The organism is Sphingobacterium sp. UBA7038 (genome assembly GCF_002494055.1).
Classification (GTDB): Bacteria; Bacteroidota; Bacteroidia; order Sphingobacteriales; family Sphingobacteriaceae; genus Sphingobacterium; species Sphingobacterium multivorum.
Genome location: NZ_DLAV01000005.1, coordinates 1 through 57,671, shown reverse-complemented (window position 1 = coordinate 57,671; position 57,671 = coordinate 1). Strand labels below are relative to the sequence as shown.

The following is a 57,671-nucleotide window of genomic DNA, read 5'->3' as shown; positions in this document are numbered from 1 at the left end:
GCTAGGAGATCATATTGTTGCGCTATGTAAAGGCTATTTTTCAGATACTCTTCAGGTGGATAAGCGTGGATTGTTGCTATTTCATTTGGTACGTGAATCGTTTTATATTGATGAAGTTCAGGTTTTTGCACGCAAGACGCCAGAAGAAATTCTGAAAAAAGCAAAGGAGGATTACGAGAAAGCGTATCGTCTTGCGGGTTATGGTGACGTATTTTCTGTTGGTCAAAATGGTGCTGGATTAAGCATCAATTCAATCTATAGTTTATTTAGCAAGGAGGCCAAAAGAGCACGTCGACTAACTAAAACCATTGAAAATGACTATAAGGAAAATGTGATCGATTATAAATTTTCGAAAGAGCTTATCAGCAAGATTACTGGACTAAATAGCGATGAAGCAGAACGATTTAGAAGGATATTTAGACCCTCCTATTTCTTTGTTCTCTCAGCGAGTGATTATGAACTGGCGAATTATATCAAGGATTGTTATTCACAGTATCAATTGAACCCTTCGCAATATTTTATTGAGCCTTTTCCAACAATTAATTATAAATTAGTACCGTAAACAAAAAATAGACGTTTTCAGAATGAAGTTATTCAATTTTGTCGGCATGGCTCTGCTTTGCCTTTCTATTACCAGCTTAAAAGCACAGGATCTGAAAGATCTTCGCGCTAAGCCAGATACCGCAATTTCTGTACAGAAAGAGCAACCATTAAATATTAAAACGATTCGTCCTATAGTTCCAAAACTAAACTTAGAGGTAGACTATTGGAAACATTGGACAAAATTTGGGATCAATTTAAATCAGGCGTCATTTAATGATAATTGGAAAGGTGGCGGTGTTGGTTCTATTGCTGTAGGATTGAATGCGAATCATAAATCGGATTATACGAAGGACAATTTCAATTTTGTGACCGAAGTTGATTTACGTTATGGAAAGATAAAGAATACCAATAATATTGCGAAGAAGAATAATGACCGTATATTTTGGGATAATAAGCTTTCTTATAAATTGTCTGCCAATTGGGCATTGTTTACGTCGGTGACATTTGAGTCGCAATTTGATGCGGGTTATAAGTATAAAACGGTTAACGGCAGAGATACAATAGACTATATTGAGAATGCGTTTATGGCACCAGCTTATCTGACAGAATCTTTCGGTCTTGAGTATAAGCCTAGTAACGAATTTTCCCTACGTTTCGGTACAGGTACTGCACGCCAGACTTTTATCTTGGATGAGCGTGTTAAGCCTCGTTCTGGAGAAGGTTTCTTTGAGAAATATGGCTATTATAGAGATCCTAACAATCCAAGTGCGGGTACTGGTGAACGATTTGGTGTAAAGGAAGACCGCACTTTTGCCAATGCACTGGCATTCCAGCTAACGGGTAACCTAGACAAAAACTTCACAGATAAACTGAATGTAAAGGCTCGTTATAACCTTTTTGCTGATTACGAGAAACTTTCCAATCCTACACACCGTCTGGATGTAACTGTAACGGCAAAAGTCACGAGAGTCATCAATGTGAACTTAAATGGTATTATGATCTATGATCCAGATGTTATTTCAAGAGTACAGTTGAGCCAGTCGCTGGCATTGGGTATAGTCTATAGTTTACCAAAATAATGTTTAGGTCTGTGTCAATAGGGATATTGCTTTGTTCATTGCTGTCTTTGGCAAGCTGCAAGTCGAAGATACAGCCGGTGGTTGCAAAACCGCTAGTTGCGTCATTTGCTTCTGCATTGGTTGTGGAAGAGAAAGTCGAAGCTAAGCCAGATACCAATTTATTGACACCTGAGGAAAGAAAGGTTGTTTTTTTACAGAAATCTGGAAACCATCCTTATTGGCGCCAAGAGGAAGCCATACATTATGATGTTCGTAAACCTAACTATGTCATTATTCATCATACAGCACAAGATAGTATTGGGCAGACGATCAAAACCTTTCAGATTCCAAGAACTAAAGTGAGTTCACATTATGTCATTGGCCGGAATGGGGAGATTATACAAATGTTGAACGATTATGTTCGGTCTTGGCATGCGGGGATGGCAAAATGGGGTTCTATTGTCGACATGAACTCCTGTTCTATAGGTATAGAATTGGATAATAATGGTAGGGAGCCTTTTCCTGAGGCACAAATTAATTCATTGATGACTGTGCTTGATACCTTGAAATCGCGTTATTTAATTCCAGCAAATAATTTTATTGGCCATGCTGATATCGCTCCATCACGCAAGAATGATCCAAGCGTTTTTTTCCCGTGGAAAAAGCTTGCAGAACGGGGTTTTGGAATATGGTATGATGAAGGACAGCTTGTGGCCCCTCCTGATAGCTTTAATGCGATAGATGCGCTTAAAATTATTGGTTATGATACATCCAATCTAAAAGCCGCTATCGTTGCCTTTAAACGAAAGTTTGTCGTTCGAGATACAACCCCCGAATTGACCATATACGATAAGAGTGTATTGTACAATATCTATAAAAAATACTGAGCCTGAGCAATCAGGCTTTTTTATTTTTTCTGAAAGTATGATCTTATTGGCCAAAAAGAACCTTCAGCTCGCTTTCATTGCTGTTGGTGTCTGTGAAGTCATGAAGGTTTTATTTAAGATCACTATTGTCCTCCATGGGACGAGGTACTTTCGTCCCCAGTTGTACGATATAGGCGATTAACATGACAGCTAGGCAGCCAATAAGATTTAGCCAGAGAAAAGGAATTTTATTTATCGTCCATACCGCTATCACGATAATTTCGGAAAGAATGGCTGCAAGAAAAACAGCTTTGCCTTGAATTTTCTTCATGTAGAAGGCGACGATAAAGATCCCTAGGATAGTACCATAGAATAGTGAGCCCAGGATATTGACCGCTTCGAGGAGATTACCCAATCTGTTCGCATACAAAGCAACAATAACAGTAAATGTACCCCAGATCAACGTAAATAAACGCGACCACAAAAGTTCTTGTTTTTCAGATGAGGTAGGATTAATAAATCTTTTGTAGATATCAATGGTCGTTGTTGAAGCCAATGAGTTGATAGCACTTGCTGTAGACCCCATGGATGCGAGAAAAATGACCGCTATGAGTAGCCCAATTAGGCCCTTTGGGAAGACGCTCGTCACAAAAGAAAGAAAGACATAATTATTGTCATTCGTTTCCGCTGTTGGGTTGTTTTTTTTGATTAAGTCCAAAGTCCCTTCTTTTACCGCTTGCATTTTTGCATTAAGTTGACCGAGTGAGGATCGATGATCAGCAATTCTTTTTTCATCGTCGTGATCCAATGCTGTATTAAGCTGCTGAACAACAGATTCACGTGTTTTAAACAGCTCGCTATGCTTTTGTTCGAGAATCTGGTAATCAGGAGCATATTTGCTTTCTTTAAGCTTCTTGATCTCGACTTGATTGAAAAAAATGGGTGGCTGATGGAATTGATAATAGGTAAATACCAGAACTCCAATCAACAGGATCGCAAATTGCATGGGGATTTTCAGTAGACCATTCATAATCAACCCTATGCGACTTTCCTTGATCGAAGCCCCTGTCAAATAACGGCCTACTTGACTTTGGTCGGTCCCGAAGTAGGAAAGCTGTAGGAAAAAACCTCCGATTAGTCCTGTCCAAAGCGTATAGTTATTATTGAGGCCAAAAGTAAAATCCAACGCGTTGGTTTTTCCTGATTTTCCTGCAATATGAAGTGCTTTTGATAATCCAATTGACTCTGGCAGGAGATGGATAACTAATATGCCTGCTACGAGTAATGATCCAAAGATAATGCTCATTTGAAGCAACTGCGTATGAGATACGGCTTTGGTTCCTCCATAGGTCGTATAGATAACAACAAAAATCCCTATGGCCAATGTGGTCCAGGTAAGATCAATATGAAGAATGGTCGATATAATTAAAGCGGGTGCAAAGATGGTAATACCTGTTGATATCCCCCGCTGTATCAAAAAAAGAATAGCAGTGAGTCCTCTGGTTTTGACGTCAAAACGTTTTTCTAGAAATTCGTAGGCTGTAAATACTTTTAGCTTATGAAAAATAGGGACAAATGTAATGCAGAGCACAATCATGGCCAACGGAAGACCAAAGTAGAATTGGACAAAACTCATTCCAGAAGAATAGGCTAGTCCGGGGGCAGATAAGAAAGTAATGGCGCTCGCTTGCGTCGCCATTACTGATAATCCGACATGATACCAGGGTAAAGAACGATTACCTAGAAGATATTCATCAATATTTTTTATACCCCTACTCTTATAAATGCCATATATGACAATAAATAAGAGTGTCAGAAATAAAACAATCCAATCTGCTGTACTCATGAATAGTGGTTCGTGAAAATGTACAGAAAAAGGATGAATAAAAATAGCCAGATAACGACTAACCAGTAGAAACGCTTCCAGCTATTCATATTTTTTATCTATCTGAAGGCTTCTGTGGATAGATAACACTATTAAAAATAGCAGCGATAATCAATCCGACAATAGCACCACCGAAGATGCTTAGAAATGTCTCGTTTGCAGTGAATCCAATTAATGCACCAAATACTACAGCAACTAAAAGAATGATTCCTTTTGCTTTGCCAGCATCAATTGTTGTGCAGCTGTTGTCAATCTGATTTTCCATTATTATATTATTTTGATTTTGATAACAAATTTACGAATAATCTATAAGCTCCGGGAATTCCTGCAGGCAATTGTCTGAAAAAAGATAAAGATGTATAAACAAATTTACCTTTTCCATATTGAGCAATGAGTAGTGAGCCGTTGTGCAAGGGTTCACCGGGATCTTGCATGCTGATCGGAGTGCGGTACTTTTTATCAATATCTTCTGCAAAATATAACCCCCGCTCCTGTACCCAGTGTTCGAAGTCAGCTTCGATGATCTTGTTCGGGTAATTGAAAATCGGATCATTTTTATCGAAGTGTACTGTCGCAAGTTCATCTGTTACCCGGCTTCTTCCGACGCTAAAAGGAAAAGGACCAAAGTTTTTTGAGATCAGTCCATTGTTTACATTGTATTGCGCTAAAACTGTTCCGCCCATGTTGACATACGCGAGTAGTTTGTTTTGGAGCGGAACAATTTGTTTGTTAACGTTGAATATTCGGACACCAAGAATTACCGCGTCATAGCTAGAAAGATCTGTTTTTAAAGCTTGTTCGTTACTTAACACATCGACTTTTATACCAATGGCCGTCAATGATTCAGGAATTAGATCCCCTGCCCCATGGATGTATGCCACGCTCTTTACGTCGTTGACCAGGTTGATATTGCTCATTTTTATAGCGACATCTGGAAAATAAACAATATTAGGTATATGATTGTAGTCGATGGATTTTATCTCCTTTAAACGTTCTTTGTCTGCCAAGAGGAACCCAAGGGTATCAATGGAAGATTTAGAAGCATCTGATGGTTTTATGCTGATCTCTCTGGAAATTGTACGCTCGCCTTTGTCAAAAGATAGGTCAAAAGATGCCGGTGAAACTTCCCAGCCTTTAGGTACATGCGGTCTGACGTTAAATGTGGTTGTGTTTGCTTGTCCGTTTTTCTGAAAAGTCAGATTCACTTTGACAGTGTGGGCATTTTGTGTAAGTGCCAAAGGGCTGGAACTTTTTGCCGTCAACTGTGGGACGATCACAATGGGGTCATAGATTTCGCCACGAACAGGATCGGTATATTTATATTTTATGGGTTGATTGAGTGTGATATTTTCACCATTGATCCGGAGTTGAAATGATACCTCTGGAGCATAGGGGTTTTCTGGATAGCCTGTCAGGTTAAAATCACTGACATTAAATTTGCCTTTTCCATGTGGATCAATCAACCAGTATGGTTGTGTCGTCCTGTCGGCATGTATAAGAACCGAGTCTCTTTGTAGCTTGTTTATTTTTAGTGTTTCATGAATGCTATTTCCATTTATTTGGGTCAGCTCAACGGTTACATTTGGACGCCGAACAATAATGGAATGTTCTACTTTGATCTGATCTTCCAAGGCATAGGATGGATTTTTAGCGATACTTTCGAACCAAATTCCACCACAGGCAAGAATTAGTTTTTCAACCTCTTTTTTCTTTTCAGTTTTCCAGTATTCATCATCAATTTGATCCAGTGCTTTGTACAGTTGGATCAATTCAGCAATGATCAATTCGGGTTTATCAATTTGATATGTTTGATTGATGTGGTCAATTAAGGACTCAACTTTACTGCCGTTTTGAATTCTTTTCCATGAGGTGTCAACTCCATCCAAGAGTGTATTTTTTGCAGGTGCACCGTCTACATACTCAAAGTATTCGATTGAAGAGCCACGTTGGCTTGCCGAACCAAAGCCTTGGCTTTTGTGTGATGAACGGCTGTGTGCGGCAATTTCTCCATAAGAGGCTCCTAGAAGAGAATTGTAATCCCCGATATCTATTTTTAACTGATCTTCACGTGTATTGTTTTGACCGCCGAAGTTAGCTGTATTCCAAAGCAAGCGTTTAGCTTTCCAGGGGCGTACAAATTGAAGTTGCTCTGGGAATATATTCGGATCAGCAGCAGCTTTAAAGGCTTCATGTGCTAGAATGGCCGAGGCTTGATGATGACCATGGCCACCCCTTGAATCGGGAGGAAAACGCGTGATGATGACATCGGGCCTAAATTTGCGGATAATCCATACGGCTTCGCGGAGAACACGCTGTTTATCCCAGAATTCGAAAGTTTCCTCTGGAGTCTTCGAGAATCCAAAATCGTATGCTGATGAAAAAAATTGCTCACCTTTATCGATTTTTCGAGCTGCCAGTAATTCCTGCGTTCGAATCAATCCAAGTTCAATACCTTGTTCTGTTCCGATAAGGTTTTGTCCCCCATCACCTCGAGTTAGGGATAAATAGCCTGTTTTATATTTTTTTTCCTGCGCTAGCCAAGCTATTAGCCGGGTATTTTCATCATCGGGATGTGCTGCAAAATAGAGTACCGACCCCAGCACGTTCAGTTTTTCTAGATGAAGTTTAATTTCAGCAGCGTTCCACTGTGGATTCTGTGCTTTAACGATTGAAGTTGACAAGATGCCAGCCAAAATAATGATAACAGAGAGAAAAGGTCTTCGCATGTTTAAAGATAAAAATTTTGATGAACAACGGATTGTTGGAGATTGTAATTTTATTGCGTGTCTTTTTAATTGACAGTCTTTAATTAGCCCACTTGTGACGTTGGTATATTGCTTTGACTTATGGATATTAGGCGAATTAAACTTAGGGCCATAAAAGGAAGCTAGTTTGAGTGACGAGGTAGAGGGATAGATCACTAAATGGTAAAATATAGGCATAAATAAAAAACGGAAATCCCAATCAAGCTGGAATTTCCGTTTAACAATTAAAATATTTTTTCCTGAAACGAATTTTTAGAGAATAGTTATTTTGTCGCTTCGCTCCAAGTGGCAACCTTTAACATAAGTAAATATATGTAGAAAATATTTAGTTCTGTCAGATTACCTTAATTAGTTTTCCACATTGCTAAATTTTGTCAACATTTTAGCTTTTGGAAAACATATAATATAGCGGCGTCATGCGTTTAAGATGCTGCAATACAGCGATATTTAAGGTAAGATAGGTTTTCCGCTACCTTCAAAAAAATCTGTATTGGTCTAAAGCCAATTGTATATTTGTTTGACAAATTTCAATCGATTTTAGTCTCTATGTTTCAAATGCTCAAAAACGACAGGAGCAACCTTTAAAGAAAGTTTCACGCGAATGTTTTTGGGACCAAACACTATTTATCAATGGCACCTAGAACACGCTTCATAAACATATTTAACGCGTCTTTTTTGGAGTTACCTTCTTTAATTAATTTATCTACCTCTACAGCTCCGTATAGGTTTGAAATCAATTCACCAAGAACGTCAAGTTCTTCATCTTTCAAAGGAGCTTCGGTTAAAGCTTCCAGTGTCTCGATTGTTTCCAAGACATAATCTACATCATTCTGCTCGATGAACTCTGTCAAATGCTTAATTACTGGTAGTTTCATTGAATAATTCTACTAATGCGTCTAACTTATTTGTTTGTACCTGATTGACTAATTTACCGTTTTTAAAAGCAGCGAAAGTGGGTAGGTTATTGACATTTGCTAGTTTGCGGGATTCAGGGAATTTTTCTGCATCAGCAATAACAAAAGGTACGCTATCATTTTCGCCAGCCAATTTTTTGAATTTCGGTTTCATGATTTTACAGTTACCACACCAAGTTGCGGAGTACTGAACCATTACAATATCGTTATTGTTTACAATTTCTTGTAAATTATCGTTTTCTAATTCTTGTAACATGATTTTATTTTTAAGGTGATTGTTGGAGAAATCAACAGGAGCCCGGAAAAGCTCCTGTCGAAAAGACACTGTGGTCTTGTATTGTTAGTGTTTAGCTAAATAATCAGCTACACCTTTTCTATCTGCGTTCATTGCATCTTTACCTTCTTCCCAGTTTGCAGGACACACTTCGCCAAATTTCTGTACGTGAGCGTAAGCATCGATCAAACGTAAGTATTCTTTAACGTTACGACCCAAAGGCATGTCGTTTACTGATTCATGGAATACACGGCCAGTTTCGTCGATCAAATATGTTGCTCTATAAGTAACCGCAGAACCTTGTGCCAATGTTCCGTATTCAGGGTGTTCAACTTCTTGAACATCTAAGATTCCTAATATACTTGATAAGTTGCGGTTGGTGTCTGCCAATAGAGGATATTCAACACCTTCAATTCCACCGTTATCTTTTGCTGTGTTTAACCAAGCAAAGTGTACTTCATTTGTATCGCAAGAAGCGCCGATTAAGACTGTATTGCGTTTTTCAAACTCAGCAGCTGCTTCTTGAAAAGCGTGTAATTCAGTAGGACATACGAAAGTGAAATCTTTTGGATACCAAAATAAAAGCACTTTTTTACCTTCTTTAACTGCTTTTTCAAAAATGTTGATCTGTAAATTGTCGCCTAAATAATCAATTGCATCTACTGTAATGCTTGGAAAACTTTTACCTGTGAAACTCATAATATATCTTTCTTTTTTTTGTTGACACAAAGATACAGCAACTCGATCCAAAAAGCGAATTGATTTTACCAATACACTATCGTCAAAATCTATTATGACTAGATTATAACAATAAGTTTTTATTATAATAATGATAGGTTGATCTGATGATTAACAGACCATTTATATGTTGCATGAAAATAAATGAATTCATACTGCGCTAGTTACAGATTTATACCCAAAAATTATTGCAGTTTTGCAAATCAAAAGCTACTTTTGCGACGTTCAATTCTAGAACAGCACAATGCTGGAGGGGTTCCAGAGCGGTCAAATGGGACGGACTGTAAATCCGTTGCTTCGGCTTCGAAGGTTCGAATCCTTCTCCCTCCACCATTTTTTCTTTTCTAAATCCAGTCTATTTTACAGGTTCTAAATTTGCGGTTGATCGTGACTATTCCATCGTACGTGAAACGATTTTGATATATATTTTGGCTATGGTCAATGTTAATCGCTTTGGTATAATGAGTCTATATAGTGGCTACCTCTCTTTTTTAAAAAAATATAACAGGATTTTAGACTAGCTATTGACTTATATATAAAATAAGCCTAAGTTTGGCTTCTGAAAGGCCCCGTAGTTCAACGGATAGAATAGATGTTTCCTAAACATTTGATAGCAGTTCGATTCTGCTCGGGGCTACTGAGAAAAGCGATGGATTTCCATCGCTTTTTTTGTTTATTCAATAAAACTTTTCCTTTTCTTATCAAAATAAATAGGTAATAGAATTGTAAATTTTTATTGGAATGATTATTTTCGGATAATTATTTACAGCAATTTTACTTTTGGCCTGTAATCCGATAATATAAATTGAATGGGAAAATTTTTATTATACCAATTTAGAAAGGTATATGCAGCTAACCCTGCTTTTTTTGCTTGCTTTAGCATTTGGATAGTCTTAATGACAGCTGTTGTTATATTTATTCCGAAGGAAGATGCATTCCATTTTGTGAATACTCGTCATTCATTTTGGGCTGATATTCTTTTTACAATACAGACTTATTTTGGAGACGGTCTTTTTGTTATAGGTGTTTTTATTGCCTACTGCTGTACGCAGCAATGGAATTTTGCCCGAGCTATCCTGGGGACATATATTTTCTCGGGGCTGATCTGCTGTATACTGAAAAACCTTTTCGATGCCGATAGACCGGCAACCGTATTTCATGGAAATCCTACATTCCATGTTGTTTCTTGGTTGCGTGTAGCGCACTTTAACTCCTTCCCTTCCGGACATACAACTTCGGCCTTTGCGCTGGCGGCTACGTTAGGTATTCTCTCAAAAAATAAAGCTTTTGGTATAACTGTATTTATTCTCGCTGCATTAACAGCCTACTCTCGGGTGTATTTGGGACAGCATTTCGTAGAAGATGTTTGGTTTGGATCAATTTTAGGAAGCGGTACGGCTTGTTTTTATTTACTTGCCATGCCTTATGTCTTGAAAAATAAACGCATGTCATTTAGCACGAGATTTCTTCAGGTCAAACTTTAAATTCAGTAAGAAGATACTTCCATCGTTCGATTAGGTTTGGCTTGTGTCTTTGAATAAAGATAATCGTCCAACCATTATAAACATCAACAGTCCGAAACAGGCAAAAATACCATAGGAATATCGTAGGCTAAAGACTTCAGCAATATACCCAATTAAAGGTGGTCCCATTAAAAAGCCCAAGTAGCTAATGCTTGAAACCATGGCCAAAGCCACTCCAGAGGGCACATTTTTGTTCTGTCCGGCAATACTGTAGATGGAGGGGACATTGCAAGCTACACCGATACCGACCAACATAAAAGCTAGGGTACAGATGATAAATTCGGGAAAAATAACCGATGTCATCATCCCGATGAACATCAGTAGGCCACTGTACTGCAGGGTCCTTTTTCGGCCCAATTTCCGAATGACAGCATCACCAACAAAGCGCCCAGTAGCCATCATGATCATAAATGAAGCGTAGCCAACGACAACAAATTTCTCTGGCGCCTGAACGATCTCCTTGAAATACACCCCACTCCAGTCGAACATTGCCCCCTCAGTTGCCATGCTGAAAAAGCCGATGATGCCGAGCTGAAGTAAGCCACCTTCTGGTTTAGAGAAAAAACTGCGCTTTTCCTTTTGAGGAGATTTGCCAGGAACCAAATACTTTTGGTTGATTAGTGTATTCGCTGTGACAATGACTAATATGATTAAAAAATGGTAAAAGGTGTTCAGTCCAAAATTCATCGTTAACAAGCCTACTAGTGCTCCTGTGAAACCAGCGATACTCCAGGCTCCATGAAAGGAAGTCATTATTGATTTTTTGAAAACCTGCTCCGTTGCGACACCCTGTGTATTAACAGATATATTACACATATTTCCGGTTACACCAAATAGAAATAGTATGCCTCCTAACTGCCAGGCATTCTGCGCAAAGGGGATGGAGCACAAGACCAAGGTGTAAGCGATGGGTACGATACGCAAAACGCTAGCACTTCCATATTTTGTAACCAATTTTCCTGAAAGAGCCATCGTTGCAAGTTGTCCGACTGGAAGCATTAATAAAATTGTCCCCAATTGACCCTCACTTAAGTTGAGATGAGCTTTGATAACGGGGATGCGGCTTGCCCAAGATGCAAACGCGATACCTTGGCAAAAAAAGAAAAGCGATACCGCAATTCTTATGCGATTTCGTTTCTTATAAAGATCTTCTTCTGAGTGAGTTAACGTTGCGTCCATAGTTTCTGATTTGAGGGTGCAAAGTTAAGGATAAGTATCCCATTAAAAAATATAATGATTCAAAAAATATTTGCATGTTTAGGTTACAATAGGGATACGAAATATGCCTATATTTAAATAGCATATCGGCGTGATGATAATTATATGCGCTAGTTTCGATAATTATCATCTGCCTCAATCTTCCGGTAAGAAAATAATACGATGTGCTTTTTGAATTCGGCTAAACATATTTATTCAATATCATATATTGTACGTAATCATTCCTTGTATAGGAACCGAAAATAGACACATTTGTTTCAGTTTATTTGTATGCATACTTTAATTTAAGAAGATATTCGATGTGGTAGTCAAAATAGAAGAGGTTTGGGCTTCCATATCATTAGAAAATAATAGCAGTGAAATAACGGGAGAAAGTCAACAATTAAATGTTGATGTAGTGAAGGAATAAAAATATAAAATTCTTCGCTATTTCATGGTGGTTTGTTCAATACCTATTCTACCTTTGTATTGGCAAACAACTATTAGCCTCCTAGATAACATGATAAAGAAACTAATTTTAAGTACAGTTCTAGCCTATGCTGGAACAACCTGTGTTATTGCCCAACAACCCACGTTTTTATCCCATCCGACTTTAAGTCCCGATGGAAAGGAAATGGTTTTCAGCTACGAAGGTGACCTTTGGAAAGTTGGAAGTCAAGGTGGTGTTGCGGTACGGTTAACAGGAATGGAAGGAAATGAGATCAATCCAAGAATTTCCCCAGATGGAAAATGGTTGGCTTTTTCCGCCAATCAAAACGGTAATATGGATGTCTATGTAATGCCCTTGGCGGGTGGAGATATAAGGCAGCTGACATCGCATGATGCTTCGGACGAAGTGGACAGCTGGAGCTGGGATAGCAAATCGCTTTATTTCACATCATCGCGTTACAATAGAATGAGCGCTTATCAAGTTGCTTTGGATGGAGGTACGGCGACAAGGTTATTTCCACATGTCTTTAATTATATCAGTAACGTGGTGCCAACTCCTTCGGGAGAATTGTTATTCAATGACAGCTGGGAAGGCTATAGCTCGGCGAATCGCAAGCGATATAAAGGTGCTTTCAATCCAGATATCAAGTCTTATAATCCCAAAACAAAGGCATTTCAACAGTATACAGATTATATCGGTAAGGATTTTTGGCCCACTGTGGACCAAAAAGGAAACATATTCTATGTGTCCGATGAAAGCAATGGTGAGTACAACCTTTATCAACTAACGGGAAAGTCGAAAACTCAATTGACTTCTTTCCAAGAATCAATCAAACGTCCGTTTGTCGCGGCAGACGGTACTAAAGTGGCATTTGAAAAGGGCTATCAGCTTTATATTTATGATGTCAATGGAAAGAAAACCGTACAGCCCAACATCGCACTTAACCGCAATCAAGTGCTAGGAAAGCTGAAAGAGTTTAACATTTCAGGTAACATCAGTAATTTCGACGTTTCTCCGGACGGAAAGAAAATGGCATTTGTATCACGTGGCGAATTGTTCGTTTCGGATATTGAAGGAAAGTTTGTTCGTCAGATGCCCGGTCAGGGAGAACGTGTCATGGAGGTTAAATGGCTTAAAGACAGTAAAACATTACTCTATAGCCAAACGTATCAAGGCTACCAGAACTGGTTTTCACGCACGGCAGACGGTAAAGGTGAGGTAAAGCAATTGACACTAGATCTGCGTAACAACCGTGATATTACATGCAATGCAGATAGGACAAAAGCTGTGTACCTCAGTGGTCGTGATGAAGTACGTATATTGGATTTGACAAGTTTGAAGAGCCAAACAGTAGTTAAAGATGAAATCTGGGCATTTCAAAATTCTTCGCCCTCATTCTCCCCTGATGGAAACTATCTTTTATTCACAGCTATGCGCAATTTTGAACAGGATATCTTTGTGTATAATCTGAAAAATGAGCAAACGACTAATTTGACAAATACAGGAGTCACAGAAGCAGCACCATATTGGTCTCCTGATGGTAAATATATTTATTTTGCGAGTAATAGGACTAAGCCTTCTTATCCTACCGGTATGCAAAACTCCAGCATTTTCCGAATGGCATTGACCAACTTTGACCAACCTTACCGTAGTGCAAAGTTTGATGAATTATTTGTAACACCCGAAAAGAAAGATACAACAGTAAATAAAACTGGTACAGCTAAGAAGGAAGCTGGCGCTAAGGATAAAAAGAAAAATGATGTCGATAAGGGCAAGCCAACCGCGATACCAATAGCCGAACCCAAGAAAGCTGGTTTGGTTCAATTGGATTTAGAAGGACTGCGTGATCGAATTGAGCAAGTGAGTCCTGCATTTGGAACACAATCTAATCCTTTGGTGATACAAAAAGGGGATAAATCCTATCTTTTCTATTCATCCAATCATGAAGGGAAATATAGTACTTATCGTACCGTATATGAGTTGTTTGCACCGACCAAAACCGAAAAAGTCGCTGACGGCGGCATGGAGAATTTTGTAGAGTCGGCGGGAAAATACTTCGTATTGACCCGAGGAACGATTCAGAAATACAATCTTGACTTGAATAAGCTTGATGCGGTTACAATGAGTTTTAAATTCAATCGAGATCTCGAGAAAGAGTTCAATCAAATGTTTTATGAAACATGGGCCAATCTGGAGGAAAATTACTACGATAGCAACTTCCATGGAGTGGATTGGGTTGCGATAAAAAAGAAATATGAAAAGTATCTTCCAGGTATCAACGATAGGACAGATTTGCGCATCCTCTTAAATGATATGTTGGGCGAGCTCAATTCGTCGCATCTGGGTTTCAGTTCAATGGGACAGGAAGAACGTAAGCCGTTTGGTTTTGTAACGAATGAAATCGGTGTGACCTATGATTCCAGCAATCCTTACGAGATCAGCTATATTGTTCCGAATGGCCCCGCGGCAAAGAAAGAAGCTGATATTCATGCGGGTGATATCCTCATCGCGATTAACGGAACAAAATTGAATACGCAGGCAGACCGCGATAGTTATTTTACTTGGCCTTCACTGGAAGAAGAAATTCAATTGACCTTGAATCGTAATGGCAAGGAAATTCAGACAAACATTCGTCCGGTATCAAGCGCCGTGTTTAGAGATCTCCTCTACGACCAATGGATTAGAGATAACCGAAGTCGAGTTGATCAGTTGAGTAGCAATAAGATAGCCTATTCACATATGAAAAATATGTCGGATACTGAGTTACAGCGGTTCTTGATCGACATGGCCGAACAGGAGAATAACAAACAAGGGATTATTTTAGATTTGCGTTATAATACAGGCGGAAATGTACACGATGAGGTTTTAAGATTCCTGTCACAACGCCCTTACTTACAGTGGCAATACCGAGGTGGTAAACGTGCGCCACAAAGTAATTTTGCACCATCTGCCAAGCCTATTGTTTTATTGATTAATGAGCAATCGCTGAGTGATGCTGAAATGACTGCAGCGGGCTTTAAAGCACTTAAGTTGGGCAAAATCATCGGTAATGAGACCTATCGCTGGATTATTTTTACTTCTGCTAAAGGCTTAGTCGACGGATCAAACTATCGACTTCCGTCTTGGGGATGTTATACGCTTGATGGTCAGGATCTCGAACAAACTGGAGTTGCCCCAGATATTCTTGTAAAAAATACCGTACAAGATCGGATGGAAAATAAAGATCCGCAGTTGGAAAGAGCTATAAAAGAAATTCTTGACAGTATAAAATAAAGAAGTTAGCGCTAACATTACTTACTTTAAATAAACTGTCAAAAGTTGCAGTGCCCCCAAAAAGTTAGACACTTTCTGGGGGCATTTTTATGAACCTGATCTTCCGATTTCTGCTATATCGCTCTTCAGCGTATGATGTACTTCATTCGGGCCACCCTTTCCCTAAAAAGTCAACATATAATTTTAAGGTGTGTTATTAATTACCTGTTTATCAGTGTTTAGTGATTTTTGTGCTGTTTCATTATGCAATAGTCGATTTTCCTGCATCCCTTCTCAAAATATAAAAAAAGGAGACAACATGGAAAAGATTATATTACAAGTGAAGGACTCTTGCTCTGCAGAGTGGGATAAGATGACGCCACAAGAACAAGGGCGTTTTTGTGGTCAATGTGAGAAGATGGTTGTAGATTTTTCACAGATGGATGATCAGGAAATTGTAGATCAAATAAAAAAAGCCGGTAAAGGGCTATGTGGTCGATTTTATGAAGATCAGTTGATGCGTGAATTGGATATCCCTTTTTCTTTTTCTAAAAACCCTATTTGGCAAGGAAGATGGCCGGGGATCGCTGCGGGCCTCTTGTTGGTTGGATCCTTGAGCTTTCATGCTGCTCAAGCACAAAACAAATTGACTGGAGAAGTTGTCGTTGTCCAAACAAAAACAGAAAATGATCAGATAAAGCAGCAGGGGCAGGTTAGCTCATCAACAAATGATAATTCAACATTAAAAGGAAGCCCCGATAGCACAAAAGTAAGCATAAAAGGTAAAGTAGTTTGTGCTGGAAGCGATGTAAGTATGATGGGAACAGAGGTGTCCTTGGGAAATTACCGTACGCAAGTGGATGAAAATGGAGATTTTCAACTTTGGGTACCGCAATCTCTGTTTCGGGTAGATCAGGAGCTCCGTGCACAGATGTTAGGCTATAAAACGGTTGTGATTTCAATCAAAAAGGGGAGTAAAATACAACTGGATAAACCAATAAAAATGGAAGTTAAGCCAATGATTATGGGAAAGATTGCTGTGGCAAGGAAATAAGACGTTATGGAGCGAAAGAATAATTTGTTTAAATGACATATTTGAGTCTGTTTTTCTTATGGGACAGCTGCCAAAAATCTCGCTTGAATGTCATAAAAGTCAAAAAAATATTCTTTTCCACTTGACTTTTTCTACGGTGAACCTTACATTTGGATTATCGAATGACTTCGTAGCTCAGTTGGTAGAGCAACAGACTCTTAATCTGTGGGTCCTGAGTTCGAGCCTCAGCGGGGTCACTTTCAAAAAAGCCGTTTTACAAATGTAGGATGGCTTTTTTCAATACAAGTTGGATTATTTTCCCTAGGCAGCTATTAACTTTAAATCTTTTTTCTAATGTTCAATGTTATAATCATCGGATAACGAATCCATTATTTTTATCAGCTATCCCGTATTATTTCTGCTAGGAAAACATAAAACTCTTTAATCTGTTATTAATTCAGCGAATTTATTACGTAAATTTGTATTTCAGACGATAAGCTTATGGAAGACAAGAAGATTTCGATATTGTACGTTGACGACGAAGAAAACAATCTGTTTTCTTTTAAAGCGACATTTCGACTAAAGTATAAAGTGTTTACGGCAATTAGTGGTGCCGATGCAATCGATATTGTCAAAAACAACCAGATACATATTATCATTACTGATCAACGTATGCCGGAAATGACCGGTGTAGAGTTTTTGGAAGAGATTATTAAGATCAATGCAGCCCCAATGCGTATCCTTTTGACAGGATATACGGACATGGCAGCTGTCGTTGATGCGGTCAATAAAGGAAAAATCTTTCATTACCTCAATAAGCCTTGGAGTGAAGAGGAGCTCGATCAAACGATTCAACGCGCTTATGATGTCTATGCTGAGCGCCAAAAAATTGTGGAGACTAATTCTCAACTTGAGACTTCAAATGATCAGTTGGAGTTTTTGCTTCGGCAAAAGCTACTTTCCTAAAGGATTATAATTTTAGGAAAGTCAACTTTTATTTAAAATGTCTGTTTGCTTTGTGATGCTCTTCGCTGCCATCGCATCGGATTGCCGAAAGTGAAAGGATTATTTGCTCGGTATGACGACGGTAAAGGTTGTACCCTGATTGGGTTGTGATTGTACTTCGATTTTCCCTTGTAGTTTTAAGAGTGCATTCTGAACATTATAGAGCCCAAATCCCATGCCTTTCGCTTGATCACTGGCTCTAAAGAATAATTTAAAGATATCTTCAACATACTCTGGAGATATGCCTATTCCGTTGTCACTCACCATAATTTTAGCTTTACGTTCTGATACGGATACTGAGAGTTTGACGTACTGGTTTTCCTGCCCTTTACGTTGATATTTAAAAGCATTAGAAAGAAGATTATGCAAAATCAGTTCTACAAGTGCTTTGTCTCCGCTAAAGATTTCTTTTTGATCCACTGAAATTTCAAAAGCCACATCCTTATTTTGCGTATACATGCTGTAAAACTGGCGTATGTTGCCAAAGAGCTCTTCGAAATTTATCGTTGACAACATGAGTTCTCCTCTTCGTAAAAGATAATAGTCGCGCAGACTGTCAATATAAGCATCTAAGCTGACCAAGGAACTATCCATTAGTGATAACAACTCATGGATACGATCTATGCTGTCAAACTCTAATCCAAGTTTCACCGCAGAAAGAACCCCGGTCAATGGATCACGAAGATCATGGCTAACGCTATAAGCGAACTTATCTAATTCATCATAAGCTTTTTGTAGCTCTTGATTCTTAACCTCTAGCATGGAGTTTGCAACATAAAACTTATTAGCTTCTTCTATTGCGGAAACCATTTCTTCATTCATCCAGGGTTTTCGGACAAACCTAAAAATATGGCCCTTATTAACTGCATCAATTACAGTTTCCATATTGGCATAAGCCGTTAAAAGAATACGGATTGGTTTTGGAAAATCTTTTTTAATGCGGTGCAAAAAATCGATGCCCATCTCATCCGGCATACGTTGGTCACAGAAGATAATACGGATATCAGGATGAGCATGAAGGATCGTTTCGGCCTCACTCGTATTGGATGCTGTATGGATAGCGTAATCGTATCTAAAGTTCGCTTTAAAGCTAACCAAATTGTTTACTTCGTCATCGATATATAATATTTCAAGCTCCCTCTGCATAATTTTATTATATGGTTTTATCCCTTACAAAAGATATGAAAAAATAATAGTTAATTGAACTATTTTAAGTTTATAGTGGTATTAATTGTTTTGTTGAATTGGAATGAGGAGTGTAAAGCTTGTGCCCTGTCCCACTTCTGAATCTACGATAATTTTACCATGATGTTTCGCAATGGTATTATAGGCTATGGACATTCCCAAACCAGTACCTTCGCCAACGTCTTTTGTTGTAAAAAATGGTTCGAATATCCGTTCATGAATTTCTTTTGGAATACCTATACCATTGTCTGCGATTTTGATAAAGACGGAGGTATTATCCGCGTGAACTCCGGTCTCAATCCATATTTTACCACCAACATCGTGATTAAACTTCTTATTCACGGCGTAAATAGCATTTGTCACAATATTCAAAAAGACCTGATTGAGTTTGCCGGCATGACATTCGACCTTTGGCATATCACCATAGATCTTATCAACTTCAATCGTGTTATTTAATAAACTATTGAGGATAACCATTGTTGACTCCAACCCCTCGTTTAGATCTGCAAATTTTAATGTATCCTCGTCTACGCGCGAGAAGATCCGCAAACTCTTTACTATTTCGGCGGTCCTATGGGCCCCATCATGCATCCCTTTTAATAGAAAATCTACCTCTGTTTTCAGATAATCAATATCCAGGTCCTCCTTGAATTTTTTGATCTGCAATTGCTTTTCCGTTTCGGATATCCCCTCTTTAAAAGCTATACGTTCTACCTCCTCCAGCGTTTCCCAGATCATCTTGATATCACGCTTTAATGGAGCGACATTGGATGTAACAAAGTTGATTGGATTGTTGATCTCGTGCGCAACCCCCGCAGTCAGTTGACCAAGAGAGGCCATCTTTTCGGCTTCGACAAGTTGAGATTGTGTTTCCTTCAAGTGGGTAAGAGTGGTTTGTAGAGACTCATTAGATTCTGTTAATTCACGTGTCCGCTCATCTACTTTTTGTTCCAATACGATATTTTGCTCGCGTATCAACTTTTCGTTTTCTAATGAGATCGCTAATTCCCTGACTTGTGATGCTTCTTTTTCTTCTTTTAAGATATTGATACTATAAGCTAGACCGAAGGACAATAAGGCCATCTCCACAACAGATGCAATTTGTACGGCGTTACTCGTAAAATCGTTATATTTTAAAATGCCATAATCTTTCAATAAAAAGACGACAGAACCTAATAGTAAAATTGTCCAACCGTAAACAAAATATTTAGCTGGTTTATAGCCATTTATCATTACCCGATAGGATAAGTAAAGGACAAATAAAGAGCCTGCTCCTGTTGTTAGCTGCATAACCATGAACGCTGGTTGTGTAAGGTTGAGCAGTGTAAGAAGGCTACCAACGACAAAAAGGATGATAAAAGCAGTAATCACACGTCTTGACCGAGGAGCGTTTTTCGGTAATTGAAGAAATGAATCTGCAAAAAGCAGGGCGCATAAGCCTGATAAACATCCGAAGATAATAGGACCTTTTGTTGCAAAATATGTCCAATTTGGCCACAGATACTGAAAACTATAACCTTTAATGCCCATTTGTGTTATTCCTGCACAAAGAACATAAAGGACATAATACAGATAGCCCCTTTCACGAACTGAAAAAAACAGGAATAAATTGTATATCGCCATAATCCCGACAATACCAATATAGATCCCGCTTATCAAACTGTCGTCATTCATCTCTTTTAAGAAACTGCGCTCGTTACTTAAATAGATCGGGAGAATAATCTGTTCCGTACTTTTTACACGAAGAAAAAAGATCGTTTTCTCATATCCGGGTAATTGGATGTCGAATGCGTAATTAGGAACCTTATATTTTCTAGCCGAAAAAGATTGATGCTCGCCCAGTTTGATCGATTTATAATGCCCATTTGATGATGGTACAAAAAGTTCGACCTCATCCAAGAGAGGGTAGGCAATTTCGAGCAAGAGTTCAAGTTTCTCTTTTCCCTTATTTGTCACAGGCAATCGGAACCAGATGTCAGTGGGTGATATGCCCAAATTGGGTACCTTGCTTTCTAACGACTGGAAGGAGGAAGCTGAAGTATCCGCAAAGTTAGGCTCTCCTTTCCCCATATAACGCTCGAGACCATATCCGATCAATACACGCTGCGTCGGTTGATCGATAATAACCTCTCCAAAACAAGTTGAACTGCACGTAAAAATAAATAAGAAGATCAAGTTAAGCCAGCATTTCATCACTATATGCTATTTTTTTGCTTCGGCAATAACTAAATTCATAGAAACAAGGAAACAACCCGCTTCATCAGCTTGGTCCAATGTGTTTTGAAATTCCTCCATTTCAGCTGTGCTCAACTTCCCTTTTTCGACCATCTCCAAAAGAATTTTATCTAAGAAAAGATAGCGGTTGGCTTCTTCTTTCGAGCGGGCTACCATACAGAATGTTTGCAATTGAACTTGTTTAAAGCCTTGAGTCAATAGGTCTGAAGTTAATTTATTCCCAGCCCAGCCATTATTGACTTTTTCTTCGGTCAAATAATGGCATATCTTAGCCTCAATACCCACATGCTTGCTGTAAAATGTCAGGCTATTCCAGATCGTCTCGACGATGACTAGGGGTTGACCTTCACGCAAAACACGGTGAACCTCAGCAAACATTTTCGGTGCTTCCGGAAGATGTTGTACAACACGTTCCATTCTGATGCCAGCAATGGAATTATCTGTAAAGCTAAGTTGATTAACTTCACCCTGAACAAAGTCGACGTTCTTTACCTCCACACTGCTTGTTTTGGCATGTTCGATTAAAGCCTTATCATGATCCAATCCAACGACAAGAACGTTATGGCCTAGCATATTAGCTAAATTGATGGCATCCATTCCAGTGCCACAACCTAGATCGACGACAACGCCCTCTTTAATCGTATTAAAAGGAGTATATGAATGTATTTTTAATTGTTTAAGAAAATCACCGGTATCCATTAAATAGCCGGCACCATAATGTTTAGTGTCCATTATAAGATATTTAAATTACGATCATCTGGTTTGTGATCTAATGATGTATGTTTCAGGTTTTTAATAATTTCATTTAAATCCCATTGATTGAGATTCGGAATATCGATTTGATAATGAATTTCAATTTCCTTATTCCGCAAAGTTTCTATGCGGACAATATTGGAATTATTCCGAAGTGATAAAATTGCATCTTTGTTTTCTTGATCGGCTTCGGTCAAGGTGTCAAGATTACGCATAATCATTACCGTAGCCAGCAGATCCAGCTTAGGATAATAGAACGTGCCATTATTTCCAACACTTGTATCAATGCGGTAGCCAACACTTTCTGCTAATTTCACCGTGTAAGGAGCACATAAAGCAAAGAGCGATTTAATGCCAACCTGTGTGCTGATAGCGGCACCAGCCCTCGTCAAAAATATGCTGCCAATACCATATCCAGCGATCTCCCGGGAATTCCAAAGCCCACAACCTTCACCGGTTCCCTGTTGCGCATAATCATAAACAAGGTCTAAGATTTTGGCATCCATCGCTCCCGTGGCCTGTTCAATCGGAAGTGGTTCACTCCCTCCAGATACGTGTATACGTACTCCACCATAGACTTTATCACCATCAAGGGATTCTACGATCAGTACGAATGATGCGGGATTGTACATCCAGTCATTTTTGGAAGAAGTTACTTTCTTTACGCCTATAGCAGTTAACACATGCGCGTGTCCTTCTATGAAACGTTCACAGGTTTGGGGATCGTCGATAGCCCGAAATGCTCTTAGTCTTACTACTGGACGCCCGTCGTTGAATAATAATGCCACCGAATGCTTTGATTTATCGTTTAAACGCAAAACTAATCAATTAAATGCAAAGGTGTTTACTCTTCAAATAAATTATACCGTAATGCAACCGCCTGCACCATGTGATGGTAAAATTGTTTGATTCCTTTTTCACCTTGACGAGCCAAAATAGCCCGTTTTAACTGATGTCATCGAAAATACATTTTATCATCTTAAGATGCGGATTTTCGAGATACAATAAATTTCACCTTGTAAATATTAATGCCTCTGGAGGCTATTTTTATGAATCTGACCGTCTTTCATGATCAACAAAAAGTTTTTTTCTGGATCTGCCAATAGTTTTAAATTCTTAAGCGGATCTCCGTCTACAAGGATCAGATCTGCCAAAGCTCCTTCTTCTACTATTCCCAACTTGCCAGGATAAGGACTTCTTAATCCCGAAAGCTGCAGAAGCTCACAGTTGTCTTGAGTAATCATTTTAATGATCTCGGCATTTGTAAACCACTTTTGAAGTCGCAAAATAAAAGCATTCTGCATTTTATTCAGTTCCGGCTCAAAAAGGAAATCTGTACCCCAAGCTAGCTTTACTCCATATTTTTTAGCCATTGGCCATACTTTTTCCTGACCTTCAATGACGGGTTTACGCTTGATTCTTCGTTGTGGATCCATATCGGGTGTATCTTCCACCAGGTTTTGTAAACTAAGCCAGATATTTTTTTTTGCGATCAGCTGTAAAGTTTCTTCGTCGAGCAATTGTCCATGTTCTATACATTTTACACCAGCTTCGATCGCTCTTCGAATTGCTCTTGGCGTATACGCATGTACGGTGACATAGGTTCCCCAGTCTTCGGCTGCTTCTACTGCTGCTTTCATTTCGTCTAGCGTATATTGGGTAACATCCACAGGATCGTATGCTGAAGAAGTTCCTCCACCCGCCATGAGTTTAATCTGACTTGCTCCGAATCTCAGATTCTCTCGTACTGCAGTCAGAACCTCATCACGACCATCGGCGATGAATGTTGCTCCATATCGCTCCGCACGAGAGACAATGCCAAAAAAACGACGCGATTTTTCCTCCTGTGTCCGAAAATCTCCATGCCCCGCTGTTTGACTAACAACAGCACCAGAAGGCCATATTCTAGGCCCTAGAAGCTTACCCTTGTCGATCGCCGCCTTTAATGGAAATATAGGGCCACCGACATCTCGTACACTTGTAAAACCCCGCATTAACATCTGTTGCGCCGAGAGCCCCACCGTTTTGATCAAGACTTCCTCGGAAAGGTCATTTGTCATCATTTGAGGCATTGTCAAAGCTCCAAATACCAAATGGACATGTACATCAATCAATCCAGGCATTAGGGTTTTGCCTTTAGCGTCTATTTTAACGATATTCTTACTTTGCACGTCAATAGGAGATGTACTAATGGTTTGAATCGTGTTACCGTTTATTAAAACATGTTTTGGCGGAGTTAACATTTGAGTTTTATAATCGAGCAGTTTAACATTTTCTATTAAAACTTGCTTTTCCTGTGCTTGGATGACATGGATAAAAGCCGAGCAAAGAAATAAAGTAAGTAGTTGACCTAAACGCATAATTTGGAGAATTACGTTAATATATAATATGACAAATCAATTTTAATTCGAGCGACTAATGTTGGCTTGAAAAAATATCTTCTAAGTTAAATCATAAATTCAATATATTTCAATTTTTTCGCTATAAATTTTCACTCTGCCGGCCAAAAACGCTAAATTTATCCGATCATGATGTATAAAAAGCCTGTTCTAAATTATTTAAATAGCGTAATTCCCAAAATTGTCTCCATAAGAGAGCTGCTCACCTATGCCTCTTTACTCGGCTTATCCGCTTATGTATTCCTACTGGTTTTTCAGCCATTTGGAACGTATAATTTTGAGCATGCCTATAAATTTAGCTTGTTATCCGGATATGGGGTCATATTATTCGTTGCATATGCCTTAATTTCTGTCCTCTTACGTAAAAAAAGAGGAACAATTGCGATAGAACTATTTCGTATTTTTCTTGTGCTCCTATTATCAGTTTTTTTAAATTTCGTCTATCATGGCTGGTTCATCAATCAGGCCCCATTACAGTGGAATAACCTCCCCTATATTGGATTTTACACACTTTCACTTTACAGCCCAATTGCTACGATTTATTTTTTGCTTCGAGTTGATAAGCGTCATTCGTATTATGAAAAGAATAATTCGTCGATTGAACGTTTATCGATAAAGCCAGCGATCATATTGAGCCAAATGAATGACTGTCATTTGGGGCTGGTCGATATCCCCAATGGTAATCAATCGTTAAAGTTACTGCCAAGCGATTTTATTTTTGCAAAATCAATGGATAATTATTGCATGATCTATTTTAGGAAGGATGGTACGGTAAAGAAGCAGATGGTACGAATTACGTTGAGCCGATTGTCTGAACTCTTGAATACAATGTCTATTCACCGATGTCATCGGTCGTTTCTTGTTAACTTTGAAAAAATAATTGCAAAGGAAGGGAATGCCCAAGGTTTCTTGTTACGTTTTGCAGATACTGAAGATTGTGCTGTTATTTCAAGGTCTGCTATGGAATCAGTTAGACCGTATTTATAGGGCAGAAGATCGCCTCGCTGTTGTCAGTCAGCCCTAAGTCTTGCCATACGCCACATAACTTTGTTTACTCATCATGAGGGGCATAATTTTGCTCAAAAAAAAGATGAGCACAAAAAGTTTAAACCTGCTGGTATTATTCCTGTTCTTCGGAATATACTTTATCCTTGATAATTTGTTTTTTGCTAGGCTTCAACCCACGATGAGCAATTATGTCCACAGTAGATTTTTGGGGCATGTGCTGACGTATTCAATTAGCCTTGGACCACTGCTTTTGGGGGCAACGCTGCTTAAACCTAAAGTGCCGAATGAGTTCTTGGAAAAATTTGGTTTAAAGGGCTCTTTTTTACAGGGGCTATCTTTTGGAATAATAGCCACCTTACCCATGTTCTTGGGCTATGCCCTTGTTTTTACCTTCAACCGCAAAATAGATCCGAACACGCTATTAATAAATAGTGTGTCATCGGGTTTTTTTGAAGAAGTGATTTTTCGGGCCTATTTTTTTGGTTTAGTTTATCGCTATACCCGACTAGGTTTTATTCCATCCATTTTAGCCACCTCATTCCTTTTTGCTATACTGCATCTTTATCAGAGTCAGGATTTGGGAGAATTGGCCCTGATTTTTTGTACGACTTTCTTCGGCTCTATCCTATTTTCGTGGTTGTATGCCGAATGGAGTTTTAATCTTTGGATACCGATAGCACTTCATGTTTTGATGAATTCGGCATGGATGATCTTTGATGTTGCAGACAATGCTGCAGGAAATGGATGGAGCAATTTTTTCCGCTTCTTGACCATCTTTATCGCTATCATTAGTACAATTGTTCATGTACGGAAGTCAGAGGCCGGTTTACAAATTAAAGGGAAAAATTTATGGCTAAAAGATTAAAAATTCCGCGGGGTTTTAACGAGCCTTTGTGGCTATAGATATCCTATTCAAAGGATCTAGTCCAAATTTGGAATGAGCTTTAGATTTTACTTCGCTAAAACTGTGAACCTTTGGATAATCGTATTTGCTCTCGGAGAACCCCTGAAAACCAGTATTTTTTTTTTGGCATGGGAATCGCTACCTTGACCTTTATGAATAGACAACTATTTTCACCCCTATCTTTATTCCTTGGAGCGACATTATTCATGGGAATTTTGAGCTGTGGTCACAATACGAGGGTTAATAATACAGATTTAAAGGATTCTTCTGAACTTAAAACCATTGCCGTGAAGGATACGATGGATGCTGCTAAATTTCCTCCTTTGCCGATTGACTATGACAGGACAAAGGTTTTAAAAAACACCTATGTTGTTGATCGTGCTGGAGTCGAACTTAGACAAGGTGCAGATGGAGCGGCTCCGCTATTAGGAAAATATCCCTATGGCACCAAGCTCGATGTGATCGGTGAAGAAGGAGAATGGGTTGCTGTCATGGACCGTATACAGCGCGATTACAAAGGGAGAAATGGCGAAACAGGTGATATTACACGATGGGAAAAGGTGTATGTAGCGAAGTCCAAGCTGGGGAAACAGGATCAGATTACAATTTCCCCCAGGGATTTAAATTCAATCGTCTCACTTACGATAAATGGTAAAGAAACGTATTATGAAAAGGGGCATTCTTTAGATAAGTATCTCCAGTTAGAGTTGATTGATAAGCAAACGTTCCTAGCCGCTCAGAATACGGCTAAAAATTACTTGATCAAGGATACCCTGTCTTATCCTAAAAACGGAAAAACCCTAGAATTGCCTTTGACCAATGGAAAAAAGTTAATTTTTACAGATAAGGATATCGATAATGAATTGGAAGCCAGTTATTCGTATAAAGGACATTATGATTTTCTAAATGCTTTTGCTGTTGATGGGAATTACTGGGAAAGTGCTGATGTGCGGCTTTTTGATAAACAAGACGGTCATCTTATTGTGGAATGTGGAGATTATCCCTTCTTTTCTGCCGATAAAAATTATCTGATGACTTTACACGCTGATCCCTATGAATCGACGGGTGACTTGCAGCTCTTCCACGTGAAACAAGGAAAGGTGACGCCGATGCTTTTTGTTAGTTTTAAAGAGTGGATGCCAACTTGGAAAGAGGAATTGATGTTTTGGGGCAAAGATGGATGCATATATACTGCTGCCAACCATATTGATGGCTATTGGGGCGATGAAGGATCGTTGAACGAACGATCACAGTTTATCCGAATAAGGATATTACCTTATTAAAGATCTATATAATTAAAGACCGGCATAAACTGTACTTTTATTCATTTGCTGTAGGCGTATATATTTACTATTTTTCTGTTTTAAGTAAAACTATTCTGGCATGCACCTGTTGTATTCCATAAAATAGATTATAGTTTGTAATTTAGCTGGATGAAACTAAGAATGTTATCGTTATTTACTATCCTTTTTCTCTTTACTACGTTGTCTAAAGCACAAGATAAGCCCTGGAAACAACATAATAAATGGATCTGGGGTCCTTCAGTAGGGTATCAGTATCAAAGTGGTAATTTTCTGAAAGTTTCGGGCTGGGGATTATTTGCCCCGAATGATTTTCAATATATGAAAATTGATGCCGGAGCTAATTTCAGCTGGATGGAAGGTAAAACGACGGTTATTCCAGAGCTGGGATTTACTTACTATCTAAATGATTTTGTTCTTTTCCCTTTTGTGAAAGCAGAGTTAACACCTTACACTATAACGCCAAAAGTGGGGGCCAGTCTATTCTCCATTGTGGATCTGGGAATAGGTTATGGATTTGATTACAATACGAAGAAAAATTTTAAGCCGATTGACGGAATTACCGTTTCAGTAGGGGTAAATATTCCGCTCAATTTTCATATTTATTAATTGAAAAATGCGCAGTAAGACGATTTATAAACTCCTGGGGTCACTTGTTGTGTTGTTAGCGCTGGTTAGCAACCTAAAAGCGCAAGATTATTTAATCGGTCCTTCACTGAGTTATCAGTTCCAAAAAGGCAGTATATTAAAAACCGGCGCTTATTTCGCATTTCCTTTTAGTGGAGATCATATACTGCGAGCAGATGCTACAGCTAACTTTACATGGACACAAAAAAAGTTTGCCGTAATTCCTGAGGCCGGAATAACGTATTATCCCCAAACATATGTCTTGACTCCTTTTGTTCGTACAGAACTTACTCCATATACCATTACCCCCAAAGTTGGAGTGAGCTTGGCTACATTGGTGGATCTTGATTTTGGTTATGGATTATCCATCAATGAAAAAAAAGATTATAATCCGATAAAGGGTTTTGCGGTGTCTCTTCGATTTAGTATTCCGCTAAATTATCGGATCAATATGTAGCTCAGATTCTTCAATCAGCTTGTATATTTTCTCTGGGATATTTGCTTACCGCATGATTATGTCGTCGGTACGGTATCAGTATGCCCGCGTTAACTCCTGCTCGGAAGAAGTCTTTTGGTTTTTCCTGAATTAGTTGTCCAGCCAGTCTTTGAAGGCTGAGACTTTCTCCCGGGAGACAATGAGCTCTTCGGATTCATAATGCTTGAGGTATATTTTTAGCCGGGCATTGGAATGTACAGCAATATTTTTGATGGCATCAAATTGAATAATCGTGCTTCGATTGATCCTAAAAAATGCTTTGGGTGACAGTTGCGGTGTTAGTGCGTCCAATGTCTGATCCAAAAGATAGTTTCCATTTTCGTTGGTATAAAGGTAAGTGCCTTTGTTTTCGCTGTAAATGCATTCAACTTGCTGGCTTGTCACAACTTTTAGACTTTGGCCGATTTTGATTGTAAAGCGTTCCTTAAATGTTGGGGCAGGGTTTCTAAACAACGCTTGAAGCGATGCCAGATCAAACTGGGGATTGGGGCGTCTAAATTGGCGGAATTTTTCAATTGCATTTTCCAATTCTTCATCTTCAATTGGCTTCAGCAGGTAATCGATGCTATTTTGTTTAAAAGCACGCAACATATATTCATCGTATGCGGTGGTAAAAATAATGGCCGAACTGGGTTTCACCTGCTCCAGAATGTCAAATGAAATCCCATCCGCGAGCTGAATATCCAAAAAAAGGAGGTCTGGGTCACTGTTTGACATAAACCACTCAATGGATTCTTCCACAGTTTGCAGTACAGCAGATACGGTGTAACCGAGTTCCTCAAGTTTTCTTCGAAGTAATCTCGCCGATGGAAGTTCGTCTTCTATAATTACTATTTTCATTACTTTTTTACGTGGTTATCGATCATCAGACCGTTGTATTGCTTAATTTGTTGAATCGTTGTGCCCATGCTATTGTTTTTGCTGTGCTTAGCTCCCGCATGTTTATTAAGAGCAGGTTACTTTTAAAAGACTATTTCATGGATAATAGGCAGTCCGACAGAAAATAATAGATCACTTTCTTGAATATACACAGGTAGATTGGACAGTATAGCATAACGTTCCTGAATATTTTTCAAACCGATTCCCGAATGATCATGGAGCACTTTCTTTTTTTGAAGATTGTTTTCAACATAGAGGTAATTATTTTTTCTATAAATCTTCAATAAAAGCGGCTTCCTGATCGAAATAATATTGTGTTTGATTGCATTTTCGATCAGTAATTGAAGGGAAAGCGGTAATATAAAACCAGTATGCTGTTCCGCATTGATCTGTAGATCGATCTGTATACCGGTTTCGAAGCGCAGACTCAAGAGGTTTAAATAAGCCTTTGAAAAAGTAAGCTCTTCCTGTAAAGAAACGAGGCTTTTGTCCCTTTGTTCCAATACATAGCGATATATCTTAGAAAGGTCTGTCGTAAACATGCTGGCTTTTTTAGGGCTTTCCTCAATTAATCCATTCAATACATTCAGGCTGTTGAACAAAAAATGTGGGTCGAGTTGATTCTTGAGCGACTCAAATTGTGCTGCTATTTGTTGTTTTTCCTGATGAGATTCTTTGATTTGGTAATCTTTGAATCTTTTATAGAAATAGAAACCAAAAAAAATCATTGAAATGCACCAAGATATCATCGCGGTTTGAAAATAATATGCAACACGTTGTTGATGAATAAATTGGTGGAAACGCTGAGCGAAATTTTTGGGAACACCCGGGTTAAAAAGTCCGGAGAAAAAAGCATTGACAATAAAAACGACCAGTACGGTCAAGAAAAAACTGATACTATAAAAAACAATCATCTTCTTCCCAAAATCTTTACTGTTCGGGTACTTTTTTCCGACCCATTTCGATAGATAGCTGTGACCCAGAAAGAGAAAAAATCCATATAGTAAACCTCGGACCATATTAGGGTGAAAGATGATGGATACCCAAGGGACATCATTATGGTCAAGCTTGGCCACAACCACAAAATAGATGGTCACGACCAGGCTTGCGAGTAGTGCTTGTATAATCGCTTTAAATGGTGCTTTTTTCACAACGTGTTATTTGCATTCCTTTACGAGTTGTTCTGCCCGATCTTTGCCCCATGAAGGTGCAAATGGCGTAGTAATCTTCTCTTCACCGAATAAAGATAGTGCTTTCTTTACATCCTCACATTCTTTGTTGGTATCCTGGTTAAAATATTTTTTTGCGTTTATTTGGAATTCCGCTAGTCCCAATACAGCCCGGGGGTTGTTTGGCGCAAGGGAGATGGCTTTTTTATATAGAGCTATAATCTTAGGCGAAAGCTCTTTGGCTTTTGTCATGGGATCTGTGATCATCAATGCTGTTTGGTTCATCGCTTTCAGTACAAGCCATTCTGAATTGTTGTCCTGGGCGCTATTGTTTAGTATTTCTTCTGCAGACTTTATATATTTTGCCTGTGTCTCTTTATTTTTCTCCCTAAAGGATGCTGTTGTCAGTACCATGGCCTGATAATAGGCAGGAATCCAATTGTCCTTTTCTGCCTGTGCAATACGTTCTAAAAGAGCGGCCGCTTTTTGTGTCTCTCCCGATTGCCATAGACTCATGGCTTGTCCCATACTTTTTTCAAAATTGCCTTGTGCAAACGCGCTGCCGCTTATAAGGCAGATGAGGACGATAATAAATGATTTCATGATCTTTCGTTTTTAGTTTAAATATTTTTCTAAGTTATTGCTGTTGTGTTTGATGTATATGTTATTGATTGTTATTGAAGTTGGCAATCCTTCGCTGCAAACAGAAATAATTTTGGATGGACCGACGTATTTCGATGATGAGTTGATGCTTATTATAGATTGTCCAATTGATTGTCTTTTTCATTTTTACTGATTGTCCAGAAATAGCCTAGAAACACAAAGCGCTTGGCGGTAGGGACAATCGGTCTACGGTCATAGATTCCTTGTGAATTTGGTCGGTCTGCATATTGATAGCCATAGATTGGGCTAGCGCCAAGAACATTACTGACGGAGAAATGGATAATTTTTTGCTGGCTATAAAGGAACGACCAACTCATAGAAAGATTGTTGTAACCTTTTGTATGGCTATTCATAAATACTGTTTGATTGGGATCATTGTAATTTCTGCCGGATACAAACGAATTTGTCACACTGAGCTGTGAACGTAGACTGGGTAGCCAGTATTTTCCAACGATATAGAAACTGTGTTTGTAGACATAAGGGGGAGTAACTGTTGTCGGATAATTCGCGTCATTTCGCTTACTGTCCGTATAAGAATATGAAATCCAGTATTGGAGGTTTTTGATGCTGCTGTTGTTTTTGTAAAATAGGTCAAAGCCTTTGACCTTACCGCTTCCGTTATTGTCATATTGGGTGTCGTAATTTGGCGTCGCACTGTTGTATTTTACCAAATTGTTGTATTCTTTATGATAAGCTTCTAAGCGAAGTAAGTGCCCTCCACGGGCATAGAAATAATTTGCGATATAGTGATTGGCTTCCATCCAGCCAAGCTGAGGGGCATATTTTAATAGAGGTGTTGGTGCCTGCTGATGGAAGTTCCCATAGGCAAGTGAGAGCTGCGTATATTTATCTAATGCGTAGCCCAGCGAAGCTCTTGGTTCTAAAGTGTTCTTCGACTGCAAATTGGAGGAGGTTTCTCGTAAGCCGATTTTCCCGATTAAGTTCGGGAGGATGCCGAAGGTCGTTTCCGTAAATACGGCGGTCATCTTGCTATGATACCCGTAGTGATAACCAATGGTTTGTCGGTGATATTCTTCTTGATAATTGGTGTCGAAATATTCTATTCCGCCAATACTTTTAATCTTATTGTTCCAGACCTTACTTAGCATTCCTTTTAAGTGAAGACTTTTTTCTTCATTAGGTAGGTAAACGTCATCGTAGTGCAGCTTATCGGTCAGGTAGCCTAGGCCAATGCCGGACTGGAAAGTCCATCGGTTTCCCAGATTCTGACTGTAACTAATGTTGGCGTAGGCATTGTTGGATTTCTTTTTCAATGGGACAGGTTGCTCATAATTGATGTCTGCTTGGTAAAGTCCCATATTTTCGAAATTGTATGCCCCATAGATATTTAGAAAGCCTTCTTTAAACTGATGGCGATAGATCATTTCTCCGGAGGCGTTTTCATAGGGTTTTGTCCATTTGATATCTGGCGTAATAATTTTGGAATAAGGTTTTAAGTTGGTATAACTGCTGTTGAAGGTGAGGGAGTTTTTGCCCCATTGTAAGGTATGTCCCAAACCTAGTCCAACGGAAGATAGTGAAAACTCTGTTTTGCGTTGTTCTATGGTATTTTCGGTGTTTAGGGCTAGAATGCTGGATAGCGCATTACCAAATTCTGCCGAATAACCACCTGTAGAGAAATTTACGCCTTTAAAGAGCATGGGTGAAAATCGACCCCTTACAGGAACTTCATTTGGTGTTGCGGTGTAAGGTTGGGCTACTCTGATTCCATTGATGTAGGTCTGTGTTTCGGAGGCATCTCCACCGTGAACCATAAGACGTCCATTTTCTCCCCCAACCTGTGCACCGGGCAATGTTGCTAATGCGCTGATGATGTTTCCCATGCTGCCTGCCGTAGTGACAATATCCAATGGACTCATTACCGTGTTTTTTCCGGAGCTATTGGCTTGTAGCACCCCTGCCTGAATCGTGACTTCCTGTAGGCGATTCTCACTTTCTTGCATTTGAATAATAAGCAATTCTTTCTGAGGAAGCTGGATAGACTTACTATATGTTGGGAGGCCCACAACAGACGCTTTCAGCATTTTAGTACCTTGTTCACTAGTTTCAAACATAAAGTTTCCAAGCGAATCAGTCGTGCCGCCATCATAGGTGCCTTCAATAAAAACATTGGCTAAATATATCGGTTTGCCGTTTTTGCCCAGTACTTTCCCTTTTAAGATAGACTGTGCCGATACGATGGTAATACTTAAAAATAGTAAGGTTAATAACAGCTTCATTTTTCTTTATTTTTATTCAAATATCAGCGGCTGTAAGTGCTTCTGCGAAAAAGAGTGGATGGAATGTCAAAATATCATGACGAATTGCAGGATTCCAACTTTATGCTGTAAATTGATATCGAAAAGCAAAATTTCCTTCCTAAATAAGTTCCGCAATGGAAAGATGGGAACGTACTATATTGCTTTTATATGCGATGAAGTTATAGGGATATAAAAGCCTTTTACTTTCGTTGGATATTGAAAATGAGAGTTTAAAATTAAGTCAAAAAAATGCGAATAACCATTTTAGATGACTATCAAGATGCTGTCCGACAGTTGGACTGTTTCAAAATTCTTGATGGTCACGATGTCCAAATATTGAAACAGTCCTATGCAGATCCGGCTTTACTGGCGGAAAAATTAAGCGATACGGAAGCGCTAGTGCTCATCAGAGAACGGACCCAGATTACAGAAGATCTGTTGTCCCAGCTTCCCAAACTAAAGTTGATCAGCCAAACGGGCAAAATTTCAAATCATTTGGATTTGGCTGTTTGTAGCAGCTTTCATGTGGCTGTTGCTGAAAGTATGGGTTCTCCTGTCGCTCCAGCTGAATTGACCTGGCTTTTGATCATGAATGCACTCCGAGGTTTACCTAAGGCTCTTTCAGATATGGACAAAGGCCTATGGCAAACGAACATAGGAGAATGTGTCTCCGGAAAAACAATAGGGATATGGAGTTATGGAAAAATAGGGAAGCGAATAGCGCAATATGCAAAGGCTTTTGGTGCCCAAGTAATTGTTTGGGGAAGCGAAAATTCCCGAGAAGAAGCTGTAAAAGACGGTTTTTTAGCTGCAACAAGTAAATCCGATTTTTTTCATTTTTCAGATGTTGTTACTTTACACCTTCGGTTAGTGCCTGCGACGCGAGGTATCGTAAAGCTCGAAGATCTCCGGTCTATGAAGCCGACTGCACTTTTTGTCAATACTTCCCGTGCAGAGTTGGTTAAAGAGGGTGCACTATTGACCGCGCTCGAAACAGGTGTTCCGGGAATGGCTGCGGTAGATGTCTATGAGTCCGAGCCAGTCTTTGATCCTAACTATCCTTTATTGCAGCTACCAAATGTGCTCTGTACGCCACATATTGGCTATGTGGAGAAGAATGGTTATGAACGATTATTTAGACTTGCTTTTGAGAATATTGTAGCCTTTTCCGAGGGTAATCCACAGCATATCGCTAACCCCGAAGTCTTGACCCGCTAATTAAATGAATCGGCTATATATAGATGAATAATTTTACACATTTAGAACAACCAACAGGTCGAGTTATTGTGGTCGGCGGTAAGGAATATCTTTTTTTCGGTGGAACTTCCTATCTAGGGCTGGCAACAGATCAAGCATATGCTGCTATTTTCATAGAAGGTATACAGCGATATGGTATTAACAATGGCACTTCACGAAATAATAATGTGCAACAGGCCATATTTGATCAAGCGGAAGAATATGCTGCAATGCGTTTTGGTTTTGAAGCAAGTCTGTTGCTCTCAAGTGGATATCTGGCGACGCAATTTCTTGTAAGAACCTTGGCGGCTGAAGGCGAAGTATTGTACGCACCCGCATGTCACCCTTCTTTATGGTTAGATAAAAAGCCTGCAGCAACTGGACATTTTGTTGACTGGGCCAATGCAACGATCGAGTATATCAATCATTCAGCCCAAAAATCATTTATCATCGTTAGTAACAGCTTGGACAATATGCGCCCGGAATTATACGATTTCACTGTTTTCAATCGTATTGATCCGGGCAAAAAAATTATACTGCTCTTGGATGATTCTCACGGAATAGGAGTTTTGCGCAAGAATGGCATTTCATTAGATAAGAGTAGTTTTCAACAGGTTAATATTGAGCTGATTGTCGTCGCATCCTTGGCGAAAGGCCTGGCAACAGATGCTGGATTGATTTTGGCCGATGAGGAACGAATTAAGTATTTCAAGCGATCAAACTTTTATACAGGGGCTTCTCCAAGTTCGCCAGCGAGCTTATATGCATTTATCCATGGAGAGCAGATCTATTTACGGCAATTCGAAAAGTTGCAGTATAATATTAATTCCTTCAAAGCACATATGGGGTCTGAATTAAACGCTGTTGCTAATTTTCCGGTGTTTTCATCAACGGATACGGGCCTTTATGCGAGGCTGATGAATGCGGGAGTACTGGTGTCAAGTTTTCCTTATCCCCTTGCTACAGATCCCCTATTAAATCGGATTGTGGTAAATGCACACCATACCAAGGCGGATTTGGATCAGCTAAGTCATGCAATTGGCATATATTGATTTTTATATGACAACTAATAAGTCAACATCTTGTAAATTAGATAATTGTTTTTATTTTTGAGGTTTATTTAAGGGTTGGTCGAACGTAATGTCTCGTTAATTGATTGTAAATGTTTGGCTTTTGGAAGCTTATTTATCAAAAAAGTATTTAAATAATTTCCATTACTCATTTTAAAACAATACTTTTGCATCCCCAAACATTAGTTGGCTTAAGGGTTGAAAAATAAATAATTACAGTAAAATAGATATGACTAAAGCAGAAATTATTGCAGAAATCTCTACCAAAACTGGCTTAGAGAAGGTAGATGTTCAAGAAACCGTAGAGGCGTTCTTTAAAGTTGTCAAAAACGCAATGATCGGAGGAGAAAATGTATATGTAAGAGGTTTTGGTAGCTTCGTAGTCAAAAAAAGAGCTGAGAAGACTGCAAGAAACATTTCAAAAAATACAGCAATCATTATCCCTGAACACTTTGTTCCTAGTTTCAAGCCAGCAAAAATTTTCGTAGAGAAAGTAAAGAATGGCAATAAATAATCTTTAAAATAGATTAAAATGGCAAAAACCAAACAGATAATAGTCATAGGATCAGTAGTAGCCTTGGTTGCTGTGCTTTTAGCGCAGCCTATTAAAGGTTTGGTGAACAAAGAAAAACAAACTGCTGCAGCATCTGAGTCGAAGCCGTCCAATGAAGTAAATTTGGAAAATATATCTTCGATGACAAAACAAGGTTTAGATGCTAGTTTAGTCAAAGAAATTTCCGATATTGAGGGCCAAGTTGCAAAAGCTTCTGGAGAGGATAAGATAAAGCTGTTGCAACAGTTGGCAAATAAGTGGGATGATGTCGCAAAACCAGCCCCTCAGGCTTTCATCTATGAGGAAATGGCGAAGGTTTCACCGAAGTTTGAGTATTGGTTGAAAGCAGGTAATGCTTATCGTGCCGCTTATACAAATTTGCAGGATTCTACTTTAGCTCAAGCGTTGAATCAAAATGCTATTCATGCATATGAGGCTGCGTTAAAAGCGAATACAAGTAGTTTAGATGCAAAAACAGGATTGGGTGCCGCAATGGTATCGGGAACGAACAACCCTATGGCAGGTATTGCCTTGTTGCGAGAAGTCGTTGCTGCCGATCCTAAAAACTTAGAAGCAAACAAAACTTTGGGATTGTTTTCATTACAATCCCGTCAGTTTGACAAAGCCATCGAGCGTTTTAAGACCGTTATCGATCAAAAACCCGATGCTGAGTCATACTTTTACTTAGCCACAGGCTATGAAAATATTGGGATGAAAAAGGAAGCCGTTACAGCTTTTCAAAAAAGTAAGGAACTGGCAGCCGATCCTTCCCTATCACAATTCATCGATCGAAAGATTGCCGAATTGAGCAAGTAATTAATTTATTATTTATAATCATTAAAAAATTTAGCTATGCCAAGCGGAAAAAAAAGAAAAAGACACAAGATGGCTACTCACAAACGTAAAAAACGTTTAAGAAAAAATAGACACAAGAAAAAATAGTCTTGTGATAAGCTTTTAAACATCTTGGCCCATTTTGCTGAGATAGCTTTACGAAACGATCTACATGTCTGTGAAGGGGATGTAGATTGTTTTTTTCGTAACAACGTTCTTTAAATGTTTAATCGGATACCCAAGATTGCGATAGGATATTGCATAGGTATCAAAAATGAGTAGCTTTTGGTAAAGGAATTAATTATCGATTCAACTCCTGATAAAGGGGTAACTATTGCTTTACTACAAGATAAGCAGCTTGTTGAACTTAACCGCGAGCCCGCAAATAATAACTTCGCCGTTGGAGATATCTATCTCGGACGTATCAAGCGAATTATGCCTGGGCTTAATGCAGCTTTCGTAGATGTAGGCTACGAAAAGGATGCTTTTCTACATTATTTAGATTTGGGTCCTCAAGTTCAATCTTTGCTAAAGCTTACGCGTATAGTGAAGAATGGCAGTTATCAAGAGAAACTGCTCAATAGTTTAAAACTTGAAAAGGATATCGATAAAGCTGGTAAGATCTCTGATGTCTTGAGCAAAAATATGCTCGTGCCAGTACAAATCGCCAAAGAACCCATTTCAACAAAAGGACCGCGTCTGAGTTCAGACCTTTCAATAGCAGGTCGTTTTGTCGTTTTGGTACCTTTCTCAAGTACTGTTTCCATTTCCAAGCGTATCAAAGGTAGTAATGAACGCAACCGCCTAAAAAAGATTGTCGAAGGGATTAAGCCAGCTAATTTTGGTGTTATCATTCGTACAGTTTCCGAAGGTAAGGGTGTTGAAGAACTACAACGTGACTTATTGGACCTGATCTCAAAATGGGAACTATTTACCAAACGTCTTCGTAATGCTGAACCGCCTCAAAAGGTTCTTGGCGAAATGGATCGTGCATCCACTATTCTACGGGATATTTTGACAGACGAGTTTTCACATATTTATGTTAATGATCCTTCGATCTTCGAAGAAACAAAATCATATATACACGATATATCTCCAGATTTGGAGAAAATTGTCAAACTTTATAAACATAAAGAGCCAATTTTTGATCATTTCGGAGTTGAAAAGCAAATCAAGGCAGCTTTTGGCAAAACGGTAACATTGCCTGGTGGTGCGTATCTCGTTATTGAGCATACCGAAGCCCTGCATGTCATTGATGTCAACAGTGGTAACCGTTCTGCGAATAAGGAGAATCAGGAAGACAATGCATTGCTGGTCAATATGGAAGCAGCAAAAGAAATTGCGCGACAGCTGCGTTTGCGTGATATGGGCGGAATTGTAGTCATCGATTTTATCGATATGCATAAACCCAATCATCGAAAAGAGTTGTATACGTTCTTAAAAGAATGTATGGTAGCGGATAGAGCGAGACATACGATTTTGCCTCCAAGTAAATTTGGATTGGTTCAAATTACACGTCAGCGCGTTAGACCTGAAATGAATATTGTCACAAACGAAAAATGTCCGGCTTGTGATGGTACAGGTGAAATCCGATCAAGTATTGTCCTTATGGATGATATAGAAAATAATTTGAGCTTTATTCTTCAAGAACAGAACGAAAAGAAGGTGACCTTATGTGTTCACCCTTATATAGACGCCTACATTAAGTCTGGTTTGATTTCTAAAAGAATGAAATGGTTCATGAAGTACGGAAAATGGATTAAAGTAAATCCAATGACGTCATATTATCTAACTGAATTCCATTTCTTCAATGCGAAGGATGAAGAAATTAAGTTATAATAGAAAGAGATTAACGAAAAGGGTTAGTAGTGATACTAACCCTTTTTTGTTTTTATAGCATTTAAATTCCTATAAAAAACCTATTTGATATGGTAAATTCCCCTAAGGAGAGCCGTTCGTCCCCGCAGTTCATAACGATTCTGCGACTGTACATTGGCTGTTATGGAGTTTGTTTCAAAACTTTTTATATTGGCTAGGTTGCGTATATCCAGTTCAAAATCCATTCCCCATCGACTATATCTTGTCATGACGTTGCAGAATAAATAATTTGTATTCTTATAATCAGGCTGTTTGTTAAAAAGGTGCTGAAGATTCCATTTAAGTAATACTGATTTTGTGATATTGATGGGGAAGTTCATCGATTGCGTAATAAAAAGAATACGACGATCTGACGATGCATTGCCCTGGGAGGAAAATGATAGATTAATGGAGCTATTATAATCTAGTGCTATCCTTCTGAAAAATTTCTTGTTGAAAGCAGGTTGTAGTTCATAAGAAGTAATGGCAATGGGTAATATTTCCTTGTTAAATAACTGATTGTAGTTTGATCGTCTCCAATTGAATTTCAGTTTGAATAGGGCCCCTAGCTTGAATATATATTTATCAAGACCGATGGTAGCTGTATAGCTGTGCATAGAATTTTCTTTTGCAATCAGTTGTGTCGCCGTCAATGAGTCTGTAACTGTAGTGGCTATCATATTGTTTGTTGAGTGAATTTCATAACCTAGTCCAAAATGAAAAAACAGTAATTTAACCGATTGTCCCAATTTATAGTTCAAGAAAAAATCATTATTTCTGCTCACTGGATTGGCTGAGCTATTATAAGATCTAGTTCGGTAATTTTGGATAATCAAACCGCGATAAACAGCATCTATATTTCCCAAGTTGTTGCTATTTTTATAGGAAAATGCAAGTTCATCATCATAGCCAATATGGTATCGAGCGCTAAAGCTGGGTGTAAATTGGATGAGATTTTTCCAATTATTGAGCTGATAATTTTTGTCTTCAAAACGGGTATGGATAAAGGCGACAGGCAAGGATAAATTTGATTTAAAACGCTCTTTATTCCAAGCATAATGTGCATTGAATTCACTGGATGTGCGTAACCAATTCATTCTATTTATTGTTGAATCTAGCAACGGATTGAAAATTTTTTCTCCCTGTAGGAGTTCGATGTTAGATTCAAGGCGTTGATTTTCTAATTCGAGCTTTATACCGTAGTATTGGTTTATTTTACCGCTGGGGAGGCGATATCCCAGCGAAGCGACAGTATTGAAGGTCGGTACATTGACATGTTGGATTATCTTATCAAATATGACTGGATAAAACAGGTCATTGAATACTTCGGTAGAACTGCGTAGTCTCTGGGGCTTTGTATAATATTTACTAGACCATTGAAGTTGGATAATATTTCCATTTTTAAGCTCCGGCATATAAATCAGTTGATTGTTGATCGTTTTGGACCTATGATGAATATTGTTGTCGATCGGTATTGTATCTGATGAGATACTCGATTCGGAATCCTCAGTATTTAGCCCCATTGTTAAGGAATTTTTAAAGTAAAAATGATCGGTATTGCGCTCAACTGTCACTTGCCCGGTCGCGGCCTTAGTGTTAATTTGTGCAATCTGAATCTCATGGAATGAAATATCCCCCTTTTCAGTATAATAGGTGTTTTTCCCTTCATAATGAATGTTGTTTCTGTCATATAATCCCTGGATATTCGTACGTAGCGACCAGTCTTTTTTAATCGGTTTTGAAAAATTGAAATCGAAAAGGCCGGTCTTATTCTGGAGGTAATCTCTTTTCTCTAAAGGAGGGCTGCCGATTGTTCCTAAAGAAAGTAGATTGTCAATTTTTGCCTGTGATCTCGTTTCTTCCATGTAAATAGCAAGATCCTGACCGATGTTATTTGCTTTCAGGGCATTGAGAAATTTCACTTTTTTGTTAAACATCATCGTGTTTAGATCTCCATCGAAATGTTTGGGAGTTCCCAATCCGAGCATTATGCTACCGGACGGCTTTAGTTTAGCTTCTTCTTTTATTACCAGGTTTAGCGCAACATCATCACTATACCTTTTATTTTTGAGCAATTTAATATGCTCATGATGAGATATGACTTGTATGTCTTTAACTAAATCTGGGGATATTGATTTTGTCCCCAAACCGTATTTTTCAGCCAGCAAATCATCCCCATCGATATAAAAGTTTGAAATGGATTTGCCCTGGTATTTCACTTCACCATTTTCAAGGACTTCCAGCCCAGGCATTCGCTTCAATACATCGCCGATAGTTCGATCATTGGAGTCAGCAAATCCAGCCACGTTGTAGGTGAGTGTGTCCCCGCTGCGTGCTATTTTAGGCGCACTTTTGATCTTGACTTCCTCCAATAAAATAGTGGTTTGTTCGAGTATGATTTGAAGGTTGCGTAGTTGGCTCCCAAGTGTTTGGCTGAAACGTTTGTACCCGATATGGTTGATCTCTATGTAGGCATTTGTTAGATCCTTGGATGTTATCATTTCAAAATGCCCAAGAGCATCCGTTATTTTAAAGGAAATTACTTTTCCATCACTAGATTTTAGATTAACGCTTGCTGCGCGAATACCTTGCTTACTCGTGTTATCTAATAAAACCCCGGAGATCTGATGTTGCCCATAACAGAAATAGCCGCATAGCCAAAAACAGACAAACAGCACAAAATTTTTGGGCATAAACTATGGCGCTAATTCGATAGGATTGTTTGTTTGTGTTGAAGGGGCTTGACCTTGAACATCGAAGCTGATTTGGACTTTAGAATAATCGATCTGAAAAGGGTTTGCGCGACCAGTTGCCCCAAGTGTTTCATAATAGGCGCTGGGATTCTCTTTAAATGCCGTTTTTAGTCTTTGAATTTCCTCTTTTTTTGCGGGTATAACACTTTTTGAAGGCTCAATTCGAAGTGATTGGTCCGAAGGTTGTTTTTGAAAGCCGGCATATTCCCAGCTGACGTCGTTTTTGGAATCTTGTACCGAAAGAATAAGCCCCGGTAGTCCATGTAGCTTCCATGGTCCAAAAGAAAATGGCAGTTCTGTCGTAAACCAAGCCGTGTAATCCCTTCCTTTAAATCGACATGTGGCCTTTTGACAAAGGTATCCACCGATAGTTTTAGTTTTATCTGTTATTTCCCAGTCCTGGCTTTCGTAGGGAGCTTCGCATGAATAAGCATCTGCCGGAGACGATATTCCCGCTATATGAATGGTTTTTTTTAAAGAAGGATAAATAATGTATCCATCCAGAACCGGGGGACTGGCAGGCATTTTTAACGTTAAATTGCCGTCAAAATCTTGAGCTGCAGTTTTGGCATCTAACTGTTGTTTGACGAGAATATCTGAGTAGGTTCTATAGAGACTACTTTCTTTACCGAGATAGGTGACTGTTTCATCCGTTAGCTGTACCGCATTTTTGGTCGTATCGTTGTTATGTTTAAATTGATAATGAACTTCGGCGATAACTTTTTCTTGTGCTTTCAATGAAAATAGGGCACAGACAAGCAGTGCAAAAATAAGCGATAATGTTCTCATCACAATTGTTATAAGGTTCTTTTAAAAATATGAAATTTTTTTTATGATAGAGAACAATTGTTATTTTTTTTAAACCCAATGGATAATTATACCGTCTTTTTCCATTTTTCGGAAGTAAGTCATTTGCCTTTTGGCATAGCGATGTATTTCTGTCTCCAATTTTTTGGTAAAGGTCGGGTAATCGAGCTGTCCAAGGAGATGGAATGACGCATATTTATACTCCAGGCCATAGTATTGAAGCTGATCGTGTGTAATCCCTTCGGTCAGGAGTTTTGCCACTTCTGCTAATAAGCCATCATTTAATCGTTGTTTTAATCTTTGGCTAATGTGTTCGCGTCGGATTTCCACTGACGGATTTAATCCGATAACGATGCTATCTACCGTTTGTTGCTGAGCGATGTGATCGGGGTGAGTATCTAAAAATGCTAATATTTCTATTGCGCGGATGATACGTTTTTTGGTCGAAAGATCGATTTGGAAATTCGCGGGTAGTGTATATTCCTGAAGGCGTTTTAACAACTCTGTCTCTGGGAGGGGAAGTAATGACTCCTTGAGGCCTTCGATAGATGGGATCAGCGCATATGGATTTTGTTGGATTACACTTTGGATATATAAGCCTGTACCACCACAAAGGATAGTATGTTTTCCCCTTTCTAGAATGGATTGTCGGGCTTGATGGAAGTCAGCGATAAAGTTTCCGAGATGATAGCGTTCTCCCGGTTCATGGGTGTCGATAAGATGATAGGGAATATCTTGATATTCCGATAGATCTTTTCCCGTACCGATGTCCATTCTTTTATAGATTTGGCGGGAATCTCCACTGATGATTTCAGCATCGATGCGTTGCGCCAGTTGAACGGCTAGTTTCGTCTTTCCTGAAGCTGTAGGTCCTAAGATAACGATAACTTTCTCTTTCGGAACGGTTTGCTGTTCCAAAAGAGAAAGTGTATATTTTAATCTGTCTATCACAGAACAAATTTAGTCCATTTTTCTGTTCCTTCGTTATTTTTTACGACAGTATCGATAAAAGCCATGCCTCTTACGCCATCGTAAACTGTTGGAAAATCTTGTTGTTCAGCTGTCGGAATTTGTCCTTCACGTTTTGCCGTAACTGTTGCCGCAAAATTACGGTAGATATTCGCAAATGATTCCAATAAGCCCTCTGGGTGACCTGCTGGTACGCGGGTATTATGTGTTGCAAAAGAACTCAACGTATAAGGCGCTGCGTAAGCATTTCCTGTGCGATAAAGCTGACGAGGCTGATCAAGCATCTTGATGATTAAATTGTTCGGATCCTCATTTGCCCATTCCAATCCACCTTTTTCACCGTAGATACGGATACGAACGGCATTTTCTTCTCCGGCTGAAATTTGCGAAGCCATTAATACACCTTTAGCACCATTTTCGAAACGCAAAAGCACCGAGCCATCGTCATCCAATAGACGACCTTCAACAAATGTTGTGAGGTCTGCACATAGTTCTTGGATTTTTAACCCCGATACATATTCCGCTAAATGCGCAGCATGGGTACCGATATCACCCATAACCAACGATTTACCTGAGCGTTTCGGATCTGCACGCCAAGCGGCCCCGGCATTACCTTCGCGTTCTGTTAGTCGGCTTAACCAACCCTGTGGATACTCAACCACAATCTTTCTGATCTTACCGAAGTGGCCTTCTTTGACCATCGCTTTGGCTTGTTTAACCATCGGGTAGCCGGAATACGTATGCGTAAGACACAGTGTGCGGCCTGTGCGCTCTACTGTTTCCTGTAATTCTTTTGCTTCTTCAACAGATACTGTCATTGGTTTTTCAACAACAACATCAAAACCTTTTTCTAGCGCTAATTTAGCTGGAGCAAAGTGTAGAAAATTGGGGGTTACGATCGTTACAAAATCCATACGCTCGCCTTCAGGAAGCAAAGATTCTTTTTCGATCATCTCTTCATAGTTTAGATAGACACGCTCAGGAGCTACAAATAAGTCTTCTCCAGATTGTTTTGAAATCTGTGGATCAATACTAAATGCACCACAAACCAGTTCAATCTTGCCATCCATAAAAGCAGCAATACGGTGTACAGCGCCAATAAAGGCATCGTTTCCGCCTCCGACCATACCCATGCGAAGTTTTCTCTTCATAACGTTATTATTTTTGATTATTTATTTTTCAAACCCTTACAGTGTACAATATACACAATTTAGCTTATTTTACATATAAAATCATCTTGATGCTGCCCATATTTTCCTTTGGAAAGCCATTCGGATATTGTTCCATTAATACCTTTAGCTCTTCTGTATTGCGATAAACATATCTTTTTGTCTCTGCTATCCAAAAGTTGATAGGTGCAGTTATTTCCTTCGCAACAAACCCAATTTTTTCGAGCGAAGAATGTTGGCTCCAATCACGGTCGGTGAAAGTCATAATGTCTCCTGGCGAGAAATCGCTACAAAAGGCTTTAATTAATTTGCTAAGGCCCCCTATGACATTAATACCTGTTTTATTACAAAAGCGTAATAGTTCAAATGAGCGATAATCTTCATCTTTATCCAACATTCGGCGCCCTCCAGAGAATACCGCGACCGCAACAAGCTCTCCCTGTTCATAAAGGCCATAACGATACTTGCCGGGAAGAGCGGTTTGTAAATGATGTTCCACGAGGAACTGTAAACTCGTTCTTTTGTCGATCCGGGCAACGACAGTATTACGGGCGTAAATGCGTTTGTCATTTTTTGTTCTAGAAACAATGCGCCTGACGATCAAATCAAACTTTGTTATTAATTGGTCTTCATCGATATGAATACAAGGATCGGAAGTATCACGTCTCACGGATTTCTCGTGAGGGTATAGTAAAATGTTAATTGTTAATTCCGGAGATGATATTTGTATAAATCCATCAACATGACAAAGCGCTAATGAAACTTCAAGAGCTTGCTCTAGCCTAAGCTTGAACTGTGTCGACAAATTTATAAACGAAGGATCCATAAAACAAAAGTAACTTTTATGGAAGTTTTGACGAAATATTCACTTTTAATAATTATCCGTACCTTTGTACCCAAGAATATAATGGAGCGACAGCGTATCCTTGTTAAAAAAGTACAATGACTCAGGATGAGCAATTAGCCTGACATGATCTGAAATAAAAACGTGCTAAAATTACAACAGGCGCCAAGTGACTTTAAAAGCAAACAGCGTGTAACGAGCTCAGGTAGAAATGAGTATCGGCACTTATAAATAATTATAATACATATGAAACTTCCGATAGTGGCGTATGGCGATCCTGTATTAAGAAAGGTCGCTGAAGAAATAGATGAAGACTATCCAGATTTAAAGAAATTGATTGATGATATGTTCGATACCATGTATGCAGCGCATGGTGTTGGCTTGGCAGCTCCACAGGTAGGTTTGCCTATACGTATGTTCGTTATCGATGCAACTCCTTTCGCAGAAGATGATGAAGAAAACAAAGAAATGCTCCAATCGTTCAAAAAAGTTTTCATCAATCCCATCATGGTTGAGGAGTCTGGTGAAAAATGGGCTTTCGGTGAAGGCTGTCTAAGTATCCCAGATATTAATGAGGACGTATTGCGTCACCGGAATATTCGCATCAATTACTTAGATGAGAACTTTGAAGAGCATGAAGTAGACTTAACAGGTTTGGCTGCCCGAGTGGTACAGCACGAATATGATCATATTGAAGGTAAACTATTTACCGACAAATTGAGTGCCTTGAAGAAGACGATGCTAAAAGGTCGATTGGATGCTATCGCGAAAGGAAATATTCGTGTTGGTTATAAAATGAAATTCCCACAGCAAAAGAAAAAGCGTTAGTTCATACTAACGCTTTTTCTTTGTCGCTTCCTTCTAGTCCGTCTTTTAATCCATTTTTAATATGGATTCGGTCATCCAGTGTGACGTGTTCTAGAAAGTTTACGTGCTAAGAGGGACTTTCCTCAATCCAAGCGGGGTAAATACAAACGATATTTAACGGCTGTCATTCGTATTAAAAAGACAACAGCAGCCCCAATAAATGCCGCCCAGGAGAGGTCGAGATCAAGGTGCACCAGCAAGATATATGTGAGCCCTCCACCTAAACAGGCCGTAGCATATACTTCTTTTTTAAAGATTAGTGGGGTTTCGTTGAGTAGCACATCGCGTGTCATCCCCCCACATACCGCGGTGAACATTCCAAAGATAATGGCAGCATAGGTATTGCTTTCGTAGTTGAGTGATTTTTGTACCCCAAGGATGGTAAAAAAGCTAATTCCGATGGCATCAAAAAGTGTCAACGTACGATAATAACCATACAACTGTTTATTGAAGATAATGGCAATTAAAATTCCGAGGAAAATAGCGATGAGATAATTGCTATCATTGACCCATACTGGGCGTAGATTCAAAAATACATCCCGCATCGATCCACCGCCAATGGCTGTCACAAACCCTAAAAAGGCTGCCCCAAAAATATCAATATCTTTACGTTTTGCCGACAGGGTACCCGATATTGCAAAAAATAAAGTGCCAAGCAAATCGCTTAGATAAAAATAGTTGGCATCAGTAATCATGGTAATCCTTTTTAAATCAATATGTTAAATCCTCCATCTGACATTGTCCCATTTAGCCTATATCAACGGGGATAAACTTCCGTTTATTGGACAAATTTAGGAGAAATCTTGATAGTTTAAATTCACCGAAAGGCGAATTGCTTTCAACCCCGCAATTCCTTGTACATCTTCCAATTTTAAATGTTCGATGGTATGCTCAATAATGCCCATGTCATAGATTGCCTGTATACTTAGCATGAGATCCTCCAGGATTTCATCCGATAAATAGACAATAGCAATTTTATTGACCTGGGTAAGTCGTTCTTTGGTTCGCTTTACCCGAATTTTGTCTATCCTCTTTTTGATGATTTCATAACGGATATTGAGCGATCCCTCGACATCAAACCTCCTTTCATCTTCCCGGAAGCTGATATCAATGCTATGTGGGTTGATGAAAATCAGTTGTGTTGTTTCTAAAGCCAGTGGCAGCGTATCTTTCGCATGGTATGCTTTCAGCGCAATTCTGGCCATCGAAACAATTTGCTGACGCCTAAATACATTGATGAATTCGTAGCTGAACGATTGTTGGGGCGTAATGGATTCGCCGATATAAATGTCATATTCAATACCGTCTGTCCTGAACTTTTGAAAATAAGACGGATAATTTCCCTGGATGAAGCTATTGAAATGATCCAGTTCTCTACTGATCAATTGATTGATCTGACGTAGAGAAGTTTCAAACTCATTCCGATAAAACTCCCCGGTGTCCCGATTGGTGAAAAAATGCTTCGCATAATGCTCAATCACCGCTATTTTTGATGGGAATTGCTTTCTGGCTTCTTCTAAAAATGGCTGCACATCTTTTCTGAAGAACTCAATGATCTTGACCATCGATTCATCAAAAGAGATATGGTCAAGAGATTCTGTAATTTGATCGACCCGTGCTGAAAAAGTCATAATCAATTTGTGCTTTCCGTCTAACGAGAGCTCATCAATAAGCATGGCGAGCTGTTTGACCTTGAAGCTAAAGTCTTTGAGAATAGAGGCGTTTCGTATGATCGTAGAGTCTTTGACATCGACAGCACCATAGAGCGGATAGACTTCTTCAAATACAACCGCTTTAATATGGGCATCCTGACTATCGTTTTCCAGTTCCTGAATGTACTGGGCCGCGATATGGTTAAATTTCCACTGAACCGAAGGCTGTATTGTCGTAAACCGGTTAATGATGATATCGTCGATACGTTTTTTAAATTCCAGGGTGATATCCTGAGCTAGTTGTGATAAAAGCGGAACCAGAGAACCTAAGGCTTGCATGGTTTTACTGTCGAGCTGATCTTGTTCACGGCTGTATATTTCCAATATGCCTGAAAGAGAATGATTATGAATGAGCGGAATACACAAATAGGTCGTTACCCCCGACAAGCTAATCCGCTCGTCGAAAATGGACGTGGTATTCCGGATACCATTCGTCGCATTACTTGTATAAAATATCACATGCCGATGCTTTAGGTAGCCCGCGATTTCAGGATTGATCTTAAAGGTTTTATTGGCGGTATACGCTTCAGCAAACAAGATGCTTTTATTGGTGATTGAATAATCGAAAAATGGTACCCCATTTAATTGGAACAGCGGAAATAGACTAAATACCGTATCAGGCCCCTTTAATAGCGGTGTGATTATCTTTTCTAAATCAGCTAAAAAGAGGTGGTAATTGTATGTAGGCAAATCCAGGAGGATGGACTGGATTCGCCGTAAGGTATGTTCCGTACTGGTCTTTCTTAAGGTCACCATGCTAAAGCCCGATAACTCAAAATCTTCCAGTTTAACGGTATTGATAACGGTATTCCAGTCAAAAATGGAATCACTGGGGTTTTCCGATAAACGACCTATATCAAGTGCCGGCAATGTCTTTTTTGCTTTGATCTCAACAAATTTAAAATCGATGTCTAAATCGTAATAATCGATAATCTCCCCCTGATCGTTGAGGTGATGATAAACAATGCTGCTGTTTTCATTGGGAGAAAAGCCATAGAGTCTATCGAAGATGAGGGTATAAAAGAGCTTTTCTCGATTCGTAAGAAGGCTTCCGGCACGCATCTTCCCTTGCATTTCTTGCTCCACAAGCTGATGGCTAGCTAGGTCGAAAAAGGCTTCGGTTCCATAGAAGGCTTCTTCTGCTAGGGCTGTTGTGAGTGCCCAGTACCTTTTTGGAGCAGTGTCAATCAACGATACGGAGAGGCTATAAATCAATTGCAGAATATCTTTATAGGCATTGAGATTCTGCTTGCAGAGTTTGCCGTTGAGATGTTCTATTTCTTTGATGCGTTCCAACGCAAACAAAGGAATCATTTCATCCGATGAAGTGCCATTTTCAATAAAAGATTCCAGGTATTTGAAAAATGGTTCAAAGTCTAGCCTGCCATTTGTATACGTATTGGCGTTTTTTGCCGTTGTGAGTTGTACTTTCTTTATCTCCATGGATCGAAATTTTAAAAGCGGAAACCTGTGCTGAAATAGGGATACCAGCCTTCATTGGATTTCGTCATGACAAAATGCAAAGGAAGTGCATTGGCGACGATGTAATAAATGCCCCCACCCACACCTTGATGAAACTTATCACTATTATAGCCCTTTGCCCATACTTTTCCAATATCATACATGGTCATTAGTCCGAATTCACCTGGAAGAACATAGCTTTTGACATCAAGTACTTTAACACGGGCCTCTAGGTTGTTATACAGCATCTGTTGCCCCGCAAATCGATATTGGCGAAATCCTCTGAGATTTTCATGGCCACCTAGAAATAAATATTGATAAAATGTAGGGTTCCCGACAACGATCCCCCCTCCCGTTCTATTGGCGAATATAATGCCTTCATTGAATGCACTCAAATAGCCGGTTATTGCGGCACTTAACTGCGCTGAATTTTTTGAGTACGGATTGAGTCCAAAATAGGAATTCAAAGCGGCTTCAATATATAGCCCTTTACTTGGGTTAATCTTTCGATTACGGGAGTCTTGTGTTAAAAATGCATTGATACCTGCAAAAGTTTTGTCTTTGGTAATCGATAAACTATCGTAAGAATGTAAAGCTTGGGGATTTAAAATAAATCGATCTTCATTCTCAATCGGATCTAAGTGGTAAAATTGGATATGCGGACCTACGGCAAAGCTTAACGTAGATGAAGGTTTCCATCTTAACTGCGGATTGATATTGAAAATATTGAATCTGCTTCTGTAATATTTTGCACCATACTGTTCCTTTAAGAAGAGCGAGTTATTACCTACACCGAAGAAGTTTTGCGTGTTGTCAGGAGCTTTTGCTAGCGCATCGACAACAAGATCTGCATCCCCGACAACAGCTATCCATTCGCCTCTATAGTGAATTTTATAAGCTCCGGTCCGGAAGGCTGTTGCTACAGTCAGTTGTTGCTTATACGTAAAAGGATTTTTTCTAAATCCACGCTGATGTGTATAAGCAGCCCCCAGCCCGAGCGAAAAACCGTCATCAGCATTATAACCCGCAGTCACCAGAGGAAGCCAGGTGTTATATAGGTTTACAGGAACAAATTGCGTGTTGGTACTATCTTGTGCATAATGAAGCTTTATTTTGTTCTTCTCACCCAGTAAAGTGGAGTTTTTGGTATTCTCGTAAAGCTGTATTTTCGATTTGCTTTCGTTGATAACATAAGTCTTTGGCTTGCTATCTCCAATAATTCGGAGTTTAATCGGAGAATTTGCGTTATCGATGACAACAGAGTCTTTTCCCTCACCTAAATAGAGACGAATTTCTTTTGTTAGGCGGTCTTTATAGGTTTTGTCCATCAATGCTTTGGTGACCTTACCATCTTTATTGATCTTCGAAACTTTGACTTTCAGGTTTTTATTTTCCGTGCTGTGTATTTCTACTTTTTCGTTTTTGTCGCTGAGGTGAATATCGACAATGTTATTGATGAAATTATAATACTCTTCCATCGCTGAGGGTAGAGCATCACGACGGCTTTGAAGTGTTTTAAAAATTTGTTCCCCACGAATAGCAATGGACGACTGTGGCAGGCTACGTACCGACTCCCATAATACCGAATCTGTGAGACGTGCTACAAATTGCTTGACCTCTTTGGTCCATTCCTTGTGAGAAAGCTGGTTGCTCGGATGGGCATTTAAAAAACGCGATTTAAATAAAGAATAGCGAATATTGGGAATACCCGTCGTAAAACCTTGCATGACTGGGTTGACAAATTGCTGATAGATATCTTTCATCAGAAAACCTTGTGTGACACGCAGCGCCTGATCCCGATCGCGGGGAATAGGAATGTAGTCTTTATCGTGATCTGTGCTATCCTGATTTTCATTATACCAACGCCATTGATCCTCGTGTCGATCCCAATCGCTTACCAATACATCCAGCATTCTTGCGCGCAGATATGCCTTAGCTTTAAAGTTATCATCGTTATCTTCCTGTAGTTTTCGGACAGCTTTTGGGCTGTTGTCTGAATCACCAAGTGGTTCGCGTTCTTCTAGTAAAGCCACCGTATGCTCAAAAAGCGGTGCGTATTCCCCCAATATGCTGTCTTGTGCAACAACGCCGATGATAGGATGGGCATGGGGGACGTTCACGGCATTTGCCAAAGCAGGGATCATAAGCGCGGAATAGGGATGCTGGGCGCTGGTGGCATCGTCTAAGACATCCTGTACAAAGGTCCCATGGAGCTCCTCAGGTATGAGGGATTCAGTCCTTTTATTGACCGAACGTAGTGCCCATTCCCGGCCGATTGAATCCGTAAGTCGTAGGGAAACCGATTGCATCCCGCCTCCCTGTTTGACAGGATGCAGTCCCCCGTACAAGGTTGAAAGCTGAAGCAAAGGCAAGGTGGTTTCCGCGGCCCATTCTTTGCGGTAATTTTCGCCAAGTAAGAACTTCTTGAATTTACTGGCTTTACCATATTTTGCATTTGCAACGATGCTAACACTGTCCTTGATAACGGTTTGAGCAAAGGATTTGCCCTGATGTGCAGGGGACTGTGTATGCTTTTGTTGTGAATAAGCATGACTAGCAAGAAAAATAAGAAAGAATGGTACTACCTTTTGCATCCCTATTTTTGTTCAAATTTATAAATGATCCCTTTATCCTGATTACCGGCTTCGCTGCTGATGTAAAGATTAAATTTTGAATCAAAGTTAATGCCTTCAGGTTGAGGGAAAATCTTCGGGTCTAATGGAGAGAGTGATTTCACATGAAAATTCTCATCGGTTACAACAAGAGTTTTGTCTACAGAAGATAAGATATACCATTCCTTGCTGTCTGCTTTTTTAGCTAACGCCGAGGGTTTGAACGTTTTCTTAATTTTAGCATCAAATGCATGAAGTTCATCAAGCTGGATGGCAAATTCTCCCTTCGGCTGAAATTGACCACGCTCGTCAATTGAAAAGACATAACCCGAGGTTTGCGATTGTTTTTTGTCGACCTTACATTCTTTACATAATACGTATGCCTGGTTGCTTTCGCGGTCAACAAAAAGCCCTTCATACTCTCCTTTTGGAAGTAAATTTTTCTGTTCGACCACGTTTTTTATATCGTCCTTTTCGGCAATGGGAAAGGAATAGATGCTACCATTGCTCTTTAAAATAAAGAAATGTGTATTGCTTATCGAGATGTCCTCATAGTCGCCATCTTTTCCAAAAGGGTTGAACGTAACTTTTTGTGTCGGTTGGTTAAATTTATAAAGAAAGCCCTGCTCATCTTGAATGGCATAAATATCGTCATCCTGTCCCGCGAGAAAAGCTATTCCGGATATTTCTAACAATTCGTCGGGCAAACTCATCTTTATGCCCGAAGATAATGTATAGGGTATTTGTTGCTGTTTTTCAGCTTGAACATGAGCGGGTTTGTTGCTGTTTTCCTTGGTTGTATTATTCGGATTGCAGGCGAGAAAAATAACAGAAGCTAACCCTAATGCCATAGTTGTCAATATCGTGGGATTTTTCATCATTATATGATTAAATTTTAAATTGAGGAAGTCATCCGGTTTCTGAATGAGCTTACGTTCAATGATTATATTGTTGGGCTTTTAGGCTGTTCTTGTTGTAATGAGCTGCCTTGTTGAATAGCCCTATTGTCTCATGTTGCCTTTCAAATAATGAAGGATTTGTTGCTGAGAAACATTTTTCTGCTGTGTTTCTATTGCCTGATTTTGTCCGTGTTCATCCAGTAAAGTTGCTTCGGTGTCGTCTGCAAACTGAATATCGAATAACTCTTGTATTTGATGTGCTAATGCTAGATTCAGCAATGGAAAGCAAGTTTCTATACGTCGGTAGATGTTACGGTTCATCCAGTCTGCAGAGCCCAGATACGCGCTCGTTTGTGCTTGATATTGAAAAATAAATATTCTGCCATGTTCTAAATATCGTCCTACAATCCGTTTCACGACAATGTTGTCGCTCAATCCGGGTACTTGTGGTTTTAGTCTACAGATTCCTCTGACCAATAATTGCAGTTTTACCCCTGCCCGGCTCGCCTCATACAATTTATTGATTAACGATTCTTCTTCCAGATTGTTTAATTTAATTTTTATTGTAGCGCTGTCTCCGTCTTTAGCTGCTTGGATGGTCTTGTCTATCAGGGATAAAAATGTATGTTTGAGATTGAACTGTGCAATTAATAGATGGTTAAAAGACAGCTCATTTGGATGATGGGGTTTTCTCCGAGCTGGTAAAAACTCGAATAGCATGTCTAATTCGTTGGTCAATAGTTTATTTGAGGTCATAAGGAAGTAGTCCGTGTAGACCTTCGCCGTTTTTTCATTTAGATTTCCTGTGCCTAATAAAGCACTTTCTCGACCCTCTTTGCGTCTCACGAGCGCTATTTTGGCATGTACTTTTAAATTGGGGATGCTATACGTGATTTTGACGCCCTGTTCTTTCATTAATCGAGCCCAATGTATATTATTCGCTTCATCAAAGCGCGCTTTCAATTCGACAAATACATTGACTCTTTTCCCATTTTTTGCTGCGGTAGCCAGCGCTTGTGCAATATGCGAATCACCGGCGATACGGTATAAGGTCGTGTAAATCTCATCTACGGTTGGATCTATTGCGGCCTCATTAAAAAAACGTAGTATGGGATCGAACGATTCATAGGGCGTGCAGACCAACAGATCCTCTCGGTCTATTTGGTCAAAGATAGATTCCCTGAAATTCTGATTCTTATTGATTTGCAGCTGTTTTGGATAAGAAAGTTCTGCTGTTTTAATCGGAAATGAAAATAGATCTTTCAGATTGTGATAGTTTCCGCCTTCGACAATGCTACTTTTTCGCAGATCAAATAGTGTTGCCAATGTTTCAATCAGCTGTTTTGGCAGATTTGGCTGGAATAGAAAGCGTGTCGCATAGCCAAGATCACGTTTATTGACTTCCGTCTCAATTTTTTTGGCAATATCACCCTCAAATTCATCTTGGAGATTTAATTCCGCATCCCTTGTGATTTTAAAGGAATAGAAATTTAATGATGTATTTCTTATGGCTTCAGGAAAAAATGCTTTGATAATATCATCGATGAGTACGACATATTTATTCCCATTGATCTCACAGGTGAAAAAGCGGCCAATATGATTTGAAGGGACATTTAGAAAGAATACCACTCCAGTATTGTCGTCTGTAACGACGAAGTAGAGCTGATTGTTGATCGGAAAAAAAGAAGTATCATCAATTGGTATAATTTGGAGATAGGAGGCAATTGTACTAAAGAAATATTGAGCTGCGAGGTCTTTTATTTCTGCTGGAATAGCTTGGTTGTAGATAAAGGATATATTTTCTTTTGCTAATTCTTGGATAATATCAGCTAGTATTAAGCCAAATTTTTCCTGTTGTTTGTTGATGGTTTTTGACGCTTTTTTATATGTGCCAATATCGATGTTCGGAATGAGCTGTCCCGGATTTTGCTTCATTATTTTTTTCCAAGCCATTAGTACAGGCATTCTAACACGATAAAATTCATCCAGATTGGATGAGAAAATAGCGAGAAACTGTAGTTTTTCCAGTAAAGGTACCTCCTCACGAGCGGCTTGGTCAAGTACCCGGTCATTGAACGATAACCAGCTGATGTCTCTGTTGATATAAAGATCTTTCTTCTTCATCCGTATAAATTTATGGTTATGGCAACGTGCTTACAACAACATTAATAATGATGCTATCTATTGGTAGCTAATGATTGATCTAAAGGCGGCATCTTTTTAAATAAAAAAGAAAGTTTGGAAAACATGATGCTGAAATATTTCACTGTTTTTATAGTATTGCATTAAAATATGGTTGCGGCGACAAAAGAAACAACCGATATAACAAGTCCAAACATAAAAATTCCATAGGCGTATCGTAGAAGCTTATATTTTCGTCCTAATACCACACCTTGCGAATAAACATCCTTGGTGAGCATGCCATATAGAAATTCCGAGTCGACCATTACCTTCTGCATACCATCGTTATAATCGTCGAGTTTCATTTTGTAAAAATTTCCAAAAAAGAGAAGATTGACTGATTTCTGTTCGATTTCCTCCTTTGAGAATTTACCCGACGGAATTTTGGGTATCGTTGATAGTATGGCCATGACCATGGTTGCTACCACGGCTGTAGTTAAGATAATTGTTGGGATAATCAGGTGCTCGTTGGCATCTAGTTTCCGAAATAAGACAGCAATCACGACAGAAAGGATAATAGAATTGACCGTTAAGAGGATGTTGGCCTTATTGTCTGCCATGTCGCTTAGTCGCTGATTGTTTGAGGACGTAATCCGGAACATTGTTTCTATCCCACGTTCTGGCTTACTGCCTTTCTCTTTTTCCTTTTTGTCTTCCTTTTTACTTTCTTTATTTTTTGAGATAGATTTCTCCTGTTTTTTCTCCAGTTCTTTTAGATTCATCTCCTTTTTGGCATTAAGCTTTTGTTGCGCATATTCAGTATGGTAATGATGGCTCATTAATAGTTTGATTGTGCCGGCCCGCCATACGTCTTTATCGATCTCCTTCCCTAGTACTGCTTCAGCTTCGGCTTTCATCAGTTTGTTTCTGTTGACGAAATCCTCATTCCCAAAATGAAATAGGTCTGCGTCGCAGAGAATTTGCTCCAGCAGATTTGTAGGATCCTGAGGCATTCTCGTTGCTAAAATACAACCTTTGATTTTTTCCTGTATGGCTTCCGGTATGCCTTTGTCCTGGAGGAAATTTAAAGCAATTTCGACACTTCTCTTTTCATGACCAATAGCATTGTCAGATTTTACGTAGCCGAGATCATGAAAGAAGGCGGCACTAATGACAATAAAGTGATCCTCCTCTCCTAGTTTATAGTACGATGAAATCTCCTCCGCCGCACGTACAACAGAACGTGTGTGTATCGTATTGTGAAAACAATGGCAAACTGAAATATTTTCTGTAATATAAGTTTCAGCATATTCTTCTACCTGTTTTAAAAGCTGAGCATAATCTATCATGGACCAATATGGTTTTATTTGCAATAAAAGTATTTAATATCTTTAATTTCTTAAAAATAAGGTCTTCTTTTTTGTTATTTATTAACCTAGATCAAATTTACTGAAAAAAGCGTTATTCCAGTAGTTGTAAAATTGACTGTTATATAAGTAGATGAATTGTTCTTAAAGCAGACCGCTAATCGGATGAAATATTTAGCTTTTACTAAAAGAGTACCCAGACTAATGCTAATCAAGGAAACCTAGGTAAAGCCTATAATACTCGAGCAAAAATTTACTAAGGCGGTCATTGAGCATGTTTCAGATTAATACCGTCGATAGGTAAAAACGATAAGATAGGGCGTCCAGAATTCGAAATAGGTTTCTAAACTGATCCTGATTCGATCCTATGCTGAGGCCGATGCGGGAAATCAGTAGGGCGAAATGCTTTTTTAGCCCTTTTTATGCTGTGTTTCTTCGGGCATATAGCGCTTTTTAGTCATTATCCAGTGTTTATCCAGTTTTCATTCCGCTCCGAAAGCCACTCTAAGGACAGTTCAAGGGGGGAGCATAGCGTGACAGGGCTTACTGCGTGCCTGACTCGGACTCAACGCAGACTCACCTCGGGTTTAGCACGTATTCACGGTGTATCACTGATAAATAAAGACAGCTTATGTGTTGCTTTAAACCAAGGGAGATAAGATAACAAGGGTTGCTCCGCTCCATCGTTAAATTGGGACATTCCCCTACGCTGCTCTGCTCCCAAATTCTTTTTGCGCCTTTGATAGTATGTTTTTCCGAGTTGTTTTCGTGTTTGCTGCGTTGCTACGGAGTTGTTCGGCTACGGTTCAGTCTGGTATTGGCCTTTTTTAGGGGCATCCGGGGGATATGGCCGCGTTCGGAGCGTCATTTGTCCGTGCTGGCAGCGGGGTGAGTGCGGGCTTAGAGTCGGAGACAACACGGACTCACTACGGACGCAGGACGTTCAGGGGCTAAACCAGCCCCGACCATGGTACGAAGGAGGCTGGGAGGGCAGTCGGAGGTTTCCGCAGACCTTTGTCAGCAGCCTTAGCGTTGTCCCCGAGCGGAACCACCTTTCCCTAAATAAGGGAGAGTTAAGGATGCTTTATTTCTTAGTTTAGCTTTTGTTTATCGTTAGCTTAGTAATAAGTTAGGGTTTGCTTAGCTACAACCTATA

The 57,671-nt window shown here is 39.3% G+C and carries 45 protein-coding genes and 3 tRNA genes (1 of these 48 running past the window's edge); 21 read left to right on the top strand and 27 right to left on the bottom strand.

The features are described 5' to 3' along the window. The 3 genes in view from B3H30_RS01315 to B3H30_RS01305 are tightly spaced (at most 22 nt apart) and all read left to right on the top strand, a layout consistent with a single transcriptional unit that may run on beyond the window. Nucleotides 1–562 carry the 3' portion of a hypothetical protein gene (locus B3H30_RS01315; protein ID WP_070562720.1) on the top strand. 200 nt of this gene lie to the left of the window's left edge, so 562 of the gene's 762 nt are visible here — the last part of the coding sequence; the start codon falls outside the window, past its left edge; its stop codon occupies nt 560–562. A gap of 22 nt (nt 563–584) precedes the next feature. Next, complete coding sequence (locus B3H30_RS01310; protein ID WP_070562723.1) at nt 585–1,622, top strand: DUF3078 domain-containing protein; 1,038 nt, start codon at nt 585–587, stop codon at nt 1,620–1,622. Then, nucleotides 1,622–2,488 carry an N-acetylmuramoyl-L-alanine amidase gene (locus B3H30_RS01305; protein ID WP_070562726.1) on the top strand — a complete coding sequence of 289 codons (867 nt, stop codon included), beginning with the start codon at nt 1,622–1,624 and terminating at the stop codon, nt 2,486–2,488. Before B3H30_RS01310 ends, B3H30_RS01305 begins: the two co-directional genes overlap by 1 nt. Nucleotides 2,489–2,597: 109 nt before the next feature. Here B3H30_RS01305 and B3H30_RS01300 read toward each other — a convergent pair whose 3' ends face one another. From B3H30_RS01300 to B3H30_RS01275, 6 genes are all read right to left on the bottom strand, one after another. Next, nucleotides 2,598–4,313: a sodium:solute symporter gene (locus B3H30_RS01300; protein WP_201639955.1), complete on the bottom strand. Its 1,716-nt coding sequence runs from the start codon at nt 4,311–4,313 to the stop codon at nt 2,598–2,600. Nucleotides 4,314–4,407: 94 nt separating this feature from the next. Next, entirely contained in the window at nt 4,408–4,617 is a 210-nt protein-coding gene (locus tag B3H30_RS01295) for a hypothetical protein (protein ID WP_070562731.1), read from the bottom strand. Nucleotides 4,618–4,624: 7 nt separating this feature from the next. Next, nucleotides 4,625–7,078, bottom strand: a complete 2,454-nt coding sequence (locus B3H30_RS01290) for a PIG-L family deacetylase (RefSeq protein WP_201639956.1) — start codon at nt 7,076–7,078, stop codon at nt 4,625–4,627. A 659-nt stretch (nt 7,079–7,737) separates the two neighbouring features. Continuing rightward, nucleotides 7,738–7,992 carry a DUF6952 family protein gene (locus tag B3H30_RS01285; protein WP_046673203.1) on the bottom strand — a complete coding sequence of 85 codons (255 nt, stop codon included), beginning with the start codon at nt 7,990–7,992 and terminating at the stop codon, nt 7,738–7,740. After that, a complete protein-coding gene (locus tag B3H30_RS01280) occupies nt 7,973–8,287 on the bottom strand; it encodes a thioredoxin family protein (RefSeq protein ID WP_046673204.1) in 315 nt (104 codons plus the stop codon). Before B3H30_RS01280 ends, B3H30_RS01285 begins: the two co-directional genes overlap by 20 nt. A gap of 84 nt (nt 8,288–8,371) precedes the next feature. Further along, on the bottom strand, nt 8,372–9,004 hold the full coding sequence (locus B3H30_RS01275) for a peroxiredoxin (protein WP_070562738.1): 633 nt from the start codon (nt 9,002–9,004) through the stop codon (nt 8,372–8,374). 288 nt (nt 9,005–9,292) lie between these two features. On the opposite strand from B3H30_RS01275, the gene B3H30_RS01270 reads away from it, so the two are divergent. The 3 genes from B3H30_RS01270 to B3H30_RS01260 all read left to right on the top strand — a co-directional run bounded on the left by B3H30_RS01270 (nt 9,293) and on the right by B3H30_RS01260 (nt 10,527). After that, nucleotides 9,293–9,376, top strand: a tRNA-Tyr gene (locus tag B3H30_RS01270). A gap of 232 nt (nt 9,377–9,608) precedes the next feature. Then, a tRNA-Arg gene (locus tag B3H30_RS01265) sits at nt 9,609–9,680 on the top strand. Nucleotides 9,681–9,852: 172 nt separating this feature from the next. Next, the gene (locus B3H30_RS01260) at nt 9,853–10,527 is read left to right on the top strand and encodes a phosphatase PAP2 family protein (protein ID WP_070562741.1); all 675 of its coding nucleotides are present in this window, start codon (nt 9,853–9,855) and stop codon (nt 10,525–10,527) included. 30 nt (nt 10,528–10,557) lie between these two features. On the opposite strand, the gene B3H30_RS01255 is transcribed toward B3H30_RS01260, so the two are convergent. Next, nucleotides 10,558–11,745: an MFS transporter gene (locus B3H30_RS01255; RefSeq protein WP_070562743.1), complete on the bottom strand. Its 1,188-nt coding sequence runs from the start codon at nt 11,743–11,745 to the stop codon at nt 10,558–10,560. A 538-nt stretch (nt 11,746–12,283) separates the two neighbouring features. Here B3H30_RS01255 and B3H30_RS01250 point away from each other — a divergent pair. The 4 genes from B3H30_RS01250 (at nt 12,284) to B3H30_RS01235 (ending at nt 17,465) form a co-directional block, all read left to right on the top strand. After that, on the top strand, nt 12,284–15,487 hold the full coding sequence (locus B3H30_RS01250; RefSeq protein WP_070562746.1) for a S41 family peptidase: 3,204 nt from the start codon (nt 12,284–12,286) through the stop codon (nt 15,485–15,487). 298 nt (nt 15,488–15,785) lie between these two features. Then, the gene (locus B3H30_RS01245) at nt 15,786–16,520 is read left to right on the top strand and encodes a hypothetical protein (protein WP_286777412.1); all 735 of its coding nucleotides are present in this window, start codon (nt 15,786–15,788) and stop codon (nt 16,518–16,520) included. A gap of 163 nt (nt 16,521–16,683) precedes the next feature. Further along, a tRNA-Lys gene (locus tag B3H30_RS01240) sits at nt 16,684–16,756 on the top strand. A 244-nt stretch (nt 16,757–17,000) separates the two neighbouring features. Next, entirely contained in the window at nt 17,001–17,465 is a 465-nt protein-coding gene (locus tag B3H30_RS01235) for a response regulator (RefSeq protein ID WP_046673283.1), read from the top strand. A gap of 99 nt (nt 17,466–17,564) precedes the next feature. Here the strand turns inward: B3H30_RS01235 and B3H30_RS01230 are convergent, their stop codons facing one another. From B3H30_RS01230 to B3H30_RS01210, 5 genes are all read right to left on the bottom strand, one after another. After that, complete coding sequence (locus tag B3H30_RS01230; protein WP_286777411.1) at nt 17,565–18,650, bottom strand: sensor histidine kinase; 1,086 nt, start codon at nt 18,648–18,650, stop codon at nt 17,565–17,567. 81 nt (nt 18,651–18,731) lie between these two features. Beyond that, nucleotides 18,732–20,882 (bottom strand): sensor histidine kinase, encoded by a 2,151-nt coding sequence (locus B3H30_RS01225; RefSeq protein WP_070562755.1) that lies wholly within the window; start codon nt 20,880–20,882, stop codon nt 18,732–18,734. 9 nt (nt 20,883–20,891) lie between these two features. Next, nucleotides 20,892–21,656: a methyltransferase domain-containing protein gene (locus B3H30_RS01220; protein WP_070562758.1), complete on the bottom strand. Its 765-nt coding sequence runs from the start codon at nt 21,654–21,656 to the stop codon at nt 20,892–20,894. Continuing rightward, nucleotides 21,656–22,465 (bottom strand): hypothetical protein, encoded by an 810-nt coding sequence (locus B3H30_RS01215; RefSeq protein WP_070562848.1) that lies wholly within the window; start codon nt 22,463–22,465, stop codon nt 21,656–21,658. Before B3H30_RS01215 ends, B3H30_RS01220 begins: the two co-directional genes overlap by 1 nt. A 237-nt stretch (nt 22,466–22,702) precedes the next feature. Then, entirely contained in the window at nt 22,703–24,037 is a 1,335-nt protein-coding gene (locus B3H30_RS01210; protein ID WP_286777409.1) for an amidohydrolase family protein, read from the bottom strand. Nucleotides 24,038–24,205: 168 nt separating this feature from the next. Here B3H30_RS01210 and B3H30_RS01205 point away from each other — a divergent pair, with 168 nt between their 5' ends. From B3H30_RS01205 to B3H30_RS01185, 5 genes are all read left to right on the top strand, one after another. After that, nucleotides 24,206–25,063 carry a LytTR family DNA-binding domain-containing protein gene (locus B3H30_RS01205; RefSeq protein ID WP_070562764.1) on the top strand — a complete coding sequence of 286 codons (858 nt, stop codon included), beginning with the start codon at nt 24,206–24,208 and terminating at the stop codon, nt 25,061–25,063. 103 nt (nt 25,064–25,166) lie between these two features. Next, nucleotides 25,167–25,949, top strand: a complete 783-nt coding sequence (locus B3H30_RS01200; RefSeq protein ID WP_070562851.1) for a CPBP family intramembrane glutamic endopeptidase — start codon at nt 25,167–25,169, stop codon at nt 25,947–25,949. Between the two features lie 191 nt (nt 25,950–26,140). After that, nucleotides 26,141–27,271 carry an SH3 domain-containing protein gene (locus B3H30_RS01195; protein WP_159333481.1) on the top strand — a complete coding sequence of 377 codons (1,131 nt, stop codon included), beginning with the start codon at nt 26,141–26,143 and terminating at the stop codon, nt 27,269–27,271. A gap of 150 nt (nt 27,272–27,421) precedes the next feature. After that, nucleotides 27,422–27,898, top strand: coding sequence for a hypothetical protein (locus B3H30_RS01190; protein WP_070562771.1), 477 nt, complete (start codon nt 27,422–27,424; stop codon nt 27,896–27,898). Between the two features lie 7 nt (nt 27,899–27,905). Then, entirely contained in the window at nt 27,906–28,373 is a 468-nt protein-coding gene (locus B3H30_RS01185) for a hypothetical protein (protein WP_070562774.1), read from the top strand. 129 nt (nt 28,374–28,502) lie between these two features. On the opposite strand, the gene B3H30_RS01180 is transcribed toward B3H30_RS01185, so the two are convergent. The 4 genes from B3H30_RS01180 to B3H30_RS01165 form a co-directional block, all read right to left on the bottom strand. Further along, nucleotides 28,503–29,252, bottom strand: coding sequence for a LytR/AlgR family response regulator transcription factor (locus tag B3H30_RS01180; protein ID WP_159333480.1), 750 nt, complete (start codon nt 29,250–29,252; stop codon nt 28,503–28,505). Between the two features lie 122 nt (nt 29,253–29,374). Further along, complete coding sequence (locus B3H30_RS01175) at nt 29,375–30,442, bottom strand: sensor histidine kinase (RefSeq protein WP_070562780.1); 1,068 nt, start codon at nt 30,440–30,442, stop codon at nt 29,375–29,377. A 6-nt stretch (nt 30,443–30,448) separates the two neighbouring features. Continuing rightward, nucleotides 30,449–31,063, bottom strand: a complete 615-nt coding sequence (locus tag B3H30_RS01170; RefSeq protein WP_070562784.1) for a tetratricopeptide repeat protein — start codon at nt 31,061–31,063, stop codon at nt 30,449–30,451. Nucleotides 31,064–31,215: 152 nt separating this feature from the next. Then, nucleotides 31,216–33,363: a TonB-dependent receptor gene (locus tag B3H30_RS01165; protein WP_070562787.1), complete on the bottom strand. Its 2,148-nt coding sequence runs from the start codon at nt 33,361–33,363 to the stop codon at nt 31,216–31,218. Between the two features lie 270 nt (nt 33,364–33,633). Between B3H30_RS01165 and B3H30_RS01160 the strand changes: the two genes are divergently transcribed. From B3H30_RS01160 to B3H30_RS01140, 5 genes are all read left to right on the top strand, one after another. Continuing rightward, nucleotides 33,634–34,602 carry a D-2-hydroxyacid dehydrogenase family protein gene (locus B3H30_RS01160; protein WP_112375137.1) on the top strand — a complete coding sequence of 323 codons (969 nt, stop codon included), beginning with the start codon at nt 33,634–33,636 and terminating at the stop codon, nt 34,600–34,602. A gap of 23 nt (nt 34,603–34,625) precedes the next feature. Next, complete coding sequence (locus B3H30_RS01155) at nt 34,626–35,672, top strand: 8-amino-7-oxononanoate synthase (RefSeq protein WP_112375136.1); 1,047 nt, start codon at nt 34,626–34,628, stop codon at nt 35,670–35,672. A 247-nt stretch (nt 35,673–35,919) separates the two neighbouring features. Next, nucleotides 35,920–36,204 (top strand): HU family DNA-binding protein, encoded by a 285-nt coding sequence (locus B3H30_RS01150; protein WP_046673299.1) that lies wholly within the window; start codon nt 35,920–35,922, stop codon nt 36,202–36,204. Nucleotides 36,205–36,222: 18 nt separating this feature from the next. After that, nucleotides 36,223–37,059 (top strand): tetratricopeptide repeat protein, encoded by an 837-nt coding sequence (locus B3H30_RS01145; protein ID WP_070562796.1) that lies wholly within the window; start codon nt 36,223–36,225, stop codon nt 37,057–37,059. 303 nt (nt 37,060–37,362) lie between these two features. Then, nucleotides 37,363–38,916 carry an Rne/Rng family ribonuclease gene (locus B3H30_RS01140; protein WP_046673301.1) on the top strand — a complete coding sequence of 518 codons (1,554 nt, stop codon included), beginning with the start codon at nt 37,363–37,365 and terminating at the stop codon, nt 38,914–38,916. 80 nt (nt 38,917–38,996) lie between these two features. Here the strand turns inward: B3H30_RS01140 and B3H30_RS01135 are convergent, their stop codons facing one another. The 5 genes from B3H30_RS01135 to B3H30_RS01115 all read right to left on the bottom strand — a co-directional run bounded on the left by B3H30_RS01135 (nt 38,997) and on the right by B3H30_RS01115 (nt 45,458). Beyond that, a complete protein-coding gene (locus B3H30_RS01135; RefSeq protein ID WP_286777407.1) occupies nt 38,997–41,627 on the bottom strand; it encodes a hypothetical protein in 2,631 nt (876 codons plus the stop codon). A gap of 3 nt (nt 41,628–41,630) precedes the next feature. Continuing rightward, nucleotides 41,631–42,476: a GLPGLI family protein gene (locus tag B3H30_RS01130; RefSeq protein WP_070562802.1), complete on the bottom strand. Its 846-nt coding sequence runs from the start codon at nt 42,474–42,476 to the stop codon at nt 41,631–41,633. Nucleotides 42,477–42,545: 69 nt separating this feature from the next. Next, nucleotides 42,546–43,445 (bottom strand): tRNA (adenosine(37)-N6)-dimethylallyltransferase MiaA, encoded by a 900-nt coding sequence (miaA, locus tag B3H30_RS01125; protein ID WP_139144917.1) that lies wholly within the window; start codon nt 43,443–43,445, stop codon nt 42,546–42,548. Next, nucleotides 43,442–44,614, bottom strand: coding sequence for a Gfo/Idh/MocA family protein (locus B3H30_RS01120; RefSeq protein WP_070562808.1), 1,173 nt, complete (start codon nt 44,612–44,614; stop codon nt 43,442–43,444). The genes miaA and B3H30_RS01120 overlap by 4 nt, the downstream gene beginning before the upstream one ends. 64 nt (nt 44,615–44,678) lie before the next feature. Next, nucleotides 44,679–45,458, bottom strand: coding sequence for a hypothetical protein (locus B3H30_RS01115; protein WP_070562811.1), 780 nt, complete (start codon nt 45,456–45,458; stop codon nt 44,679–44,681). A gap of 264 nt (nt 45,459–45,722) precedes the next feature. On the opposite strand from B3H30_RS01115, the gene def reads away from it, so the two are divergent. Beyond that, complete coding sequence (gene def, locus B3H30_RS01110; RefSeq protein WP_286754250.1) at nt 45,723–46,304, top strand: peptide deformylase; 582 nt, start codon at nt 45,723–45,725, stop codon at nt 46,302–46,304. Between the two features lie 122 nt (nt 46,305–46,426). Here def and B3H30_RS01105 read toward each other — a convergent pair whose 3' ends face one another. From B3H30_RS01105 to B3H30_RS01080, 6 genes are all read right to left on the bottom strand, one after another. Beyond that, nucleotides 46,427–47,038, bottom strand: a complete 612-nt coding sequence (locus B3H30_RS01105; RefSeq protein ID WP_070562817.1) for a trimeric intracellular cation channel family protein — start codon at nt 47,036–47,038, stop codon at nt 46,427–46,429. Nucleotides 47,039–47,134: 96 nt separating this feature from the next. After that, nucleotides 47,135–49,498, bottom strand: coding sequence for a GAF domain-containing protein (locus B3H30_RS01100; protein WP_286833042.1), 2,364 nt, complete (start codon nt 49,496–49,498; stop codon nt 47,135–47,137). An 11-nt stretch (nt 49,499–49,509) separates the two neighbouring features. Continuing rightward, nucleotides 49,510–52,110: a hypothetical protein gene (locus B3H30_RS01095; RefSeq protein ID WP_286777405.1), complete on the bottom strand. Its 2,601-nt coding sequence runs from the start codon at nt 52,108–52,110 to the stop codon at nt 49,510–49,512. Nucleotides 52,111–52,112: 2 nt separating this feature from the next. Then, complete coding sequence (locus B3H30_RS01090) at nt 52,113–53,009, bottom strand: hypothetical protein (protein WP_286777404.1); 897 nt, start codon at nt 53,007–53,009, stop codon at nt 52,113–52,115. 120 nt (nt 53,010–53,129) lie between these two features. Then, nucleotides 53,130–55,151: a polyphosphate kinase 1 gene (gene ppk1 / locus B3H30_RS01085; RefSeq protein WP_286777403.1), complete on the bottom strand. Its 2,022-nt coding sequence runs from the start codon at nt 55,149–55,151 to the stop codon at nt 53,130–53,132. Between the two features lie 161 nt (nt 55,152–55,312). Then, a complete protein-coding gene (locus B3H30_RS01080; RefSeq protein ID WP_236560325.1) occupies nt 55,313–56,497 on the bottom strand; it encodes a Pycsar system effector family protein in 1,185 nt (394 codons plus the stop codon). Nucleotides 56,498–57,671 lie beyond the last annotated feature (1,174 nt).

Bases quoted from the DNA above. Each gene is read 5' to 3' on its own strand.
- B3H30_RS01310 (WP_070562723.1), top strand. From the start codon at position 585: ATGAAGTTATTCAATTTTGTCGGCATGGCTCTGCTTTGCCTTTCTATT.
- B3H30_RS01305 (WP_070562726.1), top strand. From the start codon at position 1,622: ATGTTTAGGTCTGTGTCAATAGGGATATTGCTTTGTTCATTGCTGTCT.
- B3H30_RS01300 (WP_201639955.1), bottom strand. From the start codon at position 4,313: ATGAGTACAGCAGATTGGATTGTTTTATTTCTGACACTCTTATTTATT.
- B3H30_RS01295 (WP_070562731.1), bottom strand. From the start codon at position 4,617: ATGGAAAATCAGATTGACAACAGCTGCACAACAATTGATGCTGGCAAA.
- B3H30_RS01290 (WP_201639956.1), bottom strand. From the start codon at position 7,078: ATGCGAAGACCTTTTCTCTCTGTTATCATTATTTTGGCTGGCATCTTG.
- B3H30_RS01285 (WP_046673203.1), bottom strand. From the start codon at position 7,992: ATGAAACTACCAGTAATTAAGCATTTGACAGAGTTCATCGAGCAGAAT.
- B3H30_RS01280 (WP_046673204.1), bottom strand. From the start codon at position 8,287: ATGTTACAAGAATTAGAAAACGATAATTTACAAGAAATTGTAAACAAT.
- B3H30_RS01275 (WP_070562738.1), bottom strand. From the start codon at position 9,004: ATGAGTTTCACAGGTAAAAGTTTTCCAAGCATTACAGTAGATGCAATT.
- B3H30_RS01260 (WP_070562741.1), top strand. From the start codon at position 9,853: ATGGGAAAATTTTTATTATACCAATTTAGAAAGGTATATGCAGCTAAC.
- B3H30_RS01255 (WP_070562743.1), bottom strand. From the start codon at position 11,745: ATGGACGCAACGTTAACTCACTCAGAAGAAGATCTTTATAAGAAACGA.
- B3H30_RS01250 (WP_070562746.1), top strand. From the start codon at position 12,284: ATGATAAAGAAACTAATTTTAAGTACAGTTCTAGCCTATGCTGGAACA.
- B3H30_RS01245 (WP_286777412.1), top strand. From the start codon at position 15,786: ATGGAAAAGATTATATTACAAGTGAAGGACTCTTGCTCTGCAGAGTGG.
- B3H30_RS01235 (WP_046673283.1), top strand. From the start codon at position 17,001: ATGGAAGACAAGAAGATTTCGATATTGTACGTTGACGACGAAGAAAAC.
- B3H30_RS01230 (WP_286777411.1), bottom strand. From the start codon at position 18,650: ATGCAGAGGGAGCTTGAAATATTATATATCGATGACGAAGTAAACAAT.
- B3H30_RS01225 (WP_070562755.1), bottom strand. From the start codon at position 20,882: ATGAAATGCTGGCTTAACTTGATCTTCTTATTTATTTTTACGTGCAGT.
- B3H30_RS01220 (WP_070562758.1), bottom strand. From the start codon at position 21,656: ATGGACACTAAACATTATGGTGCCGGCTATTTAATGGATACCGGTGAT.
- B3H30_RS01210 (WP_286777409.1), bottom strand. From the start codon at position 24,037: ATGCGTTTAGGTCAACTACTTACTTTATTTCTTTGCTCGGCTTTTATC.
- B3H30_RS01205 (WP_070562764.1), top strand. From the start codon at position 24,206: ATGATGTATAAAAAGCCTGTTCTAAATTATTTAAATAGCGTAATTCCC.
- B3H30_RS01200 (WP_070562851.1), top strand. From the start codon at position 25,167: ATGAGCACAAAAAGTTTAAACCTGCTGGTATTATTCCTGTTCTTCGGA.
- B3H30_RS01195 (WP_159333481.1), top strand. From the start codon at position 26,141: ATGAATAGACAACTATTTTCACCCCTATCTTTATTCCTTGGAGCGACA.
- B3H30_RS01190 (WP_070562771.1), top strand. From the start codon at position 27,422: ATGAAACTAAGAATGTTATCGTTATTTACTATCCTTTTTCTCTTTACT.
- B3H30_RS01185 (WP_070562774.1), top strand. From the start codon at position 27,906: ATGCGCAGTAAGACGATTTATAAACTCCTGGGGTCACTTGTTGTGTTG.
- B3H30_RS01180 (WP_159333480.1), bottom strand. From the start codon at position 29,252: ATGAAAATAGTAATTATAGAAGACGAACTTCCATCGGCGAGATTACTT.
- B3H30_RS01170 (WP_070562784.1), bottom strand. From the start codon at position 31,063: ATGAAATCATTTATTATCGTCCTCATCTGCCTTATAAGCGGCAGCGCG.
- B3H30_RS01165 (WP_070562787.1), bottom strand. From the start codon at position 33,363: ATGAAGCTGTTATTAACCTTACTATTTTTAAGTATTACCATCGTATCG.
- B3H30_RS01160 (WP_112375137.1), top strand. From the start codon at position 33,634: ATGCGAATAACCATTTTAGATGACTATCAAGATGCTGTCCGACAGTTG.
- B3H30_RS01155 (WP_112375136.1), top strand. From the start codon at position 34,626: ATGAATAATTTTACACATTTAGAACAACCAACAGGTCGAGTTATTGTG.
- B3H30_RS01150 (WP_046673299.1), top strand. From the start codon at position 35,920: ATGACTAAAGCAGAAATTATTGCAGAAATCTCTACCAAAACTGGCTTA.
- B3H30_RS01145 (WP_070562796.1), top strand. From the start codon at position 36,223: ATGGCAAAAACCAAACAGATAATAGTCATAGGATCAGTAGTAGCCTTG.
- B3H30_RS01135 (WP_286777407.1), bottom strand. From the start codon at position 41,627: ATGCCCAAAAATTTTGTGCTGTTTGTCTGTTTTTGGCTATGCGGCTAT.
- B3H30_RS01130 (WP_070562802.1), bottom strand. From the start codon at position 42,476: ATGAGAACATTATCGCTTATTTTTGCACTGCTTGTCTGTGCCCTATTT.
- B3H30_RS01120 (WP_070562808.1), bottom strand. From the start codon at position 44,614: ATGAAGAGAAAACTTCGCATGGGTATGGTCGGAGGCGGAAACGATGCC.
- B3H30_RS01115 (WP_070562811.1), bottom strand. From the start codon at position 45,458: ATGGATCCTTCGTTTATAAATTTGTCGACACAGTTCAAGCTTAGGCTA.
- def (WP_286754250.1), top strand. From the start codon at position 45,723: ATGAAACTTCCGATAGTGGCGTATGGCGATCCTGTATTAAGAAAGGTC.
- B3H30_RS01105 (WP_070562817.1), bottom strand. From the start codon at position 47,038: ATGATTACTGATGCCAACTATTTTTATCTAAGCGATTTGCTTGGCACT.
- B3H30_RS01100 (WP_286833042.1), bottom strand. From the start codon at position 49,498: ATGGAGATAAAGAAAGTACAACTCACAACGGCAAAAAACGCCAATACG.
- B3H30_RS01095 (WP_286777405.1), bottom strand. From the start codon at position 52,110: ATGCAAAAGGTAGTACCATTCTTTCTTATTTTTCTTGCTAGTCATGCT.
- B3H30_RS01090 (WP_286777404.1), bottom strand. From the start codon at position 53,009: ATGATGAAAAATCCCACGATATTGACAACTATGGCATTAGGGTTAGCT.
- ppk1 (WP_286777403.1), bottom strand. From the start codon at position 55,151: ATGAAGAAGAAAGATCTTTATATCAACAGAGACATCAGCTGGTTATCG.
- B3H30_RS01080 (WP_236560325.1), bottom strand. From the start codon at position 56,497: ATGATAGATTATGCTCAGCTTTTAAAACAGGTAGAAGAATATGCTGAA.